A 56,134-nucleotide genomic window follows, 5' to 3' on the forward strand; every position below is an offset into this window, starting at 1 on the left:
CGATGGCCTGACCCGCCGAGACCTCGGGGTCATTGGCCGCGCGCGAGAAGGCCATGGGGATGACGGCGGCATATCCCATGCCCATGAGGACGAACCCCGCCAGCGCGACCCAGAGCGACGGGGCGAGGGCGCAGACGAGGTATCCGCTGGCCGCGAAAGCTCCCGAGAGGTGCGCCATGGTGATAGGTCCGAAGCGGTTGATGAGCCAGTCAACGTTGAGCCGCATCACGACCATCGTCACGGAGAAGACCGTGTAGGCGAGCGTCGCCTGCGCCTCGCCGACCAACAGCACGTCCCGCAGGAACACCGCGCTCCAGTCTACCGCCGCCCCTTCGCCAAGACCGGCGGCCAGCGCCATGACGCCGACGAGGATCAACGCGCCCCGAGGCAGGGCGAAGGCGGGCGCGGCGCTGCCGGTCGGACGGACGCGGGACGTCCAGGGGAGCAGGAGAAGGGGTCCCAGTACGACAGCCGCGATCACGACGACCGCGCCGAAGTGCGGCCAGGTCGGCGCACCAAGGCTCGTCGCGAGATACCCGCCCGCCGCGCCGACCCCGGCGCCCAGGCTCCACATCGCGTGGAACGACGACATGACGGAGCGGCCCATGTGCCGCTCGACCTCGGTCGCCCAGGAGTTCATCGTCACGTCCATCGCGCCGTGGCTCATGCCGAAGACGAAGAGCGCCATGCCAAGCGCGAGGGGCGTGCCGGCCAGTCCGACGCAGAGCGTGGTCACGAGGTAGGCGACGGTCAGCCAGCGCGTGACCCGGACCGCCCCGCGTTGGTCCGCGACGCTTCCCGCGACGGGAAAGGACACCAGCGCCCCGATCCCCATGAAAAGAAGCAAGACTCCCAGCGCTCCTTCGGTCAGGTCCAGCCGTTCCACATAGGTAGGCACGCGCGACGCCCATGTGCCCAGCAGGACGCCGTTCAAGGCGAAGGCTGCCGCGACGGAGGTCCAGGGGGGCAAGAGCTTACGCATGGATCACCTCCATGCCGGCAACGGCGAAGGGATCGGTCACGTCGGCGGTCGCGGTCGTGACGAGGGTGTGAACAGCGTCGCAGGGCGCGACCCGGTGGCGAGCGCGGCGGCCCAGCTTGTCCGGTCCTGCGATCATCACTCTCCGATGCGACACGGCAACGAGCGCGCGCTTGACGTCGGCTTCGTCGGCATCGTCGGCCCCGAGCCCGAAGGTCGTGTCGAGCGCGCAGACCCCCAGAAAGGCGATGTCGGCGGACACGTCGGAGATGTCGGCCACGGTGCGGTGGCCCACGCTGATCGCTCCCGCGCCTGACAGGCGCCCCCCGATCAGGTGGACGTCGATTCCCGTCGTCAGACAGGCCAGCGCCACGGCGGGCGCAGGCGTGACGACGAGCGCGCCGGGCAGGGGTGGCAAGGCCCGGGCGAGGGCGAGCACGCTGGTCCCGCCGTCCATCGCTATGACCATGCCGTCTTCCACCAAACCCAGCGCCGCACGGGCCATTGCTTCCTGTTGAGGGGAGACATCGGAAAGACGCGCCGCGAACCCCGCCATGGGCCGCGCCACCGGCATCGCGCCGCCGCGTATGCAGCGCGCAAGCCCCTGTTTTTCCAGGGCCTTCAGATCGCGTCGGACGGTATCGACCGACACATCCCATTCTTCGGCCAACCCGGCGATATCCAGCGTTTCTCCACCTTCGAGGCGCTTGCGGAGCCGTGATTTTCTGTCTTCGGGCAGAGATTTGGACATGCTGATCTCGGGACAGGGAGTTGCTTGCTATTGCCGCTTTCTGCCGCATTTTGCGGTTTTTTGCAATGCACGATCCCCGAAGGGTCGGTTGAGCCGCGCAGGCTTATGTTGCCATCGTGCAATTGGTCGTTTTCAAACGCCAAATGTCGCAATCTCTTGTCTGCCGGGGTGCGCGGCCCGCTATCAACGGGATAAGGCAACCGGAGGACACCATGGCCGACGAAACGATCGAAATGGGCGCGCGTCGCCGGGCCCGTGGCAGCGGGGGCGGCGCCGCGCGTCGCGCCGAACGCACGACGAGACGCATCGAGCTTGTCCCGATCCTCGAGCGAATGACGCCGACCATCGACATCCTCCACGACGAGGCGATCGAGATCATCGAACGCAATGCGGAAACGATTCTCGAAGAAATCGGCGTGAACTTCACCGAAAACCCGGCCGCACTGCAGCGTTGGCGCGACGCGGGCGCGGACGTTCGCGGCGAACGGGTCCACATTCCTCGTGGCCTCGCCCGCGAATTGTGCAAAACCGCGCCGTCGGAATACACCCATCACGCCCGCAATCCCGAGCGTTCGGTCAAGGTCGGCGGCAACAACCTTGTCTTGGCCCCGGTCTATGGCCCGCCCTTCGTGCGCGACATCGACGGTGGCCGTCGCTATGCGACGATCGAGGATTTCCGCAATTTCGTGAAGCTCGGCTACATGTCGAAATGGCTGCACCTCTCGGGCGGCACGGTCTGCGAACCGACGGACGTTCCGGTGAACAAGCGCCACTTCGACATGCTTCACGCCCATATCACCCTGTCCGACAAACCCTACATGGGTGCTGTCACCGACCGGGAATGGGCGCGCGACAGCGTCAACATGTCCAAGATCGTCTTCGGCGATGATTTCGTGGACCAGAACGCCGTGATGACCTCGCTCATCAACATCAACTCGCCGCTCAGTTTCGACCTGACCATGATGGGCGCGCTCGAGGAATACGCTGCCGCAGGTCAGGCCGCGATCATTTCGCCCTTCATCGTCGGCGGTGCCATGGCGCCGGTGTCGGTGGCGGGCACGCTGACGCAGGTCTATGCGGAAGTCATGGCGGGGGTCGCCTACTCCCAGCTCGTGCGCAAAGGCGCGCCGGTGATCTTCGGGGCCTTCGTGACCTCGATCGACATGAACTCGGGCGCACCGACTTTCGGCACGCCGGAGGCCGCGCATATCACTTATGGTGTCGGCCAGCTGGCCCGGCGGATGGGGCTTCCCTATCGGTCGGCGGGTGGTTTCACCGGCTCCAAGATCCCGGACGCACAGGCCGGTTACGAAAGCGCCAACAGCCTCAATGCCGGGCTCAACGCCGGGGTGAACTTCATGCTTCACGCCTGTGGCTGGCTTGAAGGCGGTCTTGTGTCCTCCTACGAGAAATTCGTGATGGATGCCGACCAGCTTGGCGTTCTGCACCGTATGGCGCGGGGGGTGTCCATCGACGAGGAAGCTCAGGCCATGGACGCGATCCGCGAAGTGGGTCCGGGCGGGCATTACCTTGGCTGTGCGCACACCCAGCGCCACTTCAAGGAAGCTTTCTGGCGCACCGAGGTGCTCGACTACAAGCCCTTCGAGACATGGGACGAGGAAGGCGCGCGTGACACCGTCACGCTGGCCAATGCCAAGGTCAAATCCATGCTCGAAAGCTACGAGGCGCCGGCGCTCGACCCTGCCATCCGGGAGGCGCTCGACGCCTATATCGCGCGGCGCAAGGCCGAGATGCCGGACGCTTATACCTGACTCGCGGTCGCGGATACGACACAGGTCCGGCGTCCGTCATGGAGCGAAAACGCCGGCCAGCCGCCCCTCGGCGATCAGGGCGACGAGAAGCGCGACATGGCGTGCCGGCCGATAGGTCGTGACGCCGTCGCGCCTGTCGCGATCTTCTTTCGCTTCCTCCTCCGCCAGACGGAGCATTGCATCCCCCGGGGGCGGCAAAGCGGCCTGTCCGATCACATGGGGCAGGTCGCGGTCCCTGTCGTAGGTGCCAAGCCTCACACGCGCCGTTTCGATCAGGAGCCTCGGCCGGAAAAGGGCAGGGGTTTGGGCTTTGGAACTTTCCTGAGTGGCAGTCAAATCAACCTCCATCGGCTATGATTCGCCTCCAGATTGCACAACCTAAGCGGGTGTTGCGGAGGTGGTCGGAGCACCGCGCGCATTGATAGCGTCTGGTTAACAAACTGTTTCCATTGTGTTTATAGAGCATTCGGATGAGCCAATGTTGCAATTGGTACAGAGCATTGCACAAACCGAACGACTCGCCTTAAAGTTGTTTTCACCTTCGGGGGGAAACGTTTCGACACAGGAGGGTCCCATGCCCAAAGATGCGGATTTCCACGGTGGCGACGGCCGGCAAATGCCGGCGCTGTCTCCCGTCTGGGTGCCGGATCGCGTGGTAACCTATCTGGCGCATGTGGAAGGCGGGACGAGCCTCAGGGCGCTCGCCGAGCGGGACGGATGCCACGCTTCGACCGTGATGCGGAAAGTGCGGCGGACCGAAGGCCAGCGTGACGATCCCCTCACGGATCGGGCGCTCAATTCCCTTGGTGCAAAATGGCGAAACGGGGCCGGCAACGGTCATCCCTCCCTCAAGACAGAGGGCCGGACCTTGTCCCAACGCACCACGGACCTGGATGACGAAAAACTGGACCGCGACATGCGCCGTTCCCTGCGCGCGCTGGCCGATCCGGGGGCGATGCTGGTGATTGCGGAGGGGGTCGAGGATGCGGCTGTCCTGGGCCGCGCCGCCGATGACCCCGACCGGCCTGTGCGCAAGGCCGTGGTGCCGCGCGAAGTCGCCGAGCTGCTTGCGCTCAACGAATGGATATCGGGGGAGGTCAGCGGTCGTCTGTCGCGCTACCGGATCACTCCCTCGGGGCGGACGAAACTCCAGCACCTGATCGCGGAAGAGGAAACGCGGCGCGCCGACGGCCTCGAGGCGATGGATCGCTCAAAGCCGCGCCCGCCGGGGCAGACGCGCGGTCGCAGCGTGGGGGCCGAACCGCCTTTGCGTGTGCTCGCCCGACGCAAGCGGTCCTGCGGGGAGCCGTTTCTCGACCGGCCCATGACGCAGGCGGCCGAGCGGTTTCGCGAAAGCTATGAAATCGCGCGGGCAGGGGGCGCGATCGGGGACGACATTGGGCGGTTGCTGTCAGGCGGCTACCAGTCCGTGGCGCCGAACGCGGCCTCGCCGGGCAGGGGGGCCTTGGTCATGAAAACCCCTCGCCACATCGTCGCCCATGAAAGCCTGCATCGCGCCCTCGCGGCTCTTGGACCGGAGCTTGCCGAGACCGTCATTCTGTCTTGCTGCCATGAGGACGGGATGGAGGCGATCGAGGAGAAGCTCGACTATCCCGCGCGCTCGGGCAAGATCGTCCTGCGGATCGCGCTCGGCACGCTCGCCCGTCACTACGCCGCCGTGGGTGATGAAGGACAGGACCTGATCTATTGACCGATGTGGGCGGTCAGCTTGCCATGGAAAAGGCGCCGGAGCCGACAAGGACGACGTCGAAGTCGATGTCGGGAAAGGATGCGCGCACCTCGCGGCGCACCATCTCCGGTCGCGGCAGCTGAGGCGTCAGCGCGCGGTATCGGCCACGATATCCCGCCTGCGCCAGTCTGTGCGCCACTTCGAGGCAGTCGAACTGGCTGGTCACGAGCGGGGAAATCACCACATCCGGTTCGAACTGCGCGAGCACATCCGGGCAAAGCTCCGAAAAGCTGAGAAAACGGGTGTCCGGTATGACCGCCACACCATCGCCCGGATGGTGATGTGCAGGGCCAATCGCCAGAACCCTGAGCCCCGCAGTCCGGGGTTTCACAGCGGTCGGCGCCTTGAGCGCCGCCGAATTTCGTCGAACTTCTACCATTCCGATCCCCAGACGAGATATCTCTGCTTGGTTCGGTCCGGATCCGACGGTCACGCCGTTTGGTGATAGTGGATAAACCATTTTTTGCAAAGAATAGTTTTCCCCTGCGGCAAGCGACATTTCGGCACGGTGTGTTTCGCGACGGGGCTTTACACGCTCGGACCTTCGACACACTCTCCGCCGCAAAAAGCGCGTTCCCCGGGGTAGCGAAAGAGGCGTCCATGACCGTTGAAACCCTCGTCAAGGCCCTGCCTATCCCCTGTGCGGTGATCGACCGTTCGATGCGTGTAACCGTTCTGAACGATGGCGCATCCGCGCTCTTCGGGCGCGAAACGTTGGGGAGGCCCGCTGCCGCAGTCTTTCGCCAGCCCGCGCTTCTCGATCCCATCGAACGGGCCATGGCGACGGGCTCTGCGGGCACAGGCAAGCATCTCGCCGTGGCCGCGAACCAGCGGGAGCGCGTCTTCGAAGTGAGGATCGCGCCCTACGAAGGCGGGCTGGTGCTGTCGTTTCAGGATCAGACCGCGACTGCGGAGGCGGGGGAAAGGCGTTCGGAATTCGTGGCCAACGTGAGCCACGAACTGCGCACGCCGTTGACCGCGATTTCCGGCTTCATCGAGACCCTGCGCGGCCCGGCCCGCGATGACGCCGTGGCGCGCGACCAGTTTCTCGAGATCATGGAACGTGAAGCGCGACGGATGAACCGGCTCGTGGACGACCTCCTGTCTCTGGCCAAGGTCGAGGACCTCGAACGGCTGCGCCCGACCGAGGACGAAGACATCGCCGAACTGGTCGAAAGCGCCGCACGCTCGCTTCGGGGGCTTGCCGCGGAGAAAGGTGTCGAACTGACCGTGAAAGGGGCCGAAACGCCCGTATTCCTGCCCGCCGACGCCGACCAGATGACCCAGGTCTTCACCAATCTGATCGAGAACGCGATCAAATACGGCGGCAGCGGCGGCATCGTCACCGTCAGCGTCGAAACGGTGGACAGCGATCCACGTCTGCGGGGGCCCGGGATCATCGTGACGGTGGCCGACCGGGGCGAAGGCATCGACGAGCGTCATCTCGGGCGGCTGACGGAACGGTTCTACCGAATCGACAGCCACCGGTCGCGCGGCATGGGCGGCACCGGGCTCGGGCTTGCCATCGTGAAGCACATCGTCAACCGGCATCGCGGGCGGCTCCGGATCGAGAGCAAGGTGGGGCAGGGCAGCCGTTTCAGCGTTCTCTTGCCCAAGAGCTGACGTGTCGCGGCCCGTCATTTTGAGAAGCTTTACAGAACTGTTACAAATTCGTCGCAAAACCATCGTGGACTCACCTTAGGCCCCAGCCTCAGGACAGCGCGGGAAACCCCGTGCTCCTGACGCAGAACCGAAACAGGAGAAACTGATGTCTTTTGCGAAACTGACCGCCTCGACCCTGGCGATCGCCGCCGCCACCACCGGAATGGCCGTTGCCCGTGATCAGGTCCAGGTGGCCGGGTCCTCCACCGTGCTTCCCTATGCCTCGATCGTCGCCGAAGCCTTCGGCGAAAACTTCGACTTCCCGACCCCGGTCGTGGAATCGGGCGGCTCCTCGGCCGGTCTCAAGCGCTTCTGCGAAGGCGTGGGCGAGAACACCATCGACATCGCCAATGCTTCGCGCGCCATCAAGGACAGCGAAGTCGAAGCCTGTGCCGCCGCCGGCGTGACCGACATCATCGAAGTGCGCATCGGCTATGACGGCATCGTCTTCGCCAGCCAGATCGACGGCCCGGCCTTCACCGCCTTCGAAGCCGCCGACCTCTACAACGCGCTGGCCGAGCAGGTCGTCGTTGACGGCGCGCTCGTCGACAACCCCTATACCACCTGGAACGAGTTCAACGCCGACCTCCCGGACGCCGAAATCGCGGCCTTCATCCCCGGCACCAAGCACGGCACCCGTGAAGTCTTCGAAGAGAAAGTCCTCCTGCAGGGCTGTGAAGACACCGGCGCAATGGAAGCCATGATCGCCTCCGGCATGTCCGAAGACGACGCCGAGGGCGCCTGCATGGCGGTCCGCACCGATGGCAAGTCGGTCGACATCGACGGCGACTACACCGAGACGCTCGCCCGCATCGACGCGACCCCGAACGGGATCGGCGTGTTCGGCCTCGCCTTCTACGAAAACAATACCGACAAGCTGAAGACCGCGACCATGGGCGGTGTGGAAGCCACGACCGAGACCATCGCCGCTGGCGACTACCCGGTGTCGCGTCCGCTCTATTTCTACATCAAGAAGGCCCACATCGGCGTGATCCCTGGCCTGAAGGAATTCGCCGAGTTCTTCGTGGCTGACGAAATCGCCGGTCCGTCGGGCCCGCTCGCCCAATATGGCCTGGTGTCGGATCCCGAGCTGGCGTCGACCCAGTCGATGATCGCGAACGAAGAGACGATGAACTAAGGTTCGGCGTTTCTAGAAAGGGTCTGGCGCGGGACGGAAGTCTCGCGCCAAACCTTCCCCGCGGGGACGATCTCCGCGACTGACATCCCAAGACAGGCCGAGGGAGCCCTTCCCGAAGCCCTCAAGCCGGAAAGCCGATGTCCCCCCTCATACTCCTCGCCATCGTCATCGCCCTTTCGGTCGCCGGCTACGTCCTCGGACGCGCCCGCGCCGTGGCCTCCGTGGACGACGTGCGCAAGCTGCACTCGCTGCCGAATTTCTACGGAATGAATGTGGCGATGCTCGCCTTCGTTCCCGCTGTCCTGCTCCTGGCCGTCTGGGTCGTCGCCCAGCCGATGGTGATCTCCGGGCAGGTCAGGGGGATGGTCCCCGAGACCATGTACGATGACACCGGCGCCCTGAGCCTTATCATGTCGGATGTGAGCCGGGTGGCAGAGGGCCTCTCGCTTGCCGTTCAGCAGGGCGTCGTGAGCGCAGAAGAGGCCGCGTCGCTCGACGCCGGCACGACCAACGTGCGCGAGATGCTCGCTGGCGTCGGTGTCGCGATCGGGTCGGACGTGGCGCCCGAAGTGCTCGAGGCCGCGCAAAGCTACCGCGCGATGAACAGCACCGGCCATTGGATCATGACGGTGCTCGTGCTGATCGTAGCCGTCGCCGGCTTCCTTTATGCCTATCGCTCGACCACCGGCGAGATGCGGGCGCGCAACCGGGTGGAGCAGGGCATCCTGATCCTTCTCATATCGGCGGCGCTGATCGCGATCCTGACCACGGTCGGCATCGTGCTGTCGCTTCTCTTCAACACGATCAAGTTCTTCCAGCTCTATCCGGCTGACGAGTTCTTCTTCGGCACCACCTGGGCGCCATCATTCGGCGGCGGATCGGAGCTTGGGATCCTGCCGCTCCTCTGGGGCACGCTCTACATCTCTCTCATCGCGCTTGCGGTGGCCGTGCCCATTGGGCTCTTCGCGGCGATCTACCTGTCGGAATACGCCGGCCCCAAGCTGCGCTCTGTCGCGAAGCCGCTGCTCGAGGTGCTCGCCGGTATTCCCACCATCGTCTACGGTCTCTTCGCGCTTCTGACCGTGGGTCCGCTCCTGCTCGAGGTGTTCGGGGCAGGGGGCATCCTGAGCCTGGGCTGGATGCAGGGCGGGACGGCGGTCATGACAGCGGGGCTCGTGATGGGCATCATGCTCATCCCCTTTGTCTCGTCGCTCTCGGACGACATCATCAACGCGGTGCCGCAGGCGATGCGTGACGGGTCCTATGGGCTCGGCGCGACCCAGTCCGAAACGATCCGCAAAGTCGTGCTTCCGGCCGCGCTTCCGGGCATCGTGGGGGCGATCCTCCTCGCCGCGTCGCGCGCCATCGGCGAGACCATGATCGTGGTCCTGGGCGCTGGGGCGGCCGCTCGCCTCAGCCTCAATCCCTTCGATGCGATGACCACGGTCACCGCCAAGATCGTGAGCCAGCTCACCGGTGACGCGGACTTCGCGAGCCCCGAAGCGCTGGTCGCCTTTTCGCTCGGAATGACGCTCTTCGTCGTCACGCTCTGCCTCAACATCCTCGCGCTCTACATCGTGCGCAAATACCGGGAACAGTACGAATGACCGACATCACGCCAGACAACATCGGCGCCGGCCCGAGCCGTTCGTCGATCCTGCGCCCGGATGCGCGGACCACGAAACGCAACGCCGCCGAGAAACGCTTTCGCATCTATGGCATGATCGCCATCGCGATCGGGATGTTCTTTCTCGTGGCACTCTTGACCACGATCATCTCGCGCGGCATTCCTGCCTTCCAGCAGACCTTCATCGTCCTGAATGTCGACCTGCCGGAAGAGACGCTCGACAAGTCCGGGACCCGGGACCTCGATGAGATGAAGAAGGTCTCGACCTTTGGATATTCTCCGCTGATTGACCAGGCGATGGCCGATGCGTTGGCCGGGCAGGGGATCGAGAACCCATTCGAAAGCGCCAAGGACCTTGGTGCGCTCCTCTCGGCCTCGGCTGCCGCGCAGGTCCGCGATCAGGTGCTCGCGAACCCGGACCTCGTGGGCACGAGCCATGAATTCAAGGTACTCGCCAGTTCGCGCGTCGACGGCTACCTCAAGGGGCGTGTAACCCGCGAGAGCATCGAACGCGACAAGAGCATCAGCCCGGCGCACCTCGACCTCGTCGACGCTTTGCAGGATGAAGGCGTGGTCACGAAGAGCTTCAACTGGAGCTTCATCACCGGGGCCGATGCGTCGGAAAGCCGCCCGGAGCAGGCGGGGATCGGCGTCTCCATGCTGGGGTCCCTCTACATGATGTTCGTCGTGCTGGCGCTCTCGCTGCCCATCGGTGTCGCCGCCTCGATCTATCTCGAAGAGTTCGCCAAGCAGAACCGCTTCACCGACCTGATCGAGGTGAACATCTCGAACCTCGCCGCGGTGCCTTCGATCGTCTTCGGGATCCTGGGCCTCGCCGTATTCATCCAGTTCGTTCACCTGCCGCAGTCCGCGCCACTGGTCGGGGGTCTCGTCCTCACGCTCATGACACTGCCGACGATCATCATTTCCACCCGCGCGGCAATCAAAGCGGTGCCGCCCTCCATCCGGGAGGCCGCTCTGGGAATCGGGGCGTCCAAGACGCAGACCGTGTTTCACCACGTTCTGCCGCTCGCCATGCCCGGCATCCTCACCGGGACGATCATCGGCCTCGCCCAAGCGCTTGGCGAAACCGCGCCGCTGCTCCTGATCGGGATGGTGGGCTACATCGCCTCGAACTATCCGGACGGCGTCATGGACGGGTTCCTCAGCCCCAACTCGGCGATGCCCGCCCAGATCTATGAATGGGCGAAACGCGCCGATCCGGCCTATTACGAACGGGCCTGGGGCGGGATCATCATCCTGCTGATCTTCCTCATGACCATGAACATCATCGCGGTGATCCTGCGCCGCCGGTTCGAGCGCCGCTGGTAAGCGCGCCCCATTACAAAAGGAGCGGGGAGTTCCTATGATGAAAGACAATATCGAAGAAAAAATCGGGGTGGACGCGATGGAAACCAAATTCTCGGCGCGCGACGTTCAGGTCTATTACGGCGACAACCACGCCATCAAGGACGTGAATGTGGACATCCTCGACAAGACCGTGACCGCCTTCATCGGTCCCTCGGGCTGCGGCAAGTCGACGTTCCTCAGGTCGCTCAACCGGATGAACGACACCATCGACGTCTGCCGGGTGATGGGTGACATCCTGCTCGATGGCGAAGATATCTACGATCCCAAGGTCGACCCGGTGCAGCTACGCGCCAAGGTGGGCATGGTGTTCCAGAAGCCGAACCCGTTTCCCAAGTCGATCTACGACAACGTGGCCTATGGCCCGCGCATTCACGGGCTTGCCCGCAACAAGGCCGAGCTGGACGAGATCGTGGAGAAATCGCTCCGCCGCGGTGCGATCTGGAACGAGGTCAAGGATCGGCTCGACGCGCCGGGGACGGGGCTTTCAGGCGGGCAGCAGCAGCGCCTGTGCATCGCGCGCGCCGTGGCGACCGAACCGGAAGTGCTCCTGATGGACGAACCGTGCTCGGCTCTGGACCCCATCGCGACCGCGCAGGTCGAGGAACTGATCGACGAACTCAAAGCCAACTACTCGGTCATCATCGTCACCCACTCAATGCAGCAGGCCGCGCGGGTGAGCCAGAAGACGGCATTCTTCCACCTGGGCCATCTCGTCGAATACGGCGACACGAACCAGATTTTCACGAACCCGACCGATCCCCGGACGGAAAGCTATATCACCGGCCGGATCGGGTAAGGAGCACGAAGACTATGAGCGAACAAAGCCAACACATCGCCTCGGCCTTCGACCGGGATCTGGAAAGCATCCAGGCGCTCGTGATGAAGATGGGCGGGCTCGTCGAAGCCGCCATCCGGGACAGCGCTCAGGCGCTCAAGGCGCGGGATCTGGAGCTTGCCGAAAAGGTGCGCAAGGGAGACCAGAAGATCGACGAGCTCGAAGACCTGATCAACACCCATTGCGCGCAGGTCATCGCCATGCGCCAGCCGATCGCGAGCGATCTGCGCACGGTGCTGACCGTTATGAAGATTGCCGGCAACCTGGAGCGGATCGGAGACTACGCCAAGAACCTTGCCAAGCGGACCGAGGTCCTGAGCCACATGCAGCCCATCGGTGATGCCACCAGCGCGATCAAGCGGATGGCGCGGGAAGTGGAGCATATGCTCAACGACGGGCTCGACGCCTATATCCGTCGCGACGCGAAACTCGCCGACGACGTGCGCCACCGCGACCTCGAAGTCGACCAGATGTACAACGCGCTTTTCCGCGAGTTCCTGACATTCATGATGGAAGACCCGCGCAACATCACGGCCTGCATGCACCTCCATTTCATCGCCAAGAATATCGAGCGGATGGGGGACCACGTCACCTCGGTCGCCGACCAGGTGATCTATCTCGCGACAGGTACCATGCCCGGGGACCCGCGTCCCAAGGACAACCAGTCGATCTACAAAGTGGACGGAGCGCTTGACGAGGCTGATGAATGAGCGCCGATAAACCGTTGGTCTTGCTGGTTGAAGACGAGCCGGCCCAACGTGAGATCCTGCGCTACAACCTCGCGTCCGAGGGCTATGACGTGTCGATCGCCGAAAATGGCGACGACGCGCTGGTGCTGGTGGAGGAAATCGGTCCGGACCTGATCCTGCTCGACTGGATGCTTCCGGGTGTCTCGGGGATCGAGATCTGCCGCCGCGTGAAGAGCCGAAAGTCGAGCGTGGATATTCCGGTCATCATGCTCTCGGCGCGGTCGGACGAGCTGGACCGGGTACGCGGGCTCGAAACCGGAGCGGACGACTATATGGTCAAGCCGTTCTCGGTGCAGGAGCTCATGGCCCGCATCCGCACCCAGCTTCGGCGCACGCGGCCAGCCAGCGTGGGGCAGCGGCTCGAATACGAGGATATCGTGCTCGACGGCGAAACCCATCGTGTCACGCGCGATGGCGCCGCGATCAAGCTCGGGCCGACGGAATTCCGGCTCCTGACGACCTTCATGGAAAAACCGGGCCGCGTGTGGAGCCGTGAACAGCTTCTGGATCGTGTCTGGGGCCGCGAGGTCTATGTCGATACGCGCACGGTTGACGTCCACGTGGGCCGATTACGCAAGGCGCTGTGCCGCGACGGTGGAGAGGATCCGCTGCGCACGGTGCGGGGCACGGGCTACGCGCTGGGGTAGGTTCCGGGGCATAGCGGCTTCGCCACATGCCTCCGTCGCATAATCAGTATTATGTAAAATTTATTGACGTGCAAACCCGCGCTCACGCTTGGTATCGGGCATTCCCTCAACCGACCGGCAAGCGTTGCAATCCGCAAGATATTTGCAACTTGGGGAGGATTTGTCTCGACAAGTCTGCCCCTGCGCCCTTGAATGAAGGGAACGATCGACCAGCGATGTGCCCGTCAGAGGCGCATGCCGATCTTGGAATGAAGGGGTTGGGATGCTGGCATTCGCCGGTCCTCTCGTGAGAGCGAAGTCGCTGCAGCAGGTGTGGAGCCTTCTGTCGAGCGAAATGGCGCTCTATGGGTTCGACCGCCTGATCTATGGCTTCACGCGCTTCGCGACGCCCAACGGTGTCGGTGCGCTTGAAGATGCGCTGTTCCTGACCAGCCACGACCGGCAGTATTTCAATCGTTTCATCGGCGACCGGATGTTCCTGCATGCGCCGCTGACGCGGTGGGTGCAGGAAAACAAAGTCGGATCCTGTTCCTGGGGCGCGCTCTGGACGAAGCCGGAGGACCTTCGGCCAGAAGAGCGTGACGTGGTCGCCTTTAACATCGCGATGGGTGTAACAGCCGGATACACCATCGCGGTCCCTACCCCGTCGCCGCGTTCCTACGCGCTCTTTGCGCTGACCGGCATGCGCGGATTGACCCAGAAGGATCTGGATGAGACCTGGGCAGCACATGGCCCGGAGATCGAGGTGAAGTGTAACCTCGCCCATCTCAAGATCGCCTCCCTGCCGATCGACACGGCGCGTACGAAACTGTCTCGGCGGCAGCTCGAGGTGCTCGAATGGGTCGCCCTCGGCAAATCGAACCAGGACGTCGCCACGATCATGGGCGTGTCGGTTCCGACGGTGGAAAAACACCTGCGCAATGCCCGTGAAAAGCTGGTCGTCGACACCACGGCACAGGCCGTGGCCAAGCTGACCTTCCTCAACCAGATGTATGTCAGCGCGACCGAGGGAACCGAAATGGATCTCAACCGGGAAGCCGGCGACAGCATGCGCCGCCTCTTCGCGACCGTTCCGGCGCATGACGGCTAGGACGCCCCCGAGCAGTGCGCGCCTGCAACAGTGAGGAGTCAAAGTCTCAGTAAGGAAAACCTTACTGGATCATGGGCGGTGAATCGCCGATGTTTGAGCTGTTCCGTGAGTGGTGGCTTTTGCCTGGGAACGGGGGTGGGGCGCTCGCGATTACGGGAAAGCTCCATCCCGCTTTAATCCTCAAGACAAAGAAATTGCGCGCATCTTTCTGAAAAGGTTGGGATAAATGGTGGCGCGGGTGCGGGCGCTGCTTGCGCTCGCCAAGGTGTCCCAAAGAAAAACGGCGCATCCTGAGACACGCCGTTCGAAGTTCAACGAGAGCCGGCCATGACCGGCCCTGTCCCTCAGGCGGTCAGCCCTGCATCGCTTTCGCGACTTCGGCCGCGAAGTCTTCTTCGACCTTCTCGATGCCTTCGCCCACTTCCATGCGGACGTAGCCGACGATCTCGGCGCCCGCCTCTTTCGCGGCGGCAGCCACGGTCAGGTCGGGGTTGATCACGAAGTTCTGGCCAAGCAGGGTCACTTCGCCCAGGAATTTCTTCATGCGGCCTTCGATCATCTTCTCGATCACGGCTTCCGGCTTGCCGGATTCACGCGCGATGTCGATCTGGATCTGACGCTCTTTTTCCACCACGGCCGGGTCGAGGTCGGCTTCCGACAGCGAGGCCGGGTTGGCAGCGGCGACGTGCATCGCGACCTGTTTGCCGAACTCTTCCGAACCACCGTTCAGCGCGACGAGCACGCCGATCTTGCCCATTCCGTCCGCGGCGGCGTTGTGGACATAGGAGACGACCGTTTCACCCGACACGGCGGCCATGCGGCGCACGCCCATGTTTTCGCCGATCTTGGCGATGGCGTCGGTGATCATTTCCGACACCGGCTTGCCTTCGACCGAGGCGTCTTTGAGCGCGTCGACGTCGGCCACGTTCAGAGCGGCAGCGGCGATTTTCGCGACCATGCCCTGGAAGTCGGCGTTCTTGGCGACGAAGTCGGTTTCCGAGTTCACCTCGACGGCGACGCCCTTGCCACCCGACACGGCGACGGCGACGAGGCCTTCGGCGGCGGTGCGGCCCGATTTCTTGGCGGCAGTGGCAAGACCCTTGGTGCGCAGCCAATCCATCGCGGCGTCCATGTCGCCGTTCGTTTCGGTCAGCGCTTTTTTCGCGTCCATCATGCCCGCGCCGGAAGTCTCGCGGAGTTCTTTTACCTGTGCAGCGGTAATCGCCATCTTGGATCTCCTATTGATCGAATGGGTCCGAGGGCGCGGTACACGCCCCCGGTATCAACTGTGTGACGATGAATGGCGACGCCCTCAGGCGCCGGCTTCCTCGGCGAGGGCTTCTTCGTTCAGCGTCTCTTCGAGCGCGCCGACGTCGATGCCGGCGGCTTCGAGCTGACCGGACATGCCGTCAAGCGCGGCGCGTGCGGCGAGATCGCAGTAGAGCGCGATGGCGCGTGCGGCGTCGTCGTTGCCGGGGATGATGTAATCCACACCCTTGGGCGAGCAGTTGGTATCGACGACGGCGACGACCGGGATGCCGAGCTTCTGGGCTTCGGCGATCGCGAGGTCTTCCTTGTTCACGTCGATGATGAAGATGAGGTCGGGAAGACCGCCCATCTCACGGATACCGCCCAGCGAAGCCTGGAGCTTAGCCTGGTCGCGTTCCATCGAAAGACGCTCACGCTTGGTGAGGCCTTCGGCGCCCGAGGCGAGCTTCTCGTCGATTTCCTTGAGGCGGTTGATCGACTGCGACACGGTCTGCCAGTTGGTCAGCGTGCCACCGAGCCAGCGATGGTTCATGTAGTACTGGGCCGACTTCTCGGCGGCATCCGCGATCGGCTTCTGGGCCTGACGCTTGGTGCCGACGAAGAGGATGCGGCCGTTCTTGGCGACGGTGTCACGAATGACCTTGAGCGCCTGATCGAGCATCGGCACGGTCTGGGTCAGGTCGAGGATGTGAATGCCATTGCGCTCACCGTAGATGAACTCGCCCATGCGGGGGTTCCAACGCTGAGTCTGGTGGCCAAAGTGAACGCCAGCTTCCAAGAGCTGACGCAGGGAAAATTCGGGGAGCGCCATGTCCATGTTCCTTTCCGGTTTGCGCCTGAGCGGGGTTTCAGGGTTGGCCTTTTCTGGCCGTCCCAACCGGTGGACCTTTGCGGGATGTCTCCCCGCAGGGCCCGACCCCGCCTGTGAAGTGCGCGCGGCATAGACCGCTTTTCCCCCTATTGCAACCCCCTGCCCCACATGCTCCAAGCGAAGCATGACCAAATCACCCGACATTCTGTGTATCGGCTCGGTCCTGTGGGACGTCATCGGCCGCACAAGCGCCCGCATGCGTCAAGGCAACGACGTTCCCGGCCATATAACGCGCATTCCCGGCGGCGTCGCCCTCAATATCGCGATGACGCTTCGGCGTTTCGGCCTCTCGCCGGGCCTTCTGTCCGCGGTGGGCACGGATCCGGCCGGGGACGAGCTGGTCGATGCCTGCGACGACATGGGGCTTCAGACCGCGTTCCTTTTGCGGGACGCACGGTTGCCGACCGACACCTATATCGCGATCGAGGACGAGGCCGGGCTGGTTGCCGCCATGTGCGACGCCCATTCGCTCGAAGCGGCGGGCGACCGCATTCTCGCGCCGCTCTTCGACGGACGGCTCGGCTCCTACGACGCGCCGCATACCGGCGCCATCGGGCTTGACGGCAACCTGACGGAAACGCTGCTTGCCGATATCGCGCGCAATCCCGCTTTCGCCAAGGCCGATCTGCGCGTCGCGCCCGCCAGTCCCGGCAAAGCGACCCGTCTGGTTCCGCTCCTGGCCCACCCCGGCGTGACTCTCTACGTGAACCGCGAGGAAGCCGGGCTTATCCTTGGCCGGGATTTCGATGACGCCGCGTCGGCGGCCGAGGCCTTGGTCGGTGCAGGTGCCGCGCGGGCGCTCGTCACCGATGGCGCCGGTATCGCGGCCTGCGCCGACAAGCGCGGCGCGATCACCGCCCGACCGCCGGAGGTGGCGCAGAAACGCGTGACCGGGGCCGGCGACACTTTCATGGCGGCCCATATCGCCGCCGATCTGTCCGGCGCTGCCGTTCAGGACGCGCTGACCCGCGCCCTGGCTGCGGCCGCACGCTATGTTTCAGGAGAGGACGCGACGTGACCGACCCCATCACCTATTCCCCCGAGGTCGCCTCGGCCCTGAAGGACGGCGCTCCGGTCGTCGCGCTCGAGAGCACGATCATCACCCACGGCATGCCCTATCCGCAGAACGTCGAGACCGCCCGTCAGGTCGAGGCCGACATCCGCGCCGAGGGCGCCGTGCCAGCGACCATCGCCGTGCTGGAAGGGGTGCTCCATATCGGCCTGACCGAAGCGGAGCTCGACAGGCTCGCGCAGGCCCGGGACGTGGCCAAACTGTCGCGCGCCGACCTTGCCGCCTGCATGGCGCGGGGCGGCACGGGGGCGACGACGGTGGCCGCCACGATGATCGCGTCGCATCGCGCGGGCATTCATGTCTTTGCCACCGGCGGGATCGGCGGCGTGCACCGGGGAGCGGAGACGAGCTTCGACATCTCGGCCGACCTCATCGAGTTGGCCAAGACACCGGTCACGGTGGTGGCTGCCGGCGCGAAAGCCATCCTCGACATTCCGAAAACGCTCGAGGTGCTGGAGACTCAGGGCGTGCCCGTCATTGCCTTCGGTCAGGACGAGGTTCCGGCATTCTGGTCGCGGTCATCCGGCCTCGCCGCGCCGCTGCGGATGGATGACCCCGCCCTGATCGCGAAGGCCGCGCTCACCCGGTCGCGGGTCTTCGGGCTCGAGGGCGGGCAGCTTGTCGTGAACCCGATCCCCGAGACCGACGAAATCCCTCGCTCGGTCATGATCCCCGTTATTGAAGAGGCGCTCGCCGCCGCAGAGGCACAGGGGATCACCGCAAAGGCGGTGACGCCCTTCCTCCTCGATCACATCTTCCACGCCACGAAGGGCGCATCGCTGACCGCGAACATCGCGCTCGTGCGCAACAACGCGCGCCTCGGAGCCGCGATCGCCCGGGAATTCAGCACCATGGACGGCTGACGAGGCCCTCGGCCCCCATTTCAATCGCGGCGCGCAAAGCCCCCGAGCGCGCCATTGCCCCCGCTGCGGTCCATGCCTAGATATCTTGGATTGCCCCCGGATCCGGACCCAGATGAACGCCCAGCACAATCCTCTCGACCCTCATGCCAAGAAGAAGCGCGGGCGGTTTGGCGCTCTGCGCAGCAATTTCTTCACAGGGCTTATCGTCGTCGCGCCCATCGCGGTGACGCTCTGGCTGATCTGGACCTTCATCGGCTGGATCGACGGCTGGGTCCTGCCCTTCATCCCGAAGAGCTATCACCCGGACATGCTCATCCAGCGCTGGATGGGCGAAAAACAGTGGTTCGTCACGGTCTTCGGCGAGAACGCGACCTTCAACGTGCGCGGCGTGGGACTGTTGGTGTTCCTGATCTTCACGACCCTCATCGGCGCGCTCGCCAAGGGATTTCTTGGCAAACGCCTGATCGCCTGGGCCGAGAGCATCCTCGACCGCATCCCGATCCTGTCCTCGCTCTACAACGGTGTGAAACAGATCGCCGAGACGATCTTTGCCCAGACCGACACGAAATTCGATCAGGCCTGCCTCGTCCAGTATCCGCGCGAAGGTGTCTATGCGATTGCTTTCGTGTCGACCAAGGCGAAGGGGGAAATCAAGGAGAAGTTCCCCGAGGAGAACGACATTCTCTCGGTCTTCCTGCCGACCACGCCGAACCCGACCTCGGGTTTCCTGCTCTTCGTGCCACGCAAGGAATGCATCATTCTCGACATGTCGGTTGAGGATGCGGCGAAGCTCATCATTTCGGCGGGCCTCGTCTATCCGAACCGGGAAAAGGGCACCGTCAAAGTCGGAGAGTCTCTGGAAATCCCGATTGCCGACAGAACCTGAGGCAGCGCGAAGGTGCTTGGCCCTGCCCTGACCGGCTTTGCGACCGGGTTTTCCCTCATCCTCGCCATCGGGGCGCAGAACGCCTTTGTCCTTCGGCAGGGGCTTCTGCGCTCTCACGTGTTCTGGCTTTGCCTCTTCTGCGCGGCCTCGGACGCGCTCCTGATCTCGGCGGGTGTCGCGGGCTTCGGGGCCATGACCGCGGCCCTGCCTTGGCTCCCCATCGTCATGTCGCTCGGTGGCGCCGCCTTCCTTCTGGTCTATGGTATCACCCGTCTCCTGGCCGCCTGGCGCGGTGGCGAGGCGATGGAGGTCAAGGGACAGGACCATAGCCTCGCCCGCACAATCGCGATCGCCGCGGCATTCACCTGGGCCAATCCCCACGTCTACCTCGACACCCTCGGGCTCATCGGAGCCGTCTCGACGCAATATGGTGACTGGAATGCCCGCTTCGTCTTTGGAATCGGAGCCGTTACCGCGTCTTTCGTGTTCTTCTTTTCGCTGGGGTATGGCGCGCGGCTTCTGGCCCCTGTGATGGTCCGGCCCGGCGCGTGGCGGGTGCTGGACACGATCATCGGTCTGACCATGATCGCCATCGCGGCGAAGCTGATCACCGGAGTGCTCTAGCGGATCGCCTCGCCAAAGAAGACGAGCGTGCAATCCTCGTCCGCGACATGGAATTCGCGCTGTCCGTAGTCCTGATCGAAGGGCGCGCGGACGCGTCCGGCGGGAAGCTGCGCAAGCCTTGGCGCGAGGTCTGCATAAAGGCTGTCGATCCCGTCGACGTCGATGTAGAAGGACCCCTCCCGTTCGGGGTTCCCCAGATCGACGCCGGGTCCGACCTCGACAAGCCGGAGAGCGACCGAATCGCGTTTGAGGAAAGCATAGTTTTCAGCTTGGTATCCGACCTCGAAGCCGAGCATGTCGCGATAGAACGCGATCTGGCGCGCGAGCGACGTGCAGGGGACAAAGGGGGTGATCTGGGTCAGGCGCATGAAAAACCGTAACATGCGCCCCGTGATCGAGACCAAAAAAAACGCCGGCACAAGGCCGGCGTTCAGTCATTGAGGCAGGTTTCATACAGGCAAGAAACCTATCGAGCAGTGACCTCAATATAGGGCGAGCCTGCGAAGAGTCCAAGCTAAAAGTTTGAAAAGCCAAGGTTCGCGCTCTAGGCTCGGCGCAAATCAGGCAACAGGGGGCAGACCGGCATGAAACATGTCGCCGTTCAGGGAATCATTCAACATATGCGGGCTTTCGGCCTTGCCGCCACTATGGGAGCCCTTGCCGGCTTGGCCCAGGCCGAGCCGCAGCATGGCATCGCGATGTATGGCGACCCCGCGCTGCCCGCCGATTTCGCGCATCTGCCGCAGGTCAATCCCGACGCCCCCAAGGGCGGGCGGCTGGTTTCCGCCGAATCGGGGAGCTTCGATTCGATCAACCCGCTGATCACCAAGGGCACCCCGCCCTGGCAATTGCGGTTCCTGCTGTTCGAGTCGCTCCTGGGCCGGTCCTATGACGAACCCTTCACGCTCTACGGGCTCCTCGCCGAGACGGTCGAGACCGGGCCTAACCGCGAATGGGTCGAGTTCACGCTGCGGGACGGGGCGCGGTTCTCGGACGGCTCACCCGTGACCATCGAGGATGTGATGTGGTCCTACGAGACCCTCGGGACGGTCGGGCACCCCCGCTATCTGGGCGCCTGGGACGCGGTCGAGAGCATGGAACAGACCGGCCCCAAGTCCGTGCGTTTCACCTTCAACCGGGTCGATTTCGAACTGCCGCTGATCATGGGTCTGCGCCCGATCCTGAAAAAGGCACAGTGGGAAGGCCGGGATTTCGGCGACTCCAGCCTGGACGAGGCGCCCATCGGGTCGTCGCCGTATGTCATCGGCGACTATGAACCGGGGCGGTATCTGGAGCTTGAACGGAACCCGGATTACTGGGGCAAGGACCTGCCCCTCATGAAGGGACAGGCAAATTTCGACACGATCCGCTACGACTTCTATGTCGACGCCGACGTGATCTTCGAGGCGTTCAAGGCCGGTGCTGCCGACTTCTACCGGGAATCGAACCCGGAACGCTGGGCCACGCAGTATGACTTCCCGGCCGTCCAGTCGGGCGAGGTGGTTCTCTCGGAAATCGCGCACCAGCGCCCCACCGGGATCGAGGGGCTCGTCATGAACACGCGCCGTCCCCAGTTCGCCGACTGGCGGGTGCGGCAGGCGCTCATCGAGGTCTTCAACTTCGAGTTCATCAACCAGACGCTGAACGGCGGGCGCGAGCCGCGCATCGAGTCCTATTTCGCCAATTCCGTTCTCGGGATGGAGGTGGGCGCGCCGGCCACGGGGCGTGTGGCAGAGCTTCTCGAACCCTTCGCCGAGGAATTGCCACCCGGCACGCTGGAGGGCTATGCCCTGCCCGAAGGCGACACGACCGAGCGCAACCGCGCCAGCGTCGCGCGTGCCCTCGACCTTTTCGCCGAGGCGGGCTGGACGCCGCAGGACGGCGTCATGAAGAACGAGGCCGGCGAGACCTTCGAGATGGAGATCCTGATTAGCCCAACCGCCACCCGTGACTCGACCCGCGATCGGCAGGTGGTGGAGATGTATCGCGGCGCCCTGTCCCGCGTGGGCATCACGCCGACCATCACCTCGGTCGATACCGCGCAATACACAGAGCGCACGGATCGCTTCGACTTCGACATGACGACCTATTGGAGGTCGGTGTCGCTGTCGCCGGGCAATGAACAGTGGCTCTACTGGGGGTCCGAGGCCGCCGGGATCAACGGCTCGAAGAACTGGATGGGGGTCGAGTCCCCGGCCATCGACGCGATGATCACGGCGATGCTCTCGGCCGAAACCCGTGAGGACAGCCTCGCGGCGACCAAGGCGCTCGATCGCATACTCACGGCAGGTCGCTATGTGATCCCGATCTGGTATGCCGACAAATCACGCATCGCGCACAAAGCGAGCCTCAAGTTCCCCGATCACGTGCAGATGTATGGCGACTGGCAAGGGTTCCTGCCCGAGGTGTGGTGGTCGGAGGCCGAATAATGTGCGAAGGCCCGGCATCGTCCGGGCCTTTTCTTTTCGGGCTCAACCGTAGAGCGCCCTCGCCCGTGTCTCGAAGGCGCCGACGATCCGATGCATTGCCTGGTTGAAGACCACGCCGATCAGGTTCTGGAGCACCAGGTTCTTGAACTCGAAATCGACGAAGAACTCGACCTCGCAGCCGCCCTCCGGCCGGTCGCGGAACTGCCAATAGCTCTTCATGTATTTGAACGGCCCGTCGAGATACTCGGTGTCGATCCGCTGGGCTTCGGGGTCCAGGACGACGCGGCTTCCGAAGCGTTCACGGAAGACCTTGAAGCTGATCACGAGATCTGCCTCCATCACCTCGGTCCCGTCGGGCTGCGGCGTCACCGAACGGATACGTGCGGCCGAGTTCCAGGGCAGAAATTCGGGATACTTCGCCACATCGGCAACCAGCGCGTACATCTGTCCGGCCGAATAGGGCAGCGCCCGCTTCTCTGTATGTGTCGGCATCTGCGCTCGTTACCCCGCGTCGCTTTTTGACCCCGTGACTCGGCCCGCAAATTCCATAGGATGGCCCCGAATTGCAAGGGGGGCCAAGGGGGTCATGGGTATGTCGCAGCCGTATGTGATCGACGAGATGATCAGCGCGAAAGCCATCGCCGCCCGGATCGAGGCGCTCGCCCGGGACATCAAGGAGAGCTTTCACGACACCGACAAACTGGTGGTAGTCGGGCTTCTGAGGGGCTCTTTCGTCTTCATCGCGGATCTGGTGCGCGAACTCGATCTGCCGGTCGAGGTCGATTTCCTCGAGGCCTCCTCCTATGGCGACAAGATGGAAAGCTCGCGCGAGGTCCGGATCCTGAAGGACCTGCGGGGCGAGATCGCGGGGCGCGACGTGCTGCTGGTCGAGGACATCGTGGACACAGGCTTCACCCTCAAGCATGTCGTGGCCCTCATGCAGACGCGCAGCCCGCGCAAGCTGGCCACCATTGCGCTCCTCGACAAACCGTCCCGGCGCGAAGTGGACGTCAAGGCGGACTGGACCGGATTTGAAATCCCCGACGAATTCGTGGTCGGCTACGGCATCGACTATGCCCAGAGAAACCGCAATCTGCCCTTCATCGGCAAGGTCCGGTTCGTCGAGGCATGAACTTCAACCCCCGCCACTTCATCCGCATGTCGAAATGGGCGCGCAATCCGCCCAATGCGCGTCAGGTGAAGCTGTTCTTCATCGTGCTGGGTCTGTGTCTCGTGCTGTTCGGGATTGACCGCGTCATCGGCTGGCCCGAGTGGCTCACCGTCGATGGCACGCCCTCGGGCAAGATCAACCGTTAGCCGTTGGACGGGCCGAGAAGCTGATCCCGGTCAAGATCGAGCGCGCGCACGATCAGGTCGCGCACGGCGCGGATGCGCGGCACCTCGGCGAGGTCCACATGGCTGGCCACCCAGATGTCGACCTTCGTGGGCGCCATCATGCCGTCCAAACGGACAAGCCGCGGGTCGCCGTCGCCCAGAATGCAGGGCAGGATCGCGCGCCCCTGCCCCGCGGCCGCCATCTCCCGAAGCACCACGAAGCTGTCCGATGTGGCGCCGATGGGGCCGTCGCCGACAAGGTCGCGGAACCGGTCGAGGGAGAACGCCTCCGCCAGCGTTCCCGAAAAGCCCAGCCAATGGGTGCCTCCACCGGGCGCGGCATAGACCGAGAGACCAAGTTGCGCGGCGACCGTTCCGGTGAGCTCCGGCGGCAGCGACGGCGCCGGACGCACCGCGATGTCGGCATCAAGCCGGGCGAGGTCGGAGCGGATGTTCTGGGAACTGAGCTCGACCTGAAGCCCTTCGGCCTGCGCCTCGATCTGGGCGATGATCGGCGGCAGCACCGAAACACAGAGGGAGTCCGTCGAGGTCACGCGCACCACACCGGCCAGCGGGGACCGGGCCGCCGTGATGGCCCGTTCGACGCCGAAGACCGCATCCTCGACCCCCCGCATCGCCTCGAGGATCCGGGACCGCCGCGGCGCGATGCGGTAGCCCCTTGCCGTGCGGTCGAAAATCGCCATGCCGACCCCGTCCTCGAAGCCGTTGATCCGCCGGAGCACGGTCGCGTGATTGACGCCCAGCACCCGCGCCGCCCCGGAAAGCGAGCCTTCCTGCGCGACAGCGAGCACATAGCGCAGATCGTCCCAGTCCATCTGTTTCATTTCGCACAGACCCAATGCGTGATTGCCTACTTCACAGCTAATCCCGAACAGATACGCTTCTGTCCAGCCAAAAAGCCAACGGGAGAGATCACCATGACACGACGTCGCACTCTTTTTCTGGGCCTTGCCGGGGGAATTGCCGGAGCCAGTATCGCCGCAACCGCAGTGCTCGCCCAGGAGGGCCTGAACCCGGTCGTGAAGGCGCGTCACGCGCAAATGACGCTCTTTGCCTTCAACCTGGGCACCCTCGGCGCGATGGCGCAGGACAAGGCCGAATATGACGCCGAGGCCGCGACCGCCGCTGCCGGAAACATCGTGAAACTCTCTTCTCTCGCTGCCGGCCCGATGTGGGCACCCGGCACCGGTGTGGGCGACGTGGAGGGCACCCGCGCCCTTCCCGCGATCTGGGAAAACATGGACGACGTCATCACCAAAGCCGTCGCGCTGAACGAAGCCGCCGTTGCGATGGAGGCCGCCGCCGGTGAGGGGCTCGACTCGCTCAAGGCGGCTTTCGGACCGCTCGGAGCGGCCTGTGGCGAGTGTCACAAAAGTTACCGGGAACCCGAATAGGATCGCATAGGTTCGGACAGGCCGGGGTCGCATCCCGGCCTTTGTCTGTCTATTGTGGAGTTCGCCCATGCGTTGGATCATCGCCCTCGTCGTCGTCTTGGCCATCGGTGTTGGCGGAGGATTGATCATCGCGCGCCCAGCAACGGACGGATCAGATATTCTGGCGGGTCTGACCCCGGATGTCGCGAACGGCCAAACGGTCTTCACCGCGTCAGGCTGCGCCTCCTGCCACATGGCCGAGGGTGCGACCGGCGAAGCGAAGCTCGTCTTGTCCGGTGGGCAGGCATTCGCGTCGGACTTCGGCACATTCCGCGCGCCGAACATCTCGCAGCATCCTGACGAAGGCATCGGCGACTGGACCGATCTCGACATGTGGAACGCGCTTCACAACGGCACCTCGCCCGATGGCCAGCACTACTACCCGGTCCTGCCCTATGCCGCCTATGTCCACCTCGAGCCACAGGATGTTGTGGACCTTCACGCCTACATGAAAACGCTGCCCGAGGACGCGACGCCCTCTCTGCCACATGAGGTCGGATTTCCCTTCTCGGTCCGGGCCGCGGTGGGAGGCTGGAAGATGCTTTTCTTCAAGGATGACTGGGTGATGCAGGGCGACCTTTCGCCCGAGCTTGAACGCGGGCGGGAGCTGGTGGAGGCGATGGGACACTGCGCCGAATGCCATACGCCCCGCAACCTCCTAGGCGGGCTCAAGACCGGCGGAGACTGGCTCACGGGCGCGCCCAACCCGTCGGGACGCGGAACCTTCCCCGATCTCGTCACGCTCGAGTGGAGCGAAGGCGAAATCGCGGAATATCTGTCGTCGGGCTTCACGCCGGAGTTCGACAGCGCGGGCGGCCACATGGCGCTGGTGGTGGAGAACTTCGCGGCCCTCTCGCCCGAGGATCGTGCCGCCGTCGCCGCCTATGTCAAGGCACTGCCGATCCAGTGAGAACTGCGGGCGCTGTATGAACCGCGTCCGTCAATCCTCTGAAACAAATGAAAAATCAGTCGTCTGAATTGGCTTCCGCGCGGCTCTTGCCGGAGACGTCCATGGCGAGCGTCGCGGCCATCAGCCCGTCGATATCGCCGTCCAGCACTCCCTGCGTGTCCGAGGTTTCGAACCCCGTTCGCAGGTCCTTCACCATCTGATAGGGCTGGAGCACGTAGGACCGGATCTGGTTCCCCCACCCCGCTTCGCCCTTGGCGGCATGGGCCTCGTTGATCGCCGCGTTCCGGCGGTCGAGCTCCAGCTGGTAGAGCCGCGATTTCAGGGCCTTCATGGCGATATCGCGGTTCTGGTGCTGGGATTTTTCCGAGGACGTCACCACGATGCCGGTCGGGATGTGGGTGATGCGCACGGCGGAGTCGGTCGTGTTCACGTGCTGCCCACCCGCGCCCGACGACCGATAGGTGTCGATGCGAATGTCGTTGGGCTGCACGTCGATCTCGATGTTGTCGTCCACGACCGGATAGACCCAGACCGACGAAAAAGACGTGTGCCGCCGCGCGGCCGAGTCATAGGGCGAAATGCGCACGAGCCGATGCACGCCTGACTCCGACTTGAGCCAGCCATAGGCATTGTGCCCGGAAATCTTGTAGGTCGCGGACTTGATCCCTGCCTCTTCACCCGGCGTCGTGGATTGAAGCTCGACGGTGTAGCCGTGCTGCTCGGCCCAACGCACATACATGCGCGCGAGCATCGAGGCCCAGTCGCAGCTTTCCGTGCCGCCCGCGCCCGAGTGAACCTCGAGGAAGCTGTCGTTGGGGTCGGCCTCGCCATTGAGGAGCGCCTCGAGTTCCGCCTGCGCAGCCTTCTCGCGCAGCTTCTTCAGCGCGCCCTCGGCATCTTTCACGACCTCGGCGTCGTCTTCCATCTCGCCCAGTTCGATCAACTCGACCGAGTCGGAGAGCTCTTGCGCCATGTCCTTGTAGCCGTCCATGGCGCCCACCAGCGCCTGGCGTTCCCGCATGAGCTTCTGCGCCCGGTCCGGGTCGTTCCAGAGATCCGGGTTCTCGGTCATGGCGTTGAGTTCTTCCATCCGGTGCTCGGCGGTTTCCCAACCGATCCGTTGCCGAAGAAGCTTCAACGACTTCTCGATCGCCTCGACGTTGTTCTGAGCCTCTGCCCGCATGGTCGCCTCTGTCCTTGGTTCGTCCGGTCACATATCAACGGGGGGCCTGTGCGGCAAGGCCGCCGCTAGTGCGGCGTGCCGATCCGCCGCTCGATGGCGAGCGCGAGCCCGTCGATCACCGCCGTGAAGGCCTCGGTCCGGGCGACGCGTGCCTCCGGGCAGACCGCGCGTCCGGCTTCTTCCACCAGCGACATGAGCGACGAGCCCCCGACCATGACCAGCGTGCCGACCTCACCGGGGGTCACTGCGGCCAGGTCGAGCGTGTCGCGGATCGCGTCCTCGAGCCGGACCTGCATGTCCGCCAACGCCGTATCGAGCGAGGCTCGCGTGATCTCTGCTGAGAGCCGCGCTTCGATCAGTCCCAGTGCGATTTTGCCTGCACCCTCGGGCTTGTTCGCGGCGATCTTGCCCCTCTCGACGGCGAAGGCGATATCATGGCCTAGCTCGGCTTCCAGCACGGTCTCGAGCCGCTCCACCCGCACCCGGTCGACCGCATATTTCACCAGATGCGCGACCTCCCGGCGGGTTTCGGCGGTGTAGAGAAAAGGAATACGCGCCCAGGTGGCCAGATCGACGAAGATCGCTTTCGGCATGGGGAGAAGCCCGGGTCCGAACTCGCGTCTGAGTTCTCCGCCATGGCCGAGAAGCGGCATCACATGGGTCAGTGACAGGTGCTGGTCGAAGTCGGTGCCGCCCAGCCGGATCCCGTGGCTCGCGAGGATGTCCGGCCCATCGTTTCCGGTCCGGAACAGGGTGAAATCCGACGTGCCGCCACCGATGTCGACGACGAGTCCCAGCTTTTCAGTGTCGTTCGCCCCTTGATTGGCCAGCGCGGCCGCCTCGGGTTCCAGCACGAAGCGCACATGGACGAACCCCGCGGCACGCAGACAGGCGGCAAGGTCCGCGGCGGCGCGCGCGTCACGCTCGGGGTCGGCCGAGTGGAAATGCACCGGCCGACCACAGACGACGCGGGTGAAGGTCAGCCCCGTCATCCGTTCGGCCCGCTCTTTCACCTCACAGAGAAATGCCGTCACTATATCCGCGATCGTGCGACGCTTGCCGCCGATGAGCTTTGCTTCGTGAAAGAGCGTCGTGCCCAGCACGCTTTTCAGCGCACGCATGTAACGGCCCTCCTCGCCCGCGATCAGCGCCTCGCCCGCGGGCGCGCCGATCTTCATCTTCCCGCCGGTGGGAAAGAACACGGCGGTCGGCAGGGTATCCTGACCCTGTTCCAGCGGCAGCCGGAAGACGCGGCCCCGGTCCACCACGGCCACGGCGGAATTGGACGTGCCGAAGTCGATGGCGAGCGTTTCGGTCACGCGGTCTGTCATGGTGGTCGGCGTGGCGGTCGGCATGGGCGGCTCCCGGTCGGAAAGCGGCCTGCCTATCCTGCCCCGACGCCCCGCGCAAGCGTGTCAGCGCATGGTCTGACCGTTGGAGAACAGATGCACCTTCGCCGGGTCCGCGGTCAGCCGAACCTTGTTTCCGCGCAGCCCCTTGTGGATGCCGGGGAGCTTCGCGATCACCGGCGGTGCGTCGCCCTCGGTCTCGAAGTAAAGGACTGTGACCTCGCCCAGCCGTTCGACATAGTCGACGGTGCCTTCGTAGACGGCCGGTTCCCCGTCCTTGGCAAAGACCATGTCCTCCGGCCGCACGCCCACGTTGACGGCGCGGCTCTTGTCGGCCTCCTGCGTGGCGATGGCGCTGATCGCGGTTTCGCCATGTGCAAGGCTCACCGTCGTCTGCGCCCCCGTCCCGGTCACTTCGCCCGGCAGGAGGTTCATGGCGGGCGAACCGATGAACTGCGCCACGAACTCGTTGTCCGGCGTCTCGTAGAGCTCGAGCGGCGAGCCGACCTGCGCGATGCCCTTGTTGGCCAGCACCACGATCCTGTCGGCCAGCGTCATCGCCTCGACCTGGTCGTGGGTGACATAGATCATCGTCGAATTGGGCATCGCTTCCTTCAATTGCGCAATCTCGATCCGGGTCGCGACGCGCAGCGCCGCGTCGAGATTCGAGAGCGGCTCGTCGAAGAGATAGACCTTGGGATCGCGCACGATGGCGCGGCCGATAGCGACGCGTTGGCGTTGCCCCCCGGACAGCTCCTTGGGCAGCCGGTCCAGAAGCACGTCGAGTTGCAGGATCTTGGCCGCGCGGCGCACCGCCTGGTCGATTTCGTCCTTCGATTTCTTCGCGATCTTCAGCGAAAACGACATGTTGTCGTAGACTGTCATATGCGGATAGAGCGCGTAGCTCTGGAACACCATGGCGATGCCGCGCTCCGATGGCGGTACGTCGTTCACCAGCAGCCCGTCGATCTCGAGGGTTCCGGAGGTGATCTTCTCGAGCCCCGCGATCATCCTGAGAAGCGTGGACTTGCCACAGCCCGAAGGCCCCACGAAGACGATCAGTTCCCCGGTCTTGATGTCGAGGTCGATGTTCTTCAACACCTCGACCTTGCCGCCGTAGGTCTTGCCCACATCGGTCAGTTTCAGATCGGCCATGGTTTCCTCCCTGCCTACCCCTGGTTCGCGCGTTCTCTGAGCAGGATCGACGGCTGCCAATGCGCAAGATGTATCTGTCCCTCGTGGCGCGGATGCGCGGCGTTGAGCTCGGCGCCGATTTCCAGCCAGTCACCCTTGGGCGGGGTGAGCGTCACCGGCACCTCACCCAGGTTGATCGCGAAAAAGATCTCTTCGCCGTCATGGATGCGCCGGAACGACAGCACCTGCCCGTAGGCGCGCAGATCCTCGATCCCACCCTTCTTGAGCGCCGGATGCGTGTTGCGGAACGCGATGGCGCGGCGGTAGTGATGGATGAGCGCGCCGGGATCGGCATCGGCCCGGTCCACCGCCAGCGCGAGGTGGTCCTGCGGCACGGGAAGCCAGCTCTTGGCGCCATGCGTGAACCCGCCAAGCGCGCGGTCGTGGTCCCAGACCATCGGCGTGCGGCATCCGTCCCGGCCCTTGAATTCGGGCCAGAACTCGATCCCGTAAGGGTCCTGAAGGTCCTCGAAGGCGATGTCGGCCTCGGGCAGCCCCAGTTCCTCGCCCTGATAGATGCAGGCCGAGCCCTTGAGGCACATCAGGAGCGTCATGAAGCCCCGCGCGGCGGCGGGCGAGAGGTTCCAGCGGGTGATATGGCGCACCACGTCGTGGTTGGAATAGGCCCAGCAGGCCCAGCCATCGGGCGCCACATCCTCGACCGCCTGAAGCGTCTCGGCGACGTAAGCCGCGCTTGGCGTCGCGCCGGACAGCAGTTCAAAGGCGTAACACATCTGCATGAGGTCATCGCCCTTGGTGTATTCGCCAAGGATATCGAGCCCGCGCTGGTCGTCGCCCACCTCACCCACGGCGGCGGCGTTATAGTGCTTCATCACCTCGCGCAGCTTGCGCAGGAACAGAAGGTTCTCGGGACGCGACTTGTCATAAAGGTGGTTCTGCCAGGTATAGGGGTTCACCGAGGGCGCGGTCTTGGACTGGCGTTCCTCGGGTTTGAGCGCCGGGTTGTTCCGCAGTTCGGCGTCATGGGTGTAGAAGTTGATCGTGTCGAGCCGGAATCCGTCCACCCCGCGTTCGAGCCAGAACCGCGCGACGCCCAGAAGCGCCTCCCGCACCTCCTCATTATGGAAATTGAGGTCGGGCTGCGACGTCAGGAAGTTATGCAGGTAGTATTGGAGCCGTCCCGGATCCCATTGCCAGGCGCTCCCCCCGAAGATCGACAGCCAGTTGTTGGGCGGCGTCCCGTCATCCTTGGCGTCGGCCCAGACATACCAGTCGGCACGCGGGTTCTCGCGGCTCGCCCGGCTTGCCTTGAACCAGGGGTGTTCGTCCGACGTATGCGACAGGACGAGGTCGATCATGACCTTGATGCCGAGCGCATGGGCCGTTTCGATCACCGCATCGAAATCCGCGAGGCTCCCGAACATCGGGTCCACGTCGAAGTAATCCGACACGTCATAGCCGAAGTCTTTCATCGGCGAGGTGAAGAAGGGCGAGATCCAGACCGCATCCACACCGAGCGAGGCGATGTAGGGCAGCCGCCCCACGATCCCCAGAAGGTCGCCGATCCCGTCGCCGTTCGAGTCCTGATAGCTGCGCGGATAGATCTGGTAGATCACTGCGCCCCGCCACCAGTCAGGGTCCTTGGCAAGATGCGTGTGGTTCTGGGTCGTCAAGTCTGTCGGTCCTTACTTCACCGAGCCGGCCAGAAGGCCGCGCACGAGATAACGTTGCATGAGGAAAAACACGGCGAGCGGCACCGCCATGGAGACGAAGGCCGCGGTGGCCAGTACTTCCCAGTTGCCCCCGAAGGTGCCCAGAAGCTCGACGATGTGACGTGTCATGACCGTGGTCTGTCCCGTGCTGTCGACGAGGAACACGAGTGCGACGAGCAGGTCGTTCCATGTCCAGAGGAACTGGAAGATCGCAAAAGAGGCGAGCGCGGGGAAGGACAGCGGCAGGATGATCCGGATGAAGATCTGGAAATCCGTCGCCCCGTCCACGCGCGCGTTCTCGATGATGTCGCGCGGCAGGCCCGCCATGTAGTTTCGGAGCAGGTAGATCGCGAGTGGCAACCCGAACCCGGTATGTGCGAGCCAGACCCCGAGATAGCCCTTCCCGATCCCCAGCGCGAGATGCAGCTTCAGGAGCGGAATGAGCGCCAGTTGCAGGGGGACGACCAGCAGCGCGACCACGAAGGCGATCAGAAGCGCGCGCCCGGCGAAATCCATCCAGGCGAGCGCATAGGCCGCGAAGGCCGCGAAGAGGATCGGGATGATCGTCGCGGGAATGGTCACCGTCAGCGTGTTGAAGAACGCCTTCGAGATATTTGCGTTGCCGCCCGAGAAGAGCATGTATTCATAATTGGCGAGCGTGAACTCCGGCGGCTGGCTCGCCGTGACGAAGACGCGCTGGCCCCGGCCCGAAATCTGGTCCTCGTTGCCTTCCCAGCGGTAGCTTCCGTCCTGATTGAGTGTGAAGCGCTCGCCCTCGCCCATGTCGGCGGTGTCCCCTGGGGCATAGGCGCTCACATCGCGCGACGACACGCCCCAGGCGCTGATCTGGGTGGTGGAGCCCTCCTCGCCGTAAAGATTGCCTTCGACCACGAACAGGTCGCCCTCTTCGACGCGGACGTCGTCGGGTTCGGCGGTGCGAAGCTGTTCGGTCTGTTCCGTCGGGATGAAGGCCTTCCACCAGCCCGAGGCAGCGATCTGGTCGGCGGTGCGGAAGGAACTCACCAGAAGTCCGACGGTCGGGAAGAGCCAGAGCGCCACCAGAAGCACGACCGAGATGTTCACGGCCCAGCCGAGGGCGGGCTTGCGTCCTGCGATATTGTCCATCAGCGCATCTCCCTGCGGGCCGTGCGCACGTTCCAGACGAGGATCGGCAGCACGAGCAGCATGATCACCATCGCGCTTGCCGAACCCACGCCCCAGTCGTTGGCACGAAAGAGCTTGTCATACATGTAGTTGGCCAGAACCTGCGTGCCCCATTGCCCATTGGTCATGGCAAAGACGATGTCGAATATCTTGAGCACCACGATGGTGATCGTGGTCCAGACCACCATGATCGTCGGCATGATCTGGGGCACCTTGATCTTGAAGAAGATCTGCCAGGGGTTGGCCCCGTCCACGATGGCCGCCTCGATGGTTTCCTCGGGGATACCGCGCAGCGCGGCCGAAAGGATCACCATGGCAAAGCCCGTCTGGATCCAGATGAGCACCACCATGAGGAGGAGCGAATTGAGCCAAGGGATCGTGAGCCAGGCCTGCGGCGCGTCGCCGCCCAAGGCCAGGTAGACGGCGTTCAGGATGCCGATCTGCTCTTCCCCCGCAGGTCGGTAGTCGTAGACGAGCTTGAAGATGACCGATGCCCCGACGAAGGAAATCGCCATCGGCATGAAGATCAGCGACTTGGCGATGTTGCCCCAGGCGAGCCGGTCGGTGAGTTGCGCGATGATGAGCCCGAAGGCGGTCGAGGCCGCCGGCACGATGAGGAGCCAGAAGAAGTTGTTCCAGAGCGCCTCCCAGAACTTGGGATCGCCCAGCATCTGTGCGTAGTTGTCCCCGCCGGCCCAGACATAGGCGCCGCCTGCGACCCGGTCGGTCAGCGACAGGCGGATCGTCTCGACCACCGGATAGGCAAGGTAAAGGCAAAGGGCCGCGAAGGCCGGGAAAAGAAAGAGCCAGGGGCGGATCAGGTTCGCCCGGTTGATGTTGCGCCCGGCCTTGGGGCCGCGGGCGGGATACAGCACCCGGTCGAGAAAGAGGTTGGACAGGTAGAAATACCCGATGGCCACGACGACGGCGACACCGACCGTCAGGACCGCTTGGATGGCTGGATGCATGTCGTTCCCCTCTCCTCGAAAGGGCGGCCCACGTCACGCGGGCCGCCAGTCGTTCGGCGACAGCGCTGCGCTTACTTCAGCGCTTCCCAGCTTGCCTGAATCTCGTCGGCCACTTCCTGCGCCGATTTCGCGCCGGAGGTGTAGTCGACCATCCCGGTCCAGAAGCTGCCGGCACCCACGCCACCGGGCATGAGGTCGGAGCCGTCAAAGCGGAAGGTGGTCGCTTCGAGCAGGATGTCGTTCATCTTGCCCAGCGTCGGGTCCGAGAAGAGCGCCGTGTTCACGCCCTTGTGCGGGGTGAGGAAGCCTTTCTGCGCCATCCAGAGTTCATGCGCGATGGGCGTGGTAAGCCACTCCATGAACACATGGGCCGCTTCGTTGTCGTTCGTGATGCCCCAGACGGTGCCCGCGCCCAGAACCGGCGTGCCGAGATCACCTTCACCCGAGGCCGGGAAGTAGAAGAAGTCCACATCCGCACCGACTTCCGTGCCTTCGGGGAAGAATGCGGGAATGAAGGACGCCTGCCGGTGCATGTAGCACTGGGGCGGCGCGCCGAAGAGCCCCTTGGGGCTGTCGCGGAAGTCGGTCGTCGCCGCGCCCTGCTTGCCGCCCACGACGTTCTCGTCGACGGTTGCGAATTCGCCATAGGCTTCGATGGCGCTGACCACTTCGGGCGAATTGAACGGCAGTTCATTCGCGACCCAGGCGTCGTAGTTCTCGGGCGTGGTCGTGCGCAGCATCATGTCCTCGACCCAGTCGGTCGCGGGCCAGCCGGTCGCGCCACCGGACCCGAGCCCGATGCACCAGGGCGTCTCGCCGTCCGCCACGATCTGCTCGGTGAGGGCCTTCAGTTCCTCCATGGTCCCGGGCACCTCGTAACCGGCGTCCTCGAAGTTCTCCGGCACATACCAGACCAGCGATTTCACATCGACCTTGTAGAAGAAGCCATAAAGCGCCTCGGTCCCGTCAGGTCCGGGCACGGTCGCGAGATCGACCCAGGATTGCCCAGCGGCGTAGTTTTCGGCAGTCCAATTGGCGAGGTCCTCGCCCAGCGGCGTCACATAGCCAAGCTCGGCCATATCAGCGAGCAGCCCAGGCTGTGGGAACACCGCAACGTTGGGGGCCGAGCCCGCTTCGGCGTCGATGCGGATCTGCTGCTCGAAGCTGTCGGAGCCGACGTAAGAGACATCCGCCCCGGTCGCCTCTTCGAAATAGGCCAGCATGTTCTCGACCATGTCCTGGTCAGGGCCGAGCCAGGGGCCCGCGACCGTCAGGGTCTGGCCCGACAGGTCATTGGCGTCTGCAAAGGCAGTGTAGCTGTCCCAATTGAAGTCGCCCTCGCCGATGGGCATCATCAGGTCCTGTGCCGTTGCGCCGCCCGCCATCAGCGCAAGCAAGGCCACGCTCGCGGACAAGCGCTTGTTGAATGTCTGTTTCATGAAAACCTCCCAGATTTCGATCTTGCCCCGAAGGGCAATGGCTCATCGCGGCTCATTTTCTCAAACCGCTTTGGATGCCCATACCTCTCTCATGACCGTGCCAGAGTCAATTCCGCTTTCCGCATCTCCCGGGAAATTCATTGCCGCGCTGCAGAATAACAAATATTTCTGCCACCCTTTGACGAAGTGGTGGGAGGTCGCTAGGGTCCGCGATAATCCAAACCGGTTTGAATGATATGACCCTGAAGGAACTCGCCAAGGCTCTGGGACTGTCCCCGACCACCGTCAGCCGGGCGCTGAACGGGTTTCCCGAGGTGTCGGAAGAGACGCGCAAGAAGGTGCGCGCGGCGGCCGAAGCCTATGGATATCGCCCCAACATGCGCGCCCGCAGCCTCGCCACAGGGCGGGCGATGGCCATCGGCCACGTCATCCCGATCCAGTCCGGGCACGAGATGGTGAACCCCGTCTTCGCCGATTTCATCTCCGGCGCGGGCGAGATCTATTCTCAGGCCGGATACGACATGCTGATCTCGATCGTGCCGGACGACCGGCAGCAGCAGGCCTATCAGGACTTCCGCACCAAGGGCAGCGTGGACGGCATCATCGTTCATGCGCCCCGGGCCGGCGACCGGCGCATCCACCTCCTGAACGAGGTCGGCATTCCCTTCGTGGTCCATGGCCGTGCCTCTGACACGCATGAAGACTATTCCTGGGTCGATATGAACAACCTCCGGGCCTTCGAGCGCGCAACGAAGCTGCTTCTCGACCTCGGCCATCGCCGGATCGCGCTCATCAACGGTCTCGAGGATATGGATTTCGCCATTCGCCGCCGCGCCGGTGTGCGCGCAGCGCTCGAAACACAGGGGATCGCGCTCGACGACCGGCTCTGTTTCACGGGGGAAATGACCGAGCAATACGGCCACGCCGCGATGACGAAGCTTCTCGCCCTTCCCGACCCGCCGACCGCCGTCCTCACTTCGTCTATGATTCCCGGCATCGGTATCCGCCGCGCGATTCGCGAATCCGGGCGCGAGATCGGGCGCGACGTGTCCGTCATCATCCATGACGACGACCTGTCCTATCTGCCCAACGGACGCGACGACCCGCTGTTCACCGCCACAAGGTCTTCGGTCCGCGAAGCCGGCCGCGCCGCCGCGACCATGCTCCTCGACATCATCGCCACCGGCGATTTCACCCCCCGTCACGTGCTGCTGGAGGCCGATCTTATCCTCGGTCGCTCCACTGGTCCCGTTCAGGCCCTGACCCCGACATGACGCAACTTCCCGATCGATCCGTTTTCCCCAACGACTTCCTTTTCGGCGTGTCGACCTCGGCCTACCAGATCGAAGGTCACGCCCAGGGCGGCGTCGGCAGCACGCATTGGGACAGCTTTGCCGCGACCCCCGGCAACGTGGCCAAGGCCGAGGACGGCGCCCGTGCCTGCGATCACTACCACCGCTGGCAAGACGACCTGGACCTCATCCGCGACGGGAATTTCGATGTCTACCGGTTCTCCACTTCTTGGGCGCGGGTGATGCCCGAGGGACGTGGCGCGGTGAATGCCGAAGGCCTCGATTTCTACGACCGGCTGGTCGATGGGATGCTGGAACGGGGCCTCAAGCCCGCGCTCACGCTTTATCACTGGGAGCTTCCCTCTCCCCTCGCCGACCTCGGCGGCTGGCGCAACCGTGACGTGGCGGGCTGGTTCACCGATTATGCCGAGGTCGTCATGAAACGTCTTGGCGACCGGATCTGGTCCACCGCGACGATCAACGAATTCTGGTGCGTCGCTTGGCTGTCGCATTTCATCGGCGCCCATGCGCCCGGTCTGCGTGATATCCGGGCTGCCGCGCGGGCGGTGCATCACGTCCTTCTCGCGCATGGCACGGCCGCGCGAGCCATGCGGGACTGGGGTGTCGACAACATAGGCGCGGTCTTCAACTTTGAGTATACGCAGCCAGAAACCGACAGCGCCGAAGATACCGCCGCCGCCCGGAACTGGGACGCGATCTACAACCGCATGTTCCTTGGTGCGGCCTTCCACGGCGCCTACCCGGACGAGGTGCTCGCCGGAATCGCCCCGCATCTGCCGGACAACTGGCAGGACGACATGGCAACCATCGCCGCCCCCCTCGACTGGTGCGGGGTGAATTACTACACGCGCAAGGTCATCGCTCACCAACCCGGCCCTTGGCCGAACACGCACGAAACCAAGGGCGACCTGCCGGTCACGGATATGGGGTGGGAGATCTATCCCGACGGCCTGCGCCACTTCCTGTCCATGGTGCACCGCGACTATGCGCGAGGCCTGCCGATCTATGTCACCGAGAACGGCATGGCTGCGCCCGATGCCCTCGTGAACGGCAGGATCGACGATCGGGACCGCATCGCCTACCTCGCGCAGCATCTGGACGCGGCGCGCGCGGCGATGGCCGGGGGCGTGCCGCTCAAGGGCTATTTCACCTGGTCGCTTCTGGACAATTACGAATGGGCCTATGGCTATGACAAGCGCTTCGGGATCGTCCACGTCGATTTCGACAGCCTTGAACGCAGGCCGAAAGCGTCCTACCACGCATTGGCCCAAGCCCTTGAGCGAGTTCGGAAATGACCCAGAGATCTGACCGCCTGTCCCTTGTCGCAGACATTGGCGGCACCAACACGCGGGTCGCACTCGCCTCGGGAACCGAACTGCGCGCCGATACGATCCAGCGCTTCAAGAACGCCGATTACCCTGGGCTTGAGACGGTCCTGAGGGCCTATCTCGATGCGCAGGGCAACCCCGATTGCGACGGCGCCTGTGTCGCGCTCGCCGGTCCGGTGCGCGATGATGTGGGCTCCATGACGAACCTCGACTGGACGATCGACGCCGCCACGGTGGCACGGGCCGCCCGGGCTGAACGCGTTGCCGTGATCAACGATCTGCAGGCTCAGGGCTATGCGCTCGGCCATATCGCCGAGAACTGCCTGCACACCATCCTTCCCGGCCCTTCGGCTGGCGATCATGCGTCCAAGCTCGTGATCGGGATCGGCACCGGTTTCAACTGCGCGCCGGTCCACGAAACCGCCGCCGGCCGCATCGTCACGCCCTCGGAATCGGGTCATGCGAACCTGCCCATCCGGACGGACGAGGAACTGGCGCTTTGCCGTCACTTCGAAACCGCGCATGGCTTTCCCGCGGTCGAGGACGTGCTGTCAGGTCGCGGCATCGCCCATGTGGCAAGCTGGATGGCCGAACGCGCGGGCACGCCCCGGGACTATGCCTCGCAAGACGTGATCGCGGGCATGGAAAACGACGACCCCCTCGCCCGCGAGGCCCTTCGCTTCTTCGTCCGCATCATGGGGACCGTCACGGGAAACCTGTCACTCATCCACCTGCCCTTCGGTGGCGTCTTCCTTGTGGGAGGCGTGGCGCGGGCCGTGGCGCCCTGGCTCGGCGAGCTTGGGTTCGCCGACGCCATGCGCGACAAGGGACGGTTCGCAGGGTTCATGAAGAATTTCCCCGTCTACCTCGTCGAGGACGATTACGCCGCCCTGACCGGCTGCGCCCATCGACTCGCCCGCTGAAAAAGACGCGCGCGGTAAGCCAATCTTAAGACCTTCTGTCCTATGCCGTTCGCAACGCGGGCGACGAAAGGGGTGCTTGAGATGAACATTACTGCAATCGCCAACGGGGGCGCAGGATGAGCGCCACCCTCCTTCTGCCCGAAAAGCTCGATCTGCGTGCCGCCGGTCCGTTGCGAGATTTGCTCCTCGCGGAAACTGGCGGTGATCTCGAACTTGATGCCTCTCGCGTCACGCACCTCGGCGCCCTGTCGTTGCAGGTCATTCGCGCGGCCGCCCGGACCTGGGGCGAAGCGGGCCACACTCTTACACTCACGGGGGCGTCTACGAATCTTGCCGATCAAATGAGCCTCTTGGGTTTCACGACCGACTCTCTCACCCATTGGGAGCGCCGACCATGAGCCTCCATGTCTTGGCCGTCGACGACAGTCGCACGATGCGCGATATGGTGCGCCTTGCGCTCACCAGTGCCGGGATCGAGGCGCATCTTGCCGAGGACGGTGTGCACGGGCTGGAAGTTCTCGACGAAATGACGCCGCCGGACGCCATCATCACCGACATCAACATGCCGCGGCTGGATGGCTTCGGATTCATCGACGCCGTGCGCGCACGAGAGGAATTCAGGTCGATCCCGATTCTCGTGCTCACGACCGAAAGCGCGGAAGACATGAAAAACCGCGCGCGCAACGCGGGCGCCACGGGTTGGATCGTCAAGCCCTTCGATCCGGCGAAGCTGGTCAAGGCTCTAAAGATGGTGACGGGGTAGTTCCATGTCAGACCCGATGGCCGAAATCCGGGCGTCTTTCTTCGTGGAATGCGAAGAATTGCTCGAAAGCCTGCAAGACGGGTTGCAGACGATCTTCGACGGCGCCGGTGACAGCGAAACGGTGAACGTCGTCTTCCGGGCGGTCCACTCGATCAAAGGCGGTGCCGGCGCCTTCGGTCTCGATGCCCTCGTCGCCTTTGCCCACCGGTTCGAGACCGCTCTCGACGACATGCGCGCCGGGCGCCTGGCCCCGGAGCCGTCGGTTTTGAAACTCTTCTTCTCCTGTGGCGATGTGCTCGCCGATCTGGTGCGGGAAAGCCGCGAAGGTCTTCCCCATGACGGCGCGCGCAGCGCCCCAGTTCTCACGGACCTCGACGTCCTCCTGGGCAATATACCCACGCCCGAGGAGGATCCGATCGACTTCGAAGTCACGACCCTCTCGCTCGACCTGGGCGATGGCTTGCTTGACGATGCGCCGGTCGCGACGCCCGCATGGACCATCGACTTCAAGCCCCGCGCGATCCTTTATGCCAATGGGAATGAACCGCAATTCCTGTTTCGGACCCTGCGCGATCTTGGCGACTTGACTGTTTCCGCCGACGACACGGAGCTTCCCGATCTGCACCACCTCGACCCCGAGCACGCCTATCTCGGTTGGCGGATCAAACTCGAAGCGTTCGTGGAGGCCGCCGGCATCCGGGAGGTCTTCGATTTCGTCGAAGGTCTCTGCGATCTGACCATTGCGCAACCGCTCGCCCCTGTCCCCGAGGACGGCTTCGAGGACCTGCCCGACCTTGCGCGGCTGCAGAGGGTCGAACCAGTATCGACGCCGCTGATGGTCCCAATGCCGGACCCGGCGTCGATCCCCGCCCCGCCGCCGCAGACGCCAGCCCCCCGCGCGACCGTCCGCGTCGACCTCGACCGCATCGACCGTCTGGTCAACCTGGTCGGCGAGATCGTCATCAATCAGGCCATGCTGAGCCAGAGCGTCGCCGCCGCCGGGTTCCCGCCCAATTCCCCCGTGCGCACCGGGCTTGAGGAGTTTCAGCAACTCACCCGCGACATCCAGGAAAGCGTGATGATGATCCGGGCCCAGCCGGTGAAGTCGCTCTTCCAGCGCATGTCGCGCATCGTGCGCGAGGCCTCGGCCACCGTGGGCAAGGACGTGCGCCTGCGCACCGAAGGCGAGAATACCGAAGTCGACAAGACGGTCATCGAAAGGCTCGCCGATCCGCTGACCCATATGATCCGGAATGCGGTCGATCACGGTATCGAAGCGGGCGACACACGCGAGGTGTCCGCAAAACCGCGTGAAGGGACGATCACCCTCACCGCTCTTCATCGGTCCGGTCGCGTCGTCATCGAAATCGGCGACGACGGCGCCGGAATCAACCGTGCGAAGGTGCTCAAGAAGGCGATCGAACGGGGCCTCGTCCCTCCGGACGCGCAACTCGGCGAGACCGAGATCGACAACCTTCTGTTCCTGCCGGGCTTCTCCACCGCGGACGAGATCTCCAACCTGTCCGGGCGCGGCGTCGGCATGGACGTTGTGCGCAGTTCGATCCAGGCACTGGGTGGCCGCATCACCATCCAGTCCGAACCGGGCAAGGGCACGACGTTCTCGATATCCCTGCCTCTCACCCTCGCCGTGCTCGACGGCATGGTCGTGAGCGTCGCCGATGAAACCCTCGTGGTTCCGCTCAACGGCATCCTCGAAACCCTTGCCCTGACACAAAGGGATCTGCGTGTCTTCGGTCCGGCCACTCATGTGATCGACATCCGTGAGACCATCGTCCCCCTCATCGATCTGGGGGCCGAACTGGGCTATCGCGAGCCGCTCGAGGACTATACCGGCACCGTGGTGCTTCTGATCGGGCAGGAAGACGGGCTGAACGCTGCCATGGTTGTCGACAGTATCGAAGATCAGCGCCAAGTCGTGATCAAGGGGCTGCAGGACAATTTCGGCCGGGTTCCGGGCGTCGCGGCCGCTACGATCCTCGGTGACGGGCAGATCGCCCTCATTCTGGACCCCGTCGACCTGATCACTCATGCCAACGGCCGCACGCGACCCTTTGCGGCGCGTGCACTCCCTCCATCACAAACGTCCCCGACCAGTTGAGGTGCCTCGATGAGCGAACGATTGACCCCCGACGGCAAACGCAGCGACTCTCAGCATCGCGAGTATCTGTCGTTCCTCGTGGGCGGGCAGGACTACTGCGTAGACATCATGCAGGTTCGCGAAATCCGGAGTGGGGCCCGTGCGACGACGCTCCCTCATGCGCCCGACTACATGCGCGGCGTCATCAACCTGCGCGGCACCGTCCTCCCGATCATGGACCTGGCCACCCGCCTCGGCATCCTGGTCGACACCGCGTCGGCCCGCAGCGTGATCATCGTCGTGGCCCTCGGAGACCAGATCGTCGGTCTGATGGTCGACGCCGTGTCCGACATCCTTGCCGTGGCGAGCGAAGACCTCCAGCCCCCGCCGGAGCTTCCCGCAGACGACCAGCGCCGCTTCGTCTCGGCACTCACCATCAAGGATGACACCATGATCCGGGTCCTGGACCTCGCCACTGTCTTGCCCCGCAAGGTCACCGAGGTGGCATGACCGAAGCAGGGACCGCCCATGACCCATTCTCTGGCCAACGTCGCGTTGTCACCGGACGCCTTCAGGGTGATCGCGCGCCTCGCCCATGACGAGGCGGGGCTCGCCATCCCCGAGACGAAATCCGCCATGGTGCGCACGCGGATCGCCCGAAGGCTCCGCGCGCTCCACCTCTCGTCGTTCGAGGATTACCTCGACCTCATCCAGTCAGACGCGGGGCACGCCGAGATCACGATGATGATTTCAGCGCTCACCACGAATGTGTCGAGTTTCTTTCGCGAAAGGCACCACTTCGACACTTTGGTCGCTTGGCTCGCGAACCGCGGTTCCGCCTGGACGGCGCAAAGCCCGGTCCGGATCTGGTCCGCCGGATGTGCGCTCGGGCAAGAGCCGTTTTCGATCGCGATGTCCATCCTGAAGCATTTTCCGGACAAGGCATCCTGCACCCGGATCCTTGCGACCGATATCGACCGGGAGGCCCTGCGATTTGCGCAGGCGGCGATCTATCCCACTCACATGTGCGAGGGGCTTGCAGCCGAGGATCGGCACCAGTTCCTTTCGCAGGTCCCCTCGGGTCACCGCGTCACGCAAGACCTGCGGGACATGGTCCATTTTCGGACGCTCAACCTGCTCGAATCCTGGCCAATGAGAGCGCGCTACGATGCCATCTTTTGCCGCAACGTGGTCATCTATTTCGATCAGCCCACGAAGGAAGACCTCTGGCACCGGTTTCGGACCCTCATGACCCCCGAGTCGCGCCTCTTCGTCGGCCACTCCGAACGGCTGCCCGAGACCGAAGAAGCCCATTTCGAAAAGGTGGGCGTGACCTGCTACCGTCCCCGCCCGAACACCCCATAGGAGATCATCGATGTCGTTGAGAGACCAAATCAAAGTTCTTGTCGTCGACGACATGTCGACGAGCCGCGGCCTTATCACACAGGCGCTCGATGCCATCGGGATCAGGCAGATCGATACGGCGACGAACGGTCGTGACGCCTTGGAGTCCATCCGCAAGCGGTCCCCTCATCTGGTGATTTCGGACATGAACATGCCGGAAATCAACGGCTTGCAGCTGCTCCATGCCATCAGGACCGACCCCCGCACCACGAATACCGGCTTCTTGTTGATCACGTCCAAGGTCGACAAGTCGATCATCGAGACCGGCAAGAAACTCAGGATGAACAATTTCCTGCCCAAGCCGTTCCAGCCCGGCGATCTGACCAAGGCCATCGAGGCGATCTTCGGGAGGCTTTGATTTGACGAGAGACCTGAAGGATCTGTCGGTTCCCGCCCTCGCAAGCCTGCTTTCCACCGAGGTAGAGCTGGCACATTCAACCGTCGGCGATATCGAAAAGGTCGCGATGTTGCTGCTCGCGAACGTCGATGGGGATCAAGACTCGATGATCTCCATGGAAATGCAGAATCTCGATTATCTGCGGCAGCATCTGGAGGATGTGTCGACCTTCCTGAAGGCGCTGGTTCTCCTGCACGGATCGCAAGACAACGCCGCGTCCGAGGTCAACCTCAACCTCGAAGCGGTGCGGGAGCGCCTGCTGGGCCAAGGGCTGGGTCCCACCCCCCGCCGCGACCAAACAGATGTCGAATGGCTCTGATCCTGCTCGGGCGTTCCGAGGCAGGAGCCAGTGACCTGTCTTCAGCAGATCCAGAAGGACCGAATGACGCGGCAGATGCGCACTCGGTCACAGTTCGACGCTCGTAGTTGCGAGAGCCGTTCCTGACGGTTCACCTCTGCATCGCTCAGGGTGCCGGGCTTGGAGCCCGGCTCCCTGCCCGCTAGAATAGGATCGGGTCCGAAGGTCCCACGCGAGCGATCTTTCCGTCCTCTGGCAACTCCGTGTCCGTGACCAGTTTCACGCGGGCTCGGCCAGTGCCGGGCCAGAATTCGACGCGCCGCGCCTGTGTCCCGCCGGTGTCCTTCGCGGCTATGTCGATGCCCTCGTCCCTCAGGAAGTCGGTTACGAAGGCCGCATTCCGCTGTCCCGCGTCGGACGGTTTGCGCAGCAGGTGCGAGCCCCCGAAAACCTTGGCCTTCAGTTGACCGCGACGGGCGCCGAGCCTGTAGAGACCGTTCAAGAGAAGCTCCATCGAGTTCACGCCGAAGCCAAAGGCCTCCGATGCGTTGCGGGTCTGGTCGACGAAGAGCACATGGTTCATGCCACCGATCTGTCGGCCGGGATCCCAGATGCAAGCCGCGACGCAGGACCCGAGGAGCGTGGTGATGGTCGCCGTCTCACCACCATCGATCGCGTATTCTCCCTGGGATATGTGTCGGCGGCCTGCTCGATGCGCGAAGATGTCTGTCATCAGAAGGTCCGATCGAAGCCAGCGGTCCTAGAACTCTTCCCAGCCGTCGGACAGGCCCGCGACGGCCGGCCCGGCGTTGACCACGGCGACGAGGGGCTGAACCGGTCTTGGCTGGGGGGCCGGTTCGATCTTCCGGTGTCTGACGGGGTCATTCGCACCCCCGGTCTTGAACCGGGCCATGGAGGTGGACAGGGCTTCCGCCTCTCTCGTCAGGGCATGGCTCGCTGCGGTCGTCTCCTCGAACATGGCGGCGTTCTGTTGCGTGACCTGATCGAGCTGCGTCATGGCCGCGTTGATTTCGCCAAGGCCCACGCTTTGTTCATTCGCGCTTGTGGCGATCGAAGCCACGTGGCGGCTGATCTCGGAAACGGAGGCGACGATACCCTTGAGTGCTTCGCCGGCCTCTCCAACAAGGTCCACGCCACGGCGCACCTGGCTATCGGATTGGGAAATGAGCGCGTTGATCTCGCGTGCGGCGTCGGACGAGCGCTGAGCCAGCGCCCGAACTTCCGAAGCGACGACCGCGAAACCGCGTCCCGCCTCGCCGGCTCGGGCCGCTTCGACGCCGGCGTTCAGGGCGAGCAGGTTCGTCTGGAACGCGATGTCGTCGATGACTCCGGTGATCTTGGAGACCTGGACGGACCCGGCTTCGATCTCGCTCATCGCAAGAACCGCTTCCTGTACGATGGAGCCCGATGCTTCGGCGTTTTCCCGTGCCTTCAGGACGATTTCGCTGGCGTTCATGGCCCCTGCGGCGGCAGAGCGGACAGAGGATGTCAGCTCGTCGATGGCCGCAGCGGTTTCTTCGAGGGTCGCGGCCTGTTTTTCCGTCCGCGCCGAAAGATCGTCGGCCGCCGCTGAGATTTCCGAGGCCTCTCCGGTGATCAGGTTTGCGTTCTCGATCACCCCGCGCATCGCGTCGAGCATCCGGTCGGCAGCGCGGTTGAAATCGTCCCGCAATTGTTCGTAGTCCGGCGCGAACTTGTCCTCGATCCGGTTCATCAGGTCCCCTTCGGCCAGACGTTCAAGCGCGTTGCCGAGCGCCGCGACGACTTCGTCCTGCGACTGCTTGGCTGCCAGGCGGGCGGCTTCGGCCGTGTGGGTGGCGCGGCTCGCGTCCGTGACATCGTTGCCGATCAATATGATGCGCAGCAATTGACCCCGGGCATCGAGCACGGGAGTGAAGCCGCCGTCGATCGTTGCGACCTCGCCGTCCTTTCGGACCAGGCCGAACCTGCCATAGACGGATTCTCCGGCCCGCAGGCGTTGGAAGGCATCGCCCCGTTCACGGGTGAAAGCCTCGTCGAACCGGAACATCTCGTCGCTGCGCCGAGATTTCAGGTCGTCCATGCCGCACCCCATCGCCGAGAGAAAATGGGCATTGACCGAAAGGACCGCACCTTCGACGCCGAAATCGGCCTTGATCTGGTTGGCCTCGATAGCGGTGAGAACTGCCTTGTTCATGAAATCCGCGGTCTGATCCGACCATTCCACGACATAACCCTCGATCACACCGGCCTCGGAATCGACCGCACTGATCGAGAGGCGGAAACGGGCCTCTCCTACGTTGATACTTGTCACGTAAGGAAGGTTTTTGGGGTTCTGGAGTAGCGCGCGAATGCGTGCCTCGAGTGCCGGGGCATGGAAGGTGCTCATGTCGCTTCCCACCACGCGGGCGGCGTCGAACTTGGCCGAAGTCTTCACGAAGTCCTTCTCGTAGTGGCGAATCAACTCGGTCAGCGCTTCGTTCGTGGCGTCGATCCGCATGTCGCGATTGACGAGCATCATCGGTGCGGACGAGCTTTCGAACGCCCGGCTGCGGAAGCGGGCGACCCGGGCGGACTCGGCCCCGGCTTTCAGGGTCTGGCGCAGCTGGTCGACGGCCTTGCCGATATCGCCAAGCTCATCTCCCCTCTGGGCCGTATCTACGGGCGTGTCGTAATCCTCTTCGGCCACGCCCGCCACGAGGCGTGCCGTGCGCACCATGGGCGTCGTGATCCATCGACGGATACCCAGAACCAGCAGCGCCATGCCCAACGAGGCCGTCGCGGCGGCGATCGCGATGACCCGGCGTTGGCCCCGCATGGCATCCGCAATAGCGGCGTCCGACGACCAGGCAAACGCGATGGCACCCACCACCTTCCGGTCCACCCCATATCGGACGGGCGCGGCCACAAGCATGCCGTCGTCGGATAGGGCGTCGGCGTTCGTGCGGATCGCGTCGTCCGAGATTGCCACCAACATGGCGTGGACATGGTCCCCTGGCCCATAGGCCGATATGACAGCCCCCGTCGTGTCGACCGCGAGGCCGTAGACGGCGCCTGCACCCGTGTCGTCGATGACCGAGCCGAGTGACAGGACGAGGGCGTCCTTGTCGGCGAAGGCCACCGCGCCACCGACGGTCGTGGCTTGCGACTGGGTCACGCTCAGCGCCGAGCGCGCGAGGGCAGCGTGGAGTTGCGCCACCGTCGTCCTCGTATAGAGCGCCGACGTCAGGACGGTCATGATGGCGACCATGACGAGTATGACGGCGGCGAGTTTCAGGAAGATGGAATTGACCCGGAACGCGGGCTTCAAGGGCGTGGCGTGGCTGCTCATGGTAGGCTCCGTCAAGATGATGTGCATGAGGGCGTCAGAACAGGATTTCTGCGTCGATGCCCACGGTCATCGCGCCGATGATCAGACCCGTTTCGGGATCCCTGATCGCGAAGGAGGCCTGCGCCTGATAGCTGTTGGAGGACTCGTCCTTCTCGATCTCCGAGAAATGGCGCGCAAACGGACCCTTGCCTGCCGTTTGGGAGAACTTCTCCTCGTCGCCCTGCCAGTAGTCAGACGTCGGACCGCTCGCCGCGACGTTGAGACCCTGCGAGTCCATGACGAAGATTTCCGTGATTCCGGCTACCTGTGCGATCCTCTCCCTCAGGAAAACCGAGGCGGCATTGTCGACCACGGCCGAGATGGTGGGCGTCTCAGGCTGGCCGACTTCGGCGCGCCAGGTGGCGTCGAGCCGGTCGATGTCCGCCTGAGACAGCCCGTCATGGACGATGTTCTGCGCCCGGATCGCATCCAGAAGAACCGGGTCCGTGGCCCAGCCGATCACATGCGTGTCGAGAAAGGCGCCCATGGCGGACGCGTCATCATCGGCAAGTGCGGGACAGATGGACGTCAGGGCGAAGGCAGTGGCAAGCAGTGCGGATTTCATGGTCTCTCCAATCCAGGTCGTCCCCACGGATGGGGTTCCTGTAGAGAGACTATGTCCGGGCTCTTTCGATACCGTTAACGCCCGCCCGGTCGGCGGCGCGGTCGGAACACGAAGGCAATGCATTGCCTGCCCGAAAAGAAAAGGGCCGCCAGATCGGCAGCCCTTTTCCTGTAACAAGATCCCTGGGGATCAGCGCTTGGAGAACTGGAAGCTCCGGCGGGCTTTCGCCTTGCCGTATTTCTTCCGTTCGACCACGCGCGAGTCGCGGGTCAGGAAACCTGCGGCTTTAAGCGCAGGGCGCAGCGAGGGTTCGTAAAGCTGGAGCGCTTTCGAGATGCCGTGCTTGACCGCACCGGCCTGACCCGAAAGACCGCCACCGGCAACCGTCGCGTAGACGTCGAATTCACCTTCGACACCGGCCACCTGGAAGGGCTGGCGCAGGATCATCTGGAGCACGGGACGTGCGAAGTAGGCGTTCATTTCCTTACCGTTCACGGTGACCTTGCCTGAGCCCGGCTTGATCCACACGCGAGCGACCGCGTCTTTACGCTTGCCGGTCGCGTAGGAACGGCCGAGCGCGTCGCGCTGGGGTTCACGCGGGGCGGAGATTTCGGCGACGGCGGCAGAGGTGCCGGAGACAGCCGCGTTCAGCTCGTCGAGCGATTTGATTTCTTCAGCCATGATCAGCCCTCACGCGAGTTTTTCTTGTTCATCGACTTGACGTCGATCACTTCCGGCGACTGCGCTTCATGCGGGTGCTCGGCGCCGGCATAGACGCGGAGGTTGGTCATGATCTGACGCGACAGACGGTTGCCGGGAAGCATGCGCTTGACCGCGAGGGTCAGGACGCGTTCGGGGTATTTGCCTTCGAGGATCTCACCGGTGGTGCGGTTCTTGATCCCGCCCGGGAAGCCCGTGTGCCAGTAGAACCGCTTGTCGGTGCGCTTCTTGCCGGTGAGCTGGATCTTGTCGGCATTGATCACGATGACGTTGTCGCCGCAATCCATGTGGGGGGTAAAGGACGGCTTGTGCTTGCCGCGCAGACGCATGGCGACGATCGAGGCAAGACGGCCCAGAACAACGCCCTCGGCGTCGATCACGACCCATTTCTTCTCGATGTCTGCCGGGGTAGCAGAGAAAGTTTTCATGTCATTCGGCCCTTGGTGGGTTTCGGATGACGCGCTTCTAATGGTTTTCGCGGCCCGGTCAAGCGCCACGTAGCACGCAAAAGCGTTGCTTTTCAGAGACTTGCGTTTTCGGTATTATTTTACCCCAGCCATTCGCACGATAAAACTGCGCAGACGGCGTCAATGGGCCGTCAGAATGGCCTGCACCTCTGCCGAGGCGGTCAGGCGGCTTTGGAACGCCTCGAGCCGCGAGCGGTGGTCGTTTTCGGTTTGAAGCGTGAGGAGACGGCCGTATTCCTCCACGACATCGAGGCTCCGAGTCTGCCAGGCCCGGATTGCGAGAACATGCTCGGCACGCCCGCCTCCCCGTCCCGCTCCTTCGCGGAAGAATTGCAGGATATGGCGCTCATCGGCGAGATCCAGGATCGCTGGGACAAGCTCCTTCTTCGACAGTTGTGCGAAACGGTCGAGCACGCGACCGTCGACCTCGGGATTGCGAAATTCGACCGGTCCGATCTCGCGCGAAGGGAGCTTGAGCCTCGAGCGCGTGACCGATGCGGGCCCCCAGGGGCGATACCCGAGACCCCTCACGCAGGCGACAATCATCTCGACCGGTTCCCAGACGATCTGGAGCACCGGGATCACGCGAACCATACCAGAGCCATGCAACCGGACCTGCATCGCGATCCCACCCCACATTTCGTCATTCATCTGCCACACGGCCAGCCCGCGGCGCTGCCGGGTCATCCCCAGCGCGACCAATTGGCCCGTACAGGCCTCGAGCACCGCTTTCGTGTGTTCATCCATCTTGCAGCCCGCGCCCACCCCGCGTTCCAATTTGCCTGATCATACTCTCCCGCCGCAGGTTTGAAGAGGGCAATCCGGAGTTTTCCCCTGAAAACAATCGGTTTCCAAGGTGCCGAAAGGACAATTCGCGGCCCAAAGGCGCTTCTTCCCGGATTGCGAAACGGCCGTGACGTCGAGCGCACTTGATGGGCAGGGATTTTTATCGTCCGGCCCCTAGTCCGGCTGAAGGATCTCACCCCGGATGAGGCCGAGAATCGTGCGTAGGCCAAGGCCGATGACGACCACCACCAGCAGAAGAAGCACGAAGAACCCGGCCGCGAGGTGGAAGGTCGTGCCCTCCAGCCGCGCGAAGAGGAAGGAGGCGATGGCGAGCGCGGCAAGGGGGAACGACAGCGCCCACCAACTCAGCGCGAAGGGCAACCGGACGAGGCGCGGCACCTGCGCCAAGACCAGCGCGGCGAAAATATAGGCGAGCGAGATCAGAACCCGCGCGAAACCGTCGACATGTCCGACGAGGCCGACATAGCTCACGAAGGCGACCGACGGCGGTGCGATGAGGATGACCATCGTCGGAAAGAGCCGGGCGGGGATCGGATCGTGAAACACGAGGCGGTTCATCACCATCGTGAGGAGCACGCCCCAGAACATCATGCCGCCGGAAAAGAACAGCCATGACGTCTCCAGATATCCCATCCGGACGCCGGCGACGGGCACGATCACATTTCCCACGGCCGGTATGAACCACGCGGGCGTCAGGTGCCCCACCTCGAAGCTGCGATGGCTGATCCAGCCGCTGACCACCGCGATCGTCAGCACGCCCTGCCCGACCACGCCCACCAGCCAAAGCCCCTGGGCCACAGCCGGCGCAAGCTCGAGAAGCGCGGTCGCCGTGAGGAGAAGAGAAATGGAGAAGGTCGGGAAGAAGGCCAGTTTCACCGGATGTTGCCACTCGGCCTTCACCGCGGCGAAATGCGCCGCGAGCTTGCTTCCGTAGAGCGCCGCGATCACTGCGAAGATGCCAAGGGCGCTCCAGAACACCCCTTGCGACAGGATTTCGGTCCAGGGGGAGAACGGCGCGGCCGCATTCAGTGCGAGCGCGAGCCCCATGAGCCCCATGACCACGGCAAAGAACGTTACCGGAAAATACTCGAGCCTGTGCATCCACGCCGTCCCTTGCCTGTCCCTTTGCCGCCCAGATGACGCGGGCACCGGGCCCGCGTCAATGGCGCGCGGCCTTGCCGGATCGGCGCTTAGGGCCCCGGTGGAATGGAATAGGTCATCGACGCACGCGCCACCGGCCTGTCATCGCCTTCCGAGAAGATCAGCACATCGCCCACGGCCAGGACTTTTCCCAGCTTCAGGATACGGGTTTCTCCGCGCAGATTCGTCGCCGCCGCCGGTTTGCGCATGAAGTCGATGGCGCAATTCGTCGTGACGGCGAGCGCCTTGGGACCCACCATCGCCAGAATGGCGAGATAGACCGACACATCGGCCAGCGCGAACATCGTCGGACCCGAGACGGTCCCGCCCGGACGCAGGTGCTTGTCGGCCACGTTGGCGCGGGTGACGAGGTGCATCGGGGTCACATCCATCACCTCGAACTCGCCCGCCACCTGTGGGAAGTGGTCGTCCAGAAAGCTGTTCAGTTCATCGAGCGTCATCGAAAGTTGCATGTTTTCCACCTCGCTGTTCCGGCCTATCGTTGGCCAAAGCCACGCAGGAGGACAAGATGGCCGAGCTTCTGATCCGGGAGGACGCGGCGTCAGTCGCGCATCTGACGCTGAACAATCCGGGCGCACTCAACGCGCTGTCTGACGACATGCTCGCCGCGCTGAAGGCGACCTTCACGGACCTGATAGCCGACACGAGCGTCAAGGCCGTGATCCTTTCCGGTGCGGGCAAGGCCTTCTGCGCGGGTCACGACCTCAAGGAAATGCAGGCCGGTCGCCAATCGCCCGACGGGGGTGCCGCCTATTTCAACGATCTCTTCGCGCGTTGCGGCGAGGTGATGCAACTGATCCCCACCCTGCCCCAGCCGGTCATCGCCCAGGTCCACGGCATCGCCACCGCCGCCGGGTGCCAGCTTGTTGCGTCCTGTGACATGGCGGTCGCCGCCGAAGGCACGCGCTTCGGCGTGAACGGCGTCAACATCGGCCTCTTCTGCTCCACCCCCATGGTGGCCCTCTCGCGCAACGTGCCGCGCAAGCAGGCTTTCGAGATGCTCACCACCGGCGAGTTCATTGACGCCACCCGGGCCCGCGAAATTGGCCTCGTCAACCGCGTGGTCGCGCCCGAACATCTCGAGGACGAAACCCGCGCCCTGGCCGCGACCATCGCGAGCAAGCTCTCGTCCGCCGTCAAGATCGGCAAGCAGGCCTTCTACGAACAGATCCAGATGCCGCTCGACCAGGCCTATGACTTCACGCGCGAGGTCATGGCGGTCAACATGATGAACGCGGACACGGCGGAAGGCATTCAGGCCTTCATCGAAAAGCGCAAACCAGACTGGCCGCAGTGACGTTTGCTCGAAAACAGGGCTAACGCGGAGGGGCCCCGCTCCACCTTCATCGCCCGCGCCGTCATCCGTCCCCTCGGTTCGACGCGCCCACCCCCTTCACATTTGATCAAATTCGGCGGATAAGGTCACGCCCTACATCTTCCGGTTCCAGATGCCCTACTCCGTAACAGATCAAACACCGACAGCAGTTCTCATCGCAGGGCTCGACCCCGCGCGGATCGGTGCGCTGGCGCAGGCTTCCGCCACCGCCTATCTCGCCGCTCGTCCCCGCATCCGCGCTGCGCAGGTGACCGGCACCTCGCCCTTCCTCGACGCCGTCCCGATGCACTGGATGAAGGACTGGCCTTTGCCCGCCCCCCTGCTCGTGGCCGAGGCCAAAGGCTCCATCATCACCGATATCGACGGCAACCGGCTCGACGATTTCTGCCTTGGCGACACCGGGTCCATGTTCGGCCATTCCCCCGCCCCGCTGGCCGAGGCGATCCGCGAACAGGCGGCGCGCGGGCTGACCTACATGCTGCCGACCGAGGCCGCGGACCTTGCGGGAGAGCACCTCACACGGATCTTCGGCGACTACCGCTGGCAGATCGCGACGACCGCGACCGATGCAAACCGTTTCGCCCTGCGGGCCGCCCGCGCGATCACCGGCAGACCGAAGGTCCTCGTCTTCGATGGCTGCTACCACGGCACAGTGGACGACGCGATGGTGACGTTGTCCGACGGACAGACCGTAAATCGTCCCGGCCTCGTCGGTCAGGTCACGGATCTCTCCACGCTCGCCGTGGCCGCGACCTTCAACGACCTGGCCTCGGTCGAGGCCGCGCTGGCGAAGGGCGACGTCGCCGCGATCCTGACCGAGCCGGTAATGACGAACTCCTGCATGGTGCTGCCGGCTGCGGGTTTCCACGACGGTCTGCGGCGACTCGCCACTAAGTATGGCGCGCTCCTCATCATGGACGAGACACATACGATTTCGACGGGCCTCGGCGGCTACAGCCGGACCCATGGCCTCGATCCCGACGTCTTCGTCGCTGGAAAATGCATCGCCGGTGGGCTCGCCACGGCGGTCTGGGGGCTTCGGCCTGAGGTTGCGGAGCGCTTTCTCGCGGTCTACCGCGCCAAGCCCGCCGGCCATTCCGGCATGGGCACGACGCTTTCTGCAAACCCGCTCCAGTTCGCGGCCCTGACCGCGACACTGGCGCATGTGATGACTCCCGCCGCCTATGCCCATATGGAGGCCGGCGCCGCCCGTCTCGAAGCGGGCCTCGCTGCGGCGATCGAGGCCCATGCGCTGCCTTGGCACGTGGTCCGCGTCGGCGCCCGGGTCGAGTTCATCTGCGCCCCAGGTCCGCTGCGGAACGGCGCCGAAGCCGCCCGCGCCCATGTGCCCGACGTCGAGCGCGCGCTTCATGCGGCGCTCACCGTGCGCGGTTGTCTCATTGCCCCCTTCCACAACATGATGCTCGTCTCGCCCGTCACAACCGACGCCCAGATCGACCGCCTGATCGCGGCCTTCGACGAGATCCTTACGGAGCTGACCAGATGAACACCTGCCCGTCCGGCGCCACCCTTGCCGAGGCCGAAGCCTTTCTCGCCGCCCATCCCGAGATCGAAGCGATCGACATCGTTCTGCACGACTCAAACGGCATCGGTCGTGGCAAGATCATCCGGCGGCACGAGCTGATCCCGCTCTTCACCTCGGGCCGGCACATGCCGATCTCCATTCTCGGCCTCGACGTGGTGGGCGAGGACGTGCATGAAACCGGCCTCATCTGGGATCAGGGCGACGGTGACCTGCGCGCCTGGCCGGTGCCGGGCACGCTGAAGCGGCTCCACAACACCAGCCCGCCCCGCGCCGAGGTGTTCCTGTCGCTCTATGAACTCGACGGCCGTCCGATGACCTCGGACCCGCGCCATGCACTCGCGCGCCAGGTTGCGGCCTTTGCCGAACGCGGCCTTACCCCCGCCGGGGCTTTCGAGCTCGAGTTCTTCCTCCTCGACAATTCGCCCGGCCCGGACGGCAAACACATGCCTGCGCGCGACGTCCTCGACGGTCGGCAATCGCGCAAGACCGAGGTCTATTCGCTGGACCACCTGCACGGAATGCTGCCGCTTTTCTCCGACATCTATGCCGGGGCCGACGCGGCGGGCATTCGTGCCGAGACGTTGATCTCCGAATATGCCCCAGGGCAATACGAGCTGACGCTTCATTACCGCGACAACGTCATGCAGGCCGCCGACGACATCGTGCGCCTCAAACGCATCGTGCGTGCGCAGGCGCGGGCCCATGGCGTGACCGCCTGCTTTATGGCGAAACCCGTCGAGGACTACGCGGGCTCAGGCATGCATTTCCATGTCTCGGTGCTGGATGAAGCTGGCACCAACATCTTCGCCGAGGAGGAAGGAGCCGACTGGACTCCGACGCTCCTGCACGCCTTGGGCGGGCTCAAGGCCACGATGGGCGAAGCGATGCTGGTCTTCGCCCCGCACCTCAATTCGTGGCGGCGTTTCGCGAACCAGAGTTATGCACCGGTGTCCACGGCCTGGGGCCTCAACAACCGTTCGGTCGCCCTGCGCATTCCCGAGGGAAGCCTGAGCGCGCGCCGGATCGAACACCGCCCGGCAGGGGTGGATGCGAACCCCTATCTCGTGGGAGCGACGGTGCTGGCGGGCATCCTCCACGGCCTCGACAACCGGATCGATCCCGGCCCGGAGACCACCGGCAATGCCTATGAGGACGACAGCGCCACGACCATCCCGCGCGACTGGGGCGCCGCGATCCGCGCCGCGACCGCATCCGACTTCCTGAAAACCGCTCTTGGTGACGACATGCACCGCACCTTCACCGCCGTGAAAGCCGCCGAATATGCCCGCGTCGCCCGAACCGTGAGCGAAGTTGATTACGATCTCTACCTTCACAGCATCTGATGACGGAAACTTAGGTATACCGTCGCATACAGACTTTCGCTGCACCTGCAAATGGGTCTAGGGTTCCCCCGAGTCGCAGCGCGTCGCATCAACAGGAGCCCGTCATGGACAAGATCAAGGTCGCCAACCCCATCGTGGATATCGACGGGGACGAAATGACCCGCATCATCTGGGACCTGATCAAGAAGCAACTGATCGAACCCTACCTCGACGTGGACCTGCTCTACTACGACCTGTCCATCGAGGAACGCGACCGCACCGACGATCAGGTCACCGTGGACGCGGCGATGAAGATCAAGGAAGTCGGCGTCGGCGTGAAATGCGCGACGATCACGCCGGACGAGGCGCGGGTCGAGGAGTTCGGCCTCAAGAAGATGTGGAAATCCCCCAACGGGACGATCCGCAACATTCTGGGCGGGGTCGTCTTCCGCCAGCCGATCATCTGCCGCAACGTGCCGCGTCTGGTGCCGGGCTGGACGAAACCCGTGGTGGTGGGCCGCCATGCCTTTGGCGACCAGTATAAAGCCACCGATTTCACCTTTCCCGGCAAGGGCAAGATCACGCTGAAGTTCGAGGGCGAGGACGGCACCGTTATCGAACGCGAGGTCTATGACGCTCCCGGCGCCGGTGTGACCATGGCGATGTATAACTTGGACGAGTCGATCATCGACTTCGCGCGGGCCAGTTTCAACTATGGTCTCAACCTCAAGTGGCCGGTCTACCTCTCCACCAAGAACACGATCATCAAGGCCTATGACGGGCGCTTCAAGGATCTGTTCCAGGAGATTTTCGACAAGGAATTCAAGGCGCAATTCGACGAACTTGGCCTTTGGTATGAACACCGGCTGATCGACGACATGGTGGCCTCGTCGCTGAAATGGTCGGGCGGCTATGTCTGGGCCTGCAAGAACTACGACGGCGACGTGCAGTCTGACACGGTTGCGCAGGGCTACGGCTCGCTGGGTCTCATGACCTCGCAACTCATGACGCCCGATGGCAAGACTGTCGAGGCCGAGGCGGCGCATGGCACCGTCACCCGCCACTACCGCCAGCATCAGCGCGGCGAGGCGACGTCGACGAATTCCATCGCGTCCATCTATGCTTGGACCGGGGCCTTGAAGCACCGCGCGAAGCTTGACGACAACGACCGGCTCATGGGCTTTGCCGAAACGCTGGAACAGGTCGTGGTCGGCACCGTGGAAGCCGGCGAGATGACCAAGGACCTCGCGCTCCTCGTCGGT

57 protein-coding genes (2 of these 57 running past the window's edge) are annotated in these 56,134 nt (G+C 64.0%); 33 read left to right on the forward strand and 24 right to left on the reverse strand.

Features of this window, described 5'->3' with window-relative positions; genetic code table 11:
• Nucleotides 1–982: the 5' portion of an MFS transporter gene (locus KJP29_RS12645; RefSeq protein WP_218463900.1), read on the reverse strand. It extends 167 nt beyond the left edge of the window; the window shows 982 of its 1,149 coding nt (coding positions 1–982); it begins with the start codon at nt 980–982; its stop codon lies off the left edge, out of view.
• Complete coding sequence (locus KJP29_RS12650; RefSeq protein ID WP_218463901.1) at nt 975–1,730, reverse strand: DeoR/GlpR family DNA-binding transcription regulator; 756 nt, start codon at nt 1,728–1,730, stop codon at nt 975–977. The genes KJP29_RS12645 and KJP29_RS12650 overlap by 8 nt, the downstream gene beginning before the upstream one ends.
• A 212-nt stretch (nt 1,731–1,942) precedes the next feature.
• Here KJP29_RS12650 and KJP29_RS12655 point away from each other — a divergent pair, with 212 nt between their 5' ends.
• Complete coding sequence (locus KJP29_RS12655) at nt 1,943–3,502, forward strand: trimethylamine methyltransferase family protein (protein WP_218463902.1); 1,560 nt, start codon at nt 1,943–1,945, stop codon at nt 3,500–3,502.
• 36 nt (nt 3,503–3,538) lie between these two features.
• On the opposite strand, the gene KJP29_RS12660 is transcribed toward KJP29_RS12655, so the two are convergent.
• Nucleotides 3,539–3,838 (reverse strand): DUF6477 family protein, encoded by a 300-nt coding sequence (locus KJP29_RS12660; protein WP_218463903.1) that lies wholly within the window; start codon nt 3,836–3,838, stop codon nt 3,539–3,541.
• 238 nt (nt 3,839–4,076) lie between these two features.
• On the opposite strand from KJP29_RS12660, the gene KJP29_RS12665 reads away from it, so the two are divergent.
• Entirely contained in the window at nt 4,077–5,213 is a 1,137-nt protein-coding gene (locus tag KJP29_RS12665) for a DUF6456 domain-containing protein (protein WP_218463904.1), read from the forward strand.
• Between the two features lie 13 nt (nt 5,214–5,226).
• On the opposite strand, the gene KJP29_RS12670 is transcribed toward KJP29_RS12665, so the two are convergent.
• A complete protein-coding gene (locus tag KJP29_RS12670) occupies nt 5,227–5,631 on the reverse strand; it encodes a hypothetical protein (protein ID WP_218463905.1) in 405 nt (134 codons plus the stop codon).
• A gap of 221 nt (nt 5,632–5,852) precedes the next feature.
• On the opposite strand from KJP29_RS12670, the gene KJP29_RS12675 reads away from it, so the two are divergent.
• The 8 genes from KJP29_RS12675 (at nt 5,853) to KJP29_RS12710 (ending at nt 14,371) form a co-directional block, all read left to right on the forward strand.
• Nucleotides 5,853–6,875 carry a cell wall metabolism sensor histidine kinase WalK gene (locus tag KJP29_RS12675; RefSeq protein ID WP_218463906.1) on the forward strand — a complete coding sequence of 341 codons (1,023 nt, stop codon included), beginning with the start codon at nt 5,853–5,855 and terminating at the stop codon, nt 6,873–6,875.
• A gap of 145 nt (nt 6,876–7,020) precedes the next feature.
• Nucleotides 7,021–8,052 (forward strand): substrate-binding domain-containing protein, encoded by a 1,032-nt coding sequence (locus KJP29_RS12680; RefSeq protein ID WP_218463907.1) that lies wholly within the window; start codon nt 7,021–7,023, stop codon nt 8,050–8,052.
• A gap of 137 nt (nt 8,053–8,189) precedes the next feature.
• Complete coding sequence (pstC, locus tag KJP29_RS12685; RefSeq protein WP_218463908.1) at nt 8,190–9,659, forward strand: phosphate ABC transporter permease subunit PstC; 1,470 nt, start codon at nt 8,190–8,192, stop codon at nt 9,657–9,659.
• Nucleotides 9,656–11,011 carry a phosphate ABC transporter permease PstA gene (pstA, locus tag KJP29_RS12690; RefSeq protein WP_218463909.1) on the forward strand — a complete coding sequence of 452 codons (1,356 nt, stop codon included), beginning with the start codon at nt 9,656–9,658 and terminating at the stop codon, nt 11,009–11,011. Before pstC ends, pstA begins: the two co-directional genes overlap by 4 nt.
• A gap of 76 nt (nt 11,012–11,087) precedes the next feature.
• On the forward strand, nt 11,088–11,846 hold the full coding sequence (gene pstB, locus KJP29_RS12695; RefSeq protein WP_218464944.1) for a phosphate ABC transporter ATP-binding protein PstB: 759 nt from the start codon (nt 11,088–11,090) through the stop codon (nt 11,844–11,846).
• 14 nt (nt 11,847–11,860) lie between these two features.
• Nucleotides 11,861–12,595, forward strand: coding sequence for a phosphate signaling complex protein PhoU (phoU, locus tag KJP29_RS12700; RefSeq protein ID WP_218463910.1), 735 nt, complete (start codon nt 11,861–11,863; stop codon nt 12,593–12,595).
• Entirely contained in the window at nt 12,592–13,281 is a 690-nt protein-coding gene (gene phoB / locus KJP29_RS12705) for a phosphate regulon transcriptional regulator PhoB (RefSeq protein WP_218463911.1), read from the forward strand. The genes phoU and phoB overlap by 4 nt, the downstream gene beginning before the upstream one ends.
• Before the next feature lie 262 nt (nt 13,282–13,543).
• Complete coding sequence (locus KJP29_RS12710; RefSeq protein ID WP_218463912.1) at nt 13,544–14,371, forward strand: LuxR family transcriptional regulator; 828 nt, start codon at nt 13,544–13,546, stop codon at nt 14,369–14,371.
• A gap of 352 nt (nt 14,372–14,723) precedes the next feature.
• Here KJP29_RS12710 and tsf read toward each other — a convergent pair whose 3' ends face one another.
• The gene (tsf, locus tag KJP29_RS12715) at nt 14,724–15,599 is read right to left on the reverse strand and encodes a translation elongation factor Ts (RefSeq protein ID WP_218463913.1); all 876 of its coding nucleotides are present in this window, start codon (nt 15,597–15,599) and stop codon (nt 14,724–14,726) included.
• A gap of 84 nt (nt 15,600–15,683) precedes the next feature.
• Complete coding sequence (gene rpsB, locus KJP29_RS12720) at nt 15,684–16,451, reverse strand: 30S ribosomal protein S2 (RefSeq protein WP_218464945.1); 768 nt, start codon at nt 16,449–16,451, stop codon at nt 15,684–15,686.
• Nucleotides 16,452–16,635: 184 nt separating this feature from the next.
• On the opposite strand from rpsB, the gene KJP29_RS12725 reads away from it, so the two are divergent.
• The 4 genes from KJP29_RS12725 (at nt 16,636) to KJP29_RS12740 (ending at nt 19,956) form a co-directional block, all read left to right on the forward strand.
• The gene (locus tag KJP29_RS12725; RefSeq protein WP_218463914.1) at nt 16,636–17,529 is read left to right on the forward strand and encodes a PfkB family carbohydrate kinase; all 894 of its coding nucleotides are present in this window, start codon (nt 16,636–16,638) and stop codon (nt 17,527–17,529) included.
• The gene (locus KJP29_RS12730; protein ID WP_218463915.1) at nt 17,526–18,446 is read left to right on the forward strand and encodes a pseudouridine-5'-phosphate glycosidase; all 921 of its coding nucleotides are present in this window, start codon (nt 17,526–17,528) and stop codon (nt 18,444–18,446) included. The genes KJP29_RS12725 and KJP29_RS12730 overlap by 4 nt, the downstream gene beginning before the upstream one ends.
• A gap of 112 nt (nt 18,447–18,558) precedes the next feature.
• On the forward strand, nt 18,559–19,332 hold the full coding sequence (locus KJP29_RS12735) for a DUF502 domain-containing protein (protein ID WP_218463916.1): 774 nt from the start codon (nt 18,559–18,561) through the stop codon (nt 19,330–19,332).
• 12 nt (nt 19,333–19,344) lie between these two features.
• On the forward strand, nt 19,345–19,956 hold the full coding sequence (locus KJP29_RS12740) for a LysE/ArgO family amino acid transporter (protein WP_218463917.1): 612 nt from the start codon (nt 19,345–19,347) through the stop codon (nt 19,954–19,956).
• Here the strand turns inward: KJP29_RS12740 and KJP29_RS12745 are convergent.
• Nucleotides 19,953–20,339 carry a VOC family protein gene (locus KJP29_RS12745; RefSeq protein ID WP_255553606.1) on the reverse strand — a complete coding sequence of 129 codons (387 nt, stop codon included), beginning with the start codon at nt 20,337–20,339 and terminating at the stop codon, nt 19,953–19,955. The two genes, KJP29_RS12740 and KJP29_RS12745, sit on opposite strands and share 4 nt — an antisense overlap.
• A 201-nt stretch (nt 20,340–20,540) precedes the next feature.
• Between KJP29_RS12745 and KJP29_RS12750 the strand changes: the two genes are divergently transcribed.
• Nucleotides 20,541–22,385, forward strand: coding sequence for an extracellular solute-binding protein (locus KJP29_RS12750; protein ID WP_370630871.1), 1,845 nt, complete (start codon nt 20,541–20,543; stop codon nt 22,383–22,385).
• Between the two features lie 42 nt (nt 22,386–22,427).
• Here the strand turns inward: KJP29_RS12750 and KJP29_RS12755 are convergent, their stop codons facing one another.
• Entirely contained in the window at nt 22,428–22,877 is a 450-nt protein-coding gene (locus tag KJP29_RS12755; protein ID WP_218463918.1) for a type II toxin-antitoxin system RatA family toxin, read from the reverse strand.
• A 100-nt stretch (nt 22,878–22,977) separates the two neighbouring features.
• On the opposite strand from KJP29_RS12755, the gene hpt reads away from it, so the two are divergent.
• Both hpt and KJP29_RS12765 read left to right on the forward strand, forming a co-directional pair.
• On the forward strand, nt 22,978–23,517 hold the full coding sequence (gene hpt, locus KJP29_RS12760; protein ID WP_218463919.1) for a hypoxanthine phosphoribosyltransferase: 540 nt from the start codon (nt 22,978–22,980) through the stop codon (nt 23,515–23,517).
• Nucleotides 23,514–23,702: a hypothetical protein gene (locus tag KJP29_RS12765; RefSeq protein ID WP_218463920.1), complete on the forward strand. Its 189-nt coding sequence runs from the start codon at nt 23,514–23,516 to the stop codon at nt 23,700–23,702. Before hpt ends, KJP29_RS12765 begins: the two co-directional genes overlap by 4 nt.
• Here KJP29_RS12765 and KJP29_RS12770 read toward each other — a convergent pair.
• Nucleotides 23,699–24,565, reverse strand: coding sequence for a LysR family transcriptional regulator (locus tag KJP29_RS12770; protein ID WP_218463921.1), 867 nt, complete (start codon nt 24,563–24,565; stop codon nt 23,699–23,701). The genes KJP29_RS12765 and KJP29_RS12770 overlap by 4 nt on opposite strands.
• 93 nt (nt 24,566–24,658) lie before the next feature.
• Between KJP29_RS12770 and KJP29_RS12775 the strand changes: the two genes are divergently transcribed.
• On the forward strand, nt 24,659–25,135 hold the full coding sequence (locus KJP29_RS12775) for a cytochrome c (protein ID WP_218463922.1): 477 nt from the start codon (nt 24,659–24,661) through the stop codon (nt 25,133–25,135).
• Nucleotides 25,136–25,202: 67 nt separating this feature from the next.
• Nucleotides 25,203–26,084, forward strand: a complete 882-nt coding sequence (locus KJP29_RS12780; protein WP_218463923.1) for a cytochrome c — start codon at nt 25,203–25,205, stop codon at nt 26,082–26,084.
• A 55-nt stretch (nt 26,085–26,139) separates the two neighbouring features.
• On the opposite strand, the gene prfB is transcribed toward KJP29_RS12780, so the two are convergent.
• The 7 genes from prfB to KJP29_RS12815 form a co-directional block, all read right to left on the reverse strand.
• On the reverse strand, nt 26,140–27,267 hold the full coding sequence (prfB, locus tag KJP29_RS12785; protein WP_218463924.1) for a peptide chain release factor 2: 1,128 nt from the start codon (nt 27,265–27,267) through the stop codon (nt 26,140–26,142).
• Between the two features lie 65 nt (nt 27,268–27,332).
• Nucleotides 27,333–28,622 (reverse strand): Hsp70 family protein, encoded by a 1,290-nt coding sequence (locus KJP29_RS12790; protein WP_255553607.1) that lies wholly within the window; start codon nt 28,620–28,622, stop codon nt 27,333–27,335.
• A 60-nt stretch (nt 28,623–28,682) separates the two neighbouring features.
• Complete coding sequence (locus KJP29_RS12795; RefSeq protein WP_218463925.1) at nt 28,683–29,771, reverse strand: ABC transporter ATP-binding protein; 1,089 nt, start codon at nt 29,769–29,771, stop codon at nt 28,683–28,685.
• Nucleotides 29,772–29,785: 14 nt separating this feature from the next.
• Nucleotides 29,786–31,444: an alpha-amylase family glycosyl hydrolase gene (locus tag KJP29_RS12800; RefSeq protein ID WP_218463926.1), complete on the reverse strand. Its 1,659-nt coding sequence runs from the start codon at nt 31,442–31,444 to the stop codon at nt 29,786–29,788.
• A gap of 12 nt (nt 31,445–31,456) precedes the next feature.
• Nucleotides 31,457–32,608: a carbohydrate ABC transporter permease gene (locus KJP29_RS12805; protein WP_218463927.1), complete on the reverse strand. Its 1,152-nt coding sequence runs from the start codon at nt 32,606–32,608 to the stop codon at nt 31,457–31,459.
• Nucleotides 32,608–33,615, reverse strand: a complete 1,008-nt coding sequence (locus KJP29_RS12810; RefSeq protein WP_218463928.1) for a carbohydrate ABC transporter permease — start codon at nt 33,613–33,615, stop codon at nt 32,608–32,610. The genes KJP29_RS12805 and KJP29_RS12810 overlap by 1 nt, the downstream gene beginning before the upstream one ends.
• Before the next feature lie 71 nt (nt 33,616–33,686).
• Nucleotides 33,687–35,054 (reverse strand): ABC transporter substrate-binding protein, encoded by a 1,368-nt coding sequence (locus tag KJP29_RS12815; RefSeq protein ID WP_218463929.1) that lies wholly within the window; start codon nt 35,052–35,054, stop codon nt 33,687–33,689.
• Nucleotides 35,055–35,290: 236 nt separating this feature from the next.
• Between KJP29_RS12815 and KJP29_RS12820 the strand changes: the two genes are divergently transcribed.
• The 10 genes from KJP29_RS12820 to KJP29_RS12865 all read left to right on the forward strand — a co-directional run bounded on the left by KJP29_RS12820 (nt 35,291) and on the right by KJP29_RS12865 (nt 43,599).
• Nucleotides 35,291–36,328 (forward strand): LacI family DNA-binding transcriptional regulator, encoded by a 1,038-nt coding sequence (locus KJP29_RS12820; protein WP_218463930.1) that lies wholly within the window; start codon nt 35,291–35,293, stop codon nt 36,326–36,328.
• Nucleotides 36,325–37,662 carry a GH1 family beta-glucosidase gene (locus KJP29_RS12825; RefSeq protein ID WP_218463931.1) on the forward strand — a complete coding sequence of 446 codons (1,338 nt, stop codon included), beginning with the start codon at nt 36,325–36,327 and terminating at the stop codon, nt 37,660–37,662. The genes KJP29_RS12820 and KJP29_RS12825 overlap by 4 nt, the downstream gene beginning before the upstream one ends.
• Complete coding sequence (locus KJP29_RS12830; RefSeq protein ID WP_218463932.1) at nt 37,659–38,618, forward strand: ROK family protein; 960 nt, start codon at nt 37,659–37,661, stop codon at nt 38,616–38,618. Before KJP29_RS12825 ends, KJP29_RS12830 begins: the two co-directional genes overlap by 4 nt.
• A gap of 116 nt (nt 38,619–38,734) precedes the next feature.
• Nucleotides 38,735–39,016: an STAS domain-containing protein gene (locus tag KJP29_RS12835; protein WP_218463933.1), complete on the forward strand. Its 282-nt coding sequence runs from the start codon at nt 38,735–38,737 to the stop codon at nt 39,014–39,016.
• Entirely contained in the window at nt 39,013–39,381 is a 369-nt protein-coding gene (locus KJP29_RS12840; RefSeq protein WP_218463934.1) for a response regulator, read from the forward strand. The genes KJP29_RS12835 and KJP29_RS12840 overlap by 4 nt, the downstream gene beginning before the upstream one ends.
• A 4-nt stretch (nt 39,382–39,385) precedes the next feature.
• Nucleotides 39,386–41,500 (forward strand): chemotaxis protein CheA, encoded by a 2,115-nt coding sequence (locus KJP29_RS12845; protein ID WP_218463935.1) that lies wholly within the window; start codon nt 39,386–39,388, stop codon nt 41,498–41,500.
• A gap of 9 nt (nt 41,501–41,509) precedes the next feature.
• Nucleotides 41,510–41,989: a chemotaxis protein CheW gene (locus tag KJP29_RS12850; protein ID WP_218463936.1), complete on the forward strand. Its 480-nt coding sequence runs from the start codon at nt 41,510–41,512 to the stop codon at nt 41,987–41,989.
• An 18-nt stretch (nt 41,990–42,007) separates the two neighbouring features.
• Entirely contained in the window at nt 42,008–42,844 is an 837-nt protein-coding gene (locus KJP29_RS12855) for a protein-glutamate O-methyltransferase CheR (RefSeq protein WP_218463937.1), read from the forward strand.
• A gap of 10 nt (nt 42,845–42,854) precedes the next feature.
• Nucleotides 42,855–43,241 (forward strand): response regulator, encoded by a 387-nt coding sequence (locus KJP29_RS12860; protein ID WP_218463938.1) that lies wholly within the window; start codon nt 42,855–42,857, stop codon nt 43,239–43,241.
• 1 nt (nt 43,242) lies between these two features.
• Complete coding sequence (locus tag KJP29_RS12865; RefSeq protein ID WP_218463939.1) at nt 43,243–43,599, forward strand: hypothetical protein; 357 nt, start codon at nt 43,243–43,245, stop codon at nt 43,597–43,599.
• A 181-nt stretch (nt 43,600–43,780) separates the two neighbouring features.
• On the opposite strand, the gene KJP29_RS12870 is transcribed toward KJP29_RS12865, so the two are convergent.
• The 8 genes from KJP29_RS12870 to KJP29_RS12905 all read right to left on the reverse strand — a co-directional run bounded on the left by KJP29_RS12870 (nt 43,781) and on the right by KJP29_RS12905 (nt 51,120).
• The gene (locus KJP29_RS12870) at nt 43,781–44,311 is read right to left on the reverse strand and encodes a chemotaxis protein CheD (RefSeq protein WP_218463940.1); all 531 of its coding nucleotides are present in this window, start codon (nt 44,309–44,311) and stop codon (nt 43,781–43,783) included.
• A gap of 27 nt (nt 44,312–44,338) precedes the next feature.
• On the reverse strand, nt 44,339–46,909 hold the full coding sequence (locus tag KJP29_RS12875; protein WP_255553608.1) for a methyl-accepting chemotaxis protein: 2,571 nt from the start codon (nt 46,907–46,909) through the stop codon (nt 44,339–44,341).
• A gap of 34 nt (nt 46,910–46,943) precedes the next feature.
• Entirely contained in the window at nt 46,944–47,513 is a 570-nt protein-coding gene (locus KJP29_RS12880; protein ID WP_218463941.1) for a hypothetical protein, read from the reverse strand.
• Between the two features lie 189 nt (nt 47,514–47,702).
• Nucleotides 47,703–48,194 carry a 30S ribosomal protein S9 gene (gene rpsI / locus KJP29_RS12885; protein ID WP_218463942.1) on the reverse strand — a complete coding sequence of 164 codons (492 nt, stop codon included), beginning with the start codon at nt 48,192–48,194 and terminating at the stop codon, nt 47,703–47,705.
• A gap of 2 nt (nt 48,195–48,196) precedes the next feature.
• Complete coding sequence (gene rplM, locus KJP29_RS12890; RefSeq protein WP_218463943.1) at nt 48,197–48,661, reverse strand: 50S ribosomal protein L13; 465 nt, start codon at nt 48,659–48,661, stop codon at nt 48,197–48,199.
• 159 nt (nt 48,662–48,820) lie between these two features.
• Nucleotides 48,821–49,447, reverse strand: a complete 627-nt coding sequence (locus tag KJP29_RS12895; RefSeq protein ID WP_218463944.1) for a hypothetical protein — start codon at nt 49,445–49,447, stop codon at nt 48,821–48,823.
• Between the two features lie 213 nt (nt 49,448–49,660).
• A complete protein-coding gene (locus KJP29_RS12900; RefSeq protein ID WP_218463945.1) occupies nt 49,661–50,608 on the reverse strand; it encodes an SLAC1 anion channel family protein in 948 nt (315 codons plus the stop codon).
• Between the two features lie 89 nt (nt 50,609–50,697).
• Nucleotides 50,698–51,120, reverse strand: coding sequence for a PaaI family thioesterase (locus KJP29_RS12905; RefSeq protein WP_218463946.1), 423 nt, complete (start codon nt 51,118–51,120; stop codon nt 50,698–50,700).
• A gap of 29 nt (nt 51,121–51,149) precedes the next feature.
• Here KJP29_RS12905 and KJP29_RS12910 point away from each other — a divergent pair, with 29 nt between their 5' ends.
• The 4 genes from KJP29_RS12910 to KJP29_RS12925 form a co-directional block, all read left to right on the forward strand.
• Complete coding sequence (locus tag KJP29_RS12910; RefSeq protein ID WP_255553609.1) at nt 51,150–51,965, forward strand: enoyl-CoA hydratase; 816 nt, start codon at nt 51,150–51,152, stop codon at nt 51,963–51,965.
• A 151-nt stretch (nt 51,966–52,116) separates the two neighbouring features.
• Nucleotides 52,117–53,511 carry an aspartate aminotransferase family protein gene (locus KJP29_RS12915; RefSeq protein WP_218463948.1) on the forward strand — a complete coding sequence of 465 codons (1,395 nt, stop codon included), beginning with the start codon at nt 52,117–52,119 and terminating at the stop codon, nt 53,509–53,511.
• Nucleotides 53,508–54,893, forward strand: coding sequence for a glutamine synthetase family protein (locus KJP29_RS12920; protein WP_218463949.1), 1,386 nt, complete (start codon nt 53,508–53,510; stop codon nt 54,891–54,893). Before KJP29_RS12915 ends, KJP29_RS12920 begins: the two co-directional genes overlap by 4 nt.
• A gap of 104 nt (nt 54,894–54,997) precedes the next feature.
• A protein-coding gene (locus KJP29_RS12925) for an NADP-dependent isocitrate dehydrogenase (RefSeq protein WP_218463950.1) crosses the window boundary here: on the forward strand, nt 54,998–56,134 show its 5' portion. It continues 75 nt past the right edge of the window; the window shows 1,137 of its 1,212 coding nt (coding positions 1–1,137); its start codon is at nt 54,998–55,000; its stop codon lies beyond the right edge, outside the window.

The sequence above is a fragment of the Maritimibacter sp. DP1N21-5 genome (genome assembly GCF_019218295.1).
In the GTDB taxonomy this organism is placed as follows: domain Bacteria; phylum Pseudomonadota; class Alphaproteobacteria; order Rhodobacterales; family Rhodobacteraceae; genus Maritimibacter.

Coding starts and splice junctions, on each gene's coding strand:
- KJP29_RS12860 (WP_218463938.1), top strand. CDS start 42,855: ATGTCGTTGAGAGACCAAATCAAAGTTCTTGTCGTCGACGACATGTCG.
- KJP29_RS12675 (WP_218463906.1), top strand. CDS start 5,853: ATGACCGTTGAAACCCTCGTCAAGGCCCTGCCTATCCCCTGTGCGGTG.
- KJP29_RS12650 (WP_218463901.1), bottom strand. CDS start 1,730: ATGTCCAAATCTCTGCCCGAAGACAGAAAATCACGGCTCCGCAAGCGC.
- pstB (WP_218464944.1), top strand. CDS start 11,088: ATGGAAACCAAATTCTCGGCGCGCGACGTTCAGGTCTATTACGGCGAC.
- rpsB (WP_218464945.1), bottom strand. CDS start 16,451: ATGGCGCTCCCCGAATTTTCCCTGCGTCAGCTCTTGGAAGCTGGCGTT.
- KJP29_RS12870 (WP_218463940.1), bottom strand. CDS start 44,311: ATGACAGACATCTTCGCGCATCGAGCAGGCCGCCGACACATATCCCAG.
- KJP29_RS12790 (WP_255553607.1), bottom strand. CDS start 28,622: ATGCCGACCGCCACGCCGACCACCATGACAGACCGCGTGACCGAAACG.
- KJP29_RS12810 (WP_218463928.1), bottom strand. CDS start 33,615: ATGCATCCAGCCATCCAAGCGGTCCTGACGGTCGGTGTCGCCGTCGTC.
- KJP29_RS12875 (WP_255553608.1), bottom strand. CDS start 46,909: ATGAGCAGCCACGCCACGCCCTTGAAGCCCGCGTTCCGGGTCAATTCC.
- KJP29_RS12680 (WP_218463907.1), top strand. CDS start 7,021: ATGTCTTTTGCGAAACTGACCGCCTCGACCCTGGCGATCGCCGCCGCC.
- KJP29_RS12750 (WP_370630871.1), top strand. CDS start 20,541: ATGAAACATGTCGCCGTTCAGGGAATCATTCAACATATGCGGGCTTTC.
- KJP29_RS12820 (WP_218463930.1), top strand. CDS start 35,291: ATGACCCTGAAGGAACTCGCCAAGGCTCTGGGACTGTCCCCGACCACC.
- KJP29_RS12880 (WP_218463941.1), bottom strand. CDS start 47,513: ATGAAATCCGCACTGCTTGCCACTGCCTTCGCCCTGACGTCCATCTGT.
- KJP29_RS12815 (WP_218463929.1), bottom strand. CDS start 35,054: ATGAAACAGACATTCAACAAGCGCTTGTCCGCGAGCGTGGCCTTGCTT.
- KJP29_RS12845 (WP_218463935.1), top strand. CDS start 39,386: ATGTCAGACCCGATGGCCGAAATCCGGGCGTCTTTCTTCGTGGAATGC.
- KJP29_RS12755 (WP_218463918.1), bottom strand. CDS start 22,877: ATGCCGACACATACAGAGAAGCGGGCGCTGCCCTATTCGGCCGGACAG.
- KJP29_RS12805 (WP_218463927.1), bottom strand. CDS start 32,608: ATGGACAATATCGCAGGACGCAAGCCCGCCCTCGGCTGGGCCGTGAAC.
- KJP29_RS12775 (WP_218463922.1), top strand. CDS start 24,659: ATGACACGACGTCGCACTCTTTTTCTGGGCCTTGCCGGGGGAATTGCC.
- KJP29_RS12915 (WP_218463948.1), top strand. CDS start 52,117: ATGCCCTACTCCGTAACAGATCAAACACCGACAGCAGTTCTCATCGCA.
- pstC (WP_218463908.1), top strand. CDS start 8,190: ATGTCCCCCCTCATACTCCTCGCCATCGTCATCGCCCTTTCGGTCGCC.
- tsf (WP_218463913.1), bottom strand. CDS start 15,599: ATGGCGATTACCGCTGCACAGGTAAAAGAACTCCGCGAGACTTCCGGC.
- KJP29_RS12850 (WP_218463936.1), top strand. CDS start 41,510: ATGAGCGAACGATTGACCCCCGACGGCAAACGCAGCGACTCTCAGCAT.
- KJP29_RS12900 (WP_218463945.1), bottom strand. CDS start 50,608: ATGCACAGGCTCGAGTATTTTCCGGTAACGTTCTTTGCCGTGGTCATG.
- KJP29_RS12905 (WP_218463946.1), bottom strand. CDS start 51,120: ATGCAACTTTCGATGACGCTCGATGAACTGAACAGCTTTCTGGACGAC.
- KJP29_RS12665 (WP_218463904.1), top strand. CDS start 4,077: ATGCCCAAAGATGCGGATTTCCACGGTGGCGACGGCCGGCAAATGCCG.
- KJP29_RS12840 (WP_218463934.1), top strand. CDS start 39,013: ATGAGCCTCCATGTCTTGGCCGTCGACGACAGTCGCACGATGCGCGAT.
- rplM (WP_218463943.1), bottom strand. CDS start 48,661: ATGAAAACTTTCTCTGCTACCCCGGCAGACATCGAGAAGAAATGGGTC.
- KJP29_RS12770 (WP_218463921.1), bottom strand. CDS start 24,565: ATGAAACAGATGGACTGGGACGATCTGCGCTATGTGCTCGCTGTCGCG.
- KJP29_RS12710 (WP_218463912.1), top strand. CDS start 13,544: ATGCTGGCATTCGCCGGTCCTCTCGTGAGAGCGAAGTCGCTGCAGCAG.
- pstA (WP_218463909.1), top strand. CDS start 9,656: ATGACCGACATCACGCCAGACAACATCGGCGCCGGCCCGAGCCGTTCG.
- KJP29_RS12655 (WP_218463902.1), top strand. CDS start 1,943: ATGGCCGACGAAACGATCGAAATGGGCGCGCGTCGCCGGGCCCGTGGC.
- KJP29_RS12725 (WP_218463914.1), top strand. CDS start 16,636: ATGACCAAATCACCCGACATTCTGTGTATCGGCTCGGTCCTGTGGGAC.
- hpt (WP_218463919.1), top strand. CDS start 22,978: ATGTCGCAGCCGTATGTGATCGACGAGATGATCAGCGCGAAAGCCATC.
- KJP29_RS12855 (WP_218463937.1), top strand. CDS start 42,008: ATGACCCATTCTCTGGCCAACGTCGCGTTGTCACCGGACGCCTTCAGG.
- KJP29_RS12825 (WP_218463931.1), top strand. CDS start 36,325: ATGACGCAACTTCCCGATCGATCCGTTTTCCCCAACGACTTCCTTTTC.
- KJP29_RS12745 (WP_255553606.1), bottom strand. CDS start 20,339: ATGTTACGGTTTTTCATGCGCCTGACCCAGATCACCCCCTTTGTCCCC.
- KJP29_RS12835 (WP_218463933.1), top strand. CDS start 38,735: ATGAGCGCCACCCTCCTTCTGCCCGAAAAGCTCGATCTGCGTGCCGCC.
- KJP29_RS12895 (WP_218463944.1), bottom strand. CDS start 49,447: ATGGATGAACACACGAAAGCGGTGCTCGAGGCCTGTACGGGCCAATTG.
- KJP29_RS12765 (WP_218463920.1), top strand. CDS start 23,514: ATGAACTTCAACCCCCGCCACTTCATCCGCATGTCGAAATGGGCGCGC.
- KJP29_RS12670 (WP_218463905.1), bottom strand. CDS start 5,631: ATGGTAGAAGTTCGACGAAATTCGGCGGCGCTCAAGGCGCCGACCGCT.
- KJP29_RS12920 (WP_218463949.1), top strand. CDS start 53,508: ATGAACACCTGCCCGTCCGGCGCCACCCTTGCCGAGGCCGAAGCCTTT.
- KJP29_RS12735 (WP_218463916.1), top strand. CDS start 18,559: ATGAACGCCCAGCACAATCCTCTCGACCCTCATGCCAAGAAGAAGCGC.
- KJP29_RS12830 (WP_218463932.1), top strand. CDS start 37,659: ATGACCCAGAGATCTGACCGCCTGTCCCTTGTCGCAGACATTGGCGGC.
- phoB (WP_218463911.1), top strand. CDS start 12,592: ATGAGCGCCGATAAACCGTTGGTCTTGCTGGTTGAAGACGAGCCGGCC.
- rpsI (WP_218463942.1), bottom strand. CDS start 48,194: ATGGCTGAAGAAATCAAATCGCTCGACGAGCTGAACGCGGCTGTCTCC.
- prfB (WP_218463924.1), bottom strand. CDS start 27,267: ATGCGGGCAGAGGCTCAGAACAACGTCGAGGCGATCGAGAAGTCGTTG.
- KJP29_RS12780 (WP_218463923.1), top strand. CDS start 25,203: ATGCGTTGGATCATCGCCCTCGTCGTCGTCTTGGCCATCGGTGTTGGC.
- KJP29_RS12795 (WP_218463925.1), bottom strand. CDS start 29,771: ATGGCCGATCTGAAACTGACCGATGTGGGCAAGACCTACGGCGGCAAG.
- phoU (WP_218463910.1), top strand. CDS start 11,861: ATGAGCGAACAAAGCCAACACATCGCCTCGGCCTTCGACCGGGATCTG.